Below are 57671 nucleotides of genomic sequence, written 5' to 3'. Positions count from 1 at the left end.
TCAAAGCGATAATCCTCCCCGTTTTTGCGGATATAATCCTCAATAAAGGTATGGCTCATTACATTTCTTACCGGGTCATTGACCAGGCGCTGATATCTGATAAATGTTTCAGGAGCATTGGTTCTTACATCCACATACCTTTCACGACATGCTGTGTCGTTTACCGTACTGCCAAGCACACACCTGACATACTCAATATTGCTCTCCAGCACAAGAGGAGCCGGGAACTCAGCGTCAGGGATGACCTCCTGCCAATCCTTTTTTTCGTACTGTCTTAGCAGCTCAAGTGCAATATGCAGATGCTTAAGCTCCTGTTCAAACATAAACTGCCATATGCCACGTATTCTTGTATCCGTCTCCGTTTCATAACAGCTCCAATAGAGCCAGCACTCGACATACTGATGCACAAGTAGATTTTCAAGGCGACTCATGCATGGCTTCAACAGACTGCCATACTGTGTGACATGCTGTTCCTCGACCATTCCGATTTCCTGATATAGCCTGCGTCCCATCTCATCAGGCCAAAGTGCCGCTGTATTCATATAGTAGTTCATAGTCTGCTGTTCTGCTGCTGTGATTACGTTTGCAGCCAGCACATCCATTGTCGCAGGGCATTTATCCGTCATCGGATATCGTATTGAATCATATGGATGCCTGTGGTGTGAAATAGTCGGTCTGCCCGGTGTGATTTCCGTATAGCCTCCGACAAGCTTCTCTGCGTGCTCACCTGTGGTAAAATCAAGATAATCTGCATAGCGGTACAAATGATCAAAGTCCTCGAGCAGGGCAAAATCGAGCGCAGACTTAATATTTTTGTCATTTACTCGTTTTGCAAGATGAGCAGTCAGATCAACCGCAAGCTGCTCGTAGCCTATGGTGTGCTCCAATGCCGACTCATCTGCCGGCTTTAAATGTGTGAGTATTTTCTGCTGCTGTTGCTCACTTTTCCTGATGTATGCAAGCTTTCGTCTAAGCTCATCATCACCTACGCTTCTTGAAAACTGATGCGAAAACCACACGTTTTCAAATTCTGTACCATTCATCAATATGATTCTCGTCCTTGTATACGGATTTACCTCATTTTTGTTATATGGTTTTACCCAGAATTTCTCCCAGTCAACAAATAAATCGCCGGTTCTCTCCGGCCTCATTTTAAATGGATTCATAATACAAACATACCTCCTTCATGCTATTGTATGCACGAAGGAGGTATGCTGTGCGTATGAATCACATTGTAATAATTGTTTATATTCGAAGCTGAATCAATTACTATTGCTTTAATCCTTGAAGTTTAAACGGCGATGATGCTACATAATGCTTCCCATAAGTGTTGACATTACAATCATAACGAGTGAAAACATAAATGAATTAACTGAAATGAGTGTGGCTCTCTGCTCTGACGGTATCATTTCATTGAGTATAATATCCGTGCGCACTTCTATAAAATCATCAAAAAAAGAGCCCACAAATCCACCCAGTATCATAATATATGGCAGTTCTGTAAATACCATTGCAAATGCAAAGGCAACACCTATACAACTGATAATAATGTATTTTTTATATTTCCATTTTGGAAAAAATCCGGCTGCTTTTGCACCAAATGCCGCTCCAAGCCCCATCACAAAAAGTGCCGGTCCAAGCAGCGCATCATTTAATCCTGCAAGGGGAAGCTTCGCCTGTAAAAAGAATAGTACCAAGGTTGAAACCGCCCCTATAAGTGCATTTATAACCATGATACTTCTGGCCTTTTTATTTGTGATCATGAAATGCCAGCTTTCTGTAATGACATTTTTGAGCCGGTATACTATTTTCGCATTTTTATTTGCATTTGGGTTATTGTTTTCTTTGTTATCCGTATTTTCATCATTTGACACAGATACTTCATTCAGACTGCACGCAATTCCTATTGCTATGAGGCTGAATACAATATCAAATGCATATGCCTTTCTGTAACCAAGCCACAGCGCAAAACCTGCGCACAAAGTAGCTGTTGAGCTTGTTATCCTATACAACATCATTTCAGTTGATGCAAATTTATTGTATTTTTCCTCCTGACCGGCAAATTTTAAACTATCATATGCCAAAGCTTCACGTGTGCCTGATTCGAGGTTGTAGCTTAAGGCGCTAAAGCCTATAGCAAATGCAACTGACCAGAAATTGTTAGACAGTATCATAAAAAGTCCCGATACAAAACTTACCAGACTTGCAAGCACCATGGTTTTCTTTCTTCCGAACACATCCGCAACAACCCCTGATGGTATCTCAAAGCTGCTGCTTACTATGTGAAATATACTTTCCAACATTCCTATCTCAAACATTGAAAAACCTCTGAGCGCAAGAAGTGCAACCCATGAAGCCCCTGCTATCCTGAAATATCCTACTGTGGTCAGAGTGTACAATTTATGTATCTGTGCTTTAATATTAAATTTACGCATAAAAAATCTCCTTTTCAAAACAGTTATCTTTAAATATTTTGAACAGGAGATAGTGCGTTTCAGTTTTATTTTAACTTGAGTTTAACTTAATTTATTTAAGCTGTTTACCTAAAAAAGAGCGCACTATCCCTGTAAACAGCTAAACAGTTACCTTTCATGAGGTGAAGCGTAGTTGTTTTCCAGCTCATAGTTGCACTCCTTTCGTAAAATCATCATTTTAATTATAATAATTTTAAAGCCTGATTAATTTGCTTAACTCGGCTAGTATATACCTTTATACTTTGATTTGTCAAATATATATATACAGTTATATGTATAGTCATTTCCCTCAAGTTACTGTTCTCACCTAACAGTGCGACAATCAACTTCCTCAAACAGCTCAATTTCCTCGCCAAGTGGTCCTTTGCAGAATGCTATGCGCGCCGGAAATACCGGTGTTGATGCGATTTCTATATCCTTCGGCTCAATAAATACCTCGTATCCCGCTGCTTTTACAGCCTCTACACACGCATCCACATCATCTGTTGCGAATGCGAAATGACGAATCACACCTTTGCCCGGTGCATCATCTCCATCGTTAAAAATCTCAACAATTCCGTTTCCGGTATCAAGCATGATTCCGACTGCCATTCCCTTGCGACCGGGATTTCCAGAATGTTTTTGTAGAAATCTATTGTCTTTTCATATTTCTCTGTGCTGCTGCACTTCATAGATACGTGATGTATACCTTGTATTAAGTTCATTGTTTTTCTCCCTTTAATTTTTTTGAGCTGTTTTGTGATTTATAGTGATTTCAGCTACTTTTCCAGCAATTTTTCCGGCTTTTGGGCTGAATTTTGGGAGCTGTTTTGGAGATTTCTGCAGTTTCAGCTACTTTTCTCGCAATTTTTCCGGCTTTTGGGCTGAATTTTGGGTGCTGTTTTGAAAATTTCTGCAGTTTCAGCTACTTTTCCCGCAATTTTCCCGGCTTTTGAGCCGAATTTTGGGAGCTGTTTTGAAGATTTCTGCAGTTTCAGCTACTTTTCTCGCAATTTTTCCGGCTTTTGGGCTGAATTTTGGGTGCTGTTTTAAAAGTTTTAGGGATTACAGCTCCCCAGGGTCTGCCTACTATGCTATCAACCTACGGCTATTGTACATTATGCCAATTTAGTCCTACTTAGTAAAATGATGTGAGGGTCAAAAGGTATCCAATTCAGGATCCCTTAAATCATATTATATATAAAATTTTCTATTGTCCATATATACAGACGATTATGATTGCGACCAATTTTCAATTTTCACTTTTGTTTGAAATTGGGTAACTATTCTGCGCTGCTGATTCTAATGCGCTTGCGGCTCGCAGCTATGAAGGCACTGAACAATTACGAAATTTGTTGAAGAAACTGAACCGTTACGAAATTTATTTGCAAATTCGTTCTTCTCCATTATACTATGATAACGTTTTCTAAATAACTATATCATTTACTTAAATGGGATGTAATCGTTGCTGACCACACTGTTAGGTGTGAACAGTAATTATTATTTTCTTGTACTACCGATAAAATATGCAAGTGATATGGTGCAGTTCGTTTAAAACTGTTATACTAGTACAGTGAATAATAAGTAATTGATATATTGACCGGTCTGCGATTCCGATAGCACATGCCAAAAAGCCTTGACGTAGCCCGCTACGCCTGCGTTTTTTGACATGCACTCTCGAAACCGCATCCTCGCTCAATGTATCAACAACTTAATTTTCGCTGTACTAGGATATATCAGAAAATAAATACAATCTACAGGAGGATTATCATGATAATAAAAAACGGCATTGTAGCAGACCCTGCTTCAGGTCTCTACGAACAGATGGATATACTTGTAAAAGATGGGAAAATAGTAAAAATAGCACCTGACATCTCATGTGCGTCAGATGCTGCTGCAACTGAAAAAGAAGAAATAATAGATGCATCCGGAATGATTGTCGGACCGGGACTTATCGACACACATGTGCATTTCCGTGATCCGGGCTTCACATACAAGGAGGATATCCACACCGGTTCCCTGGCTGCCGCGAAGGGTGGCTTCACAACTGTTGTATGCATGGCAAACACAAAGCCTACAGTGGACAATGCGGATACTCTAAAGGACAGCCTCACACGTGGAAAGCAGGAAAAAATCCGCATGTATCAGGCCGCTGCAATATCGCACTCCCTCAAAGGACAGGATGACGTTGACATGGCAGCTTTAAAGGAAGCCGGAGCATGTGGCTTTACTGATGACGGCATCCCGCTTACAAATGCTGCTTTCTGCTACAGAGCCATGCAAAATGCTGCGAAGCTGGATATGCCGATAAGTCTCCATGAGGAGGACCCTGCATTTATCAAAAACAACGGCATCAACCACGGAAAAGTATCTGACGCTCTCGGTATCTACGGCTCACCATCCATCGCTGAGGAAGCCCTTGTCGCAAGAGACTGTCTGCTTGCGCTGCGCAGTGGCGCCGACGTTGTGATACAGCACATCAGCTCCGGTGTATCTGTTGATATAGTCCGCACCTACAAAAATCTTGGTGCAAGGCTCCATGCCGAGGCCACTCCTCATCACTTCACGCTGACTGAGGATGCTGTCTTAGAGCACGGCACCCTTGCCAAGATGAATCCACCTCTGCGCACTGAAGCAGACCGTCAAAAGATTATAGAGGGACTTATCGATGGCACAATAGACCTTATCGCAACAGATCATGCGCCTCACAGCACCGAGGAAAAATCAAAGCCTGTAACCGAAGCTCCAAGCGGTATCATCGGTCTTGAGACATCTCTTGCTCTTGGTATCACAAGCCTTGTCAAACCGGGCCATCTAAGCATGCTTGAGTTTTTGAAAAAGATGACTATCAACCCTGCCAGACTGTACCACATGCCTTACGGTACTATCTCAGAGGGTGCTGCTGCAGATTTTGTCATCTTTGATCCTGACGAAAAATGGGTACCATGCGAATATGCATCAAAATCATCAAACACACCTTTTACCGGCATGGAACTGACCGGTAAGGTTAAGTACACCATATGCGATGGAAATGTGATTTATTCGGATAAATAAATTGTGTATGCACTATTAAAAAAGCCCATTTTTCGTCCTTGGGAAAATATCCTAAAAACGAAATTGGGCTATTTCTTTTAAACCAGTTCAGTTTCTCACCCGCTCGAGGAGGCAAATACTTTCTACATGCGTCGTATGAGAAAACTGATCAAATGCCTGCCACTTCATGAGTTCATACTTCTCTTCACAGAGTATCTTCAAATCCCTTGCCAATGTTGCCGAATCACAGCTCACATATACAATCCTCTCCGGTGACATAGCAAGCATTGTGTCCAGGCACTTCTCATCACAGCCCTTTCTTGGAGGGTCAACGACTATCACATCCGGGCGAAGCATATCTGTATGTCCGGTGGATGCTGTATCATCAGTGATTTTCTCAGTTTTCTTTGAATTCTCATAAAACTGTGGCAGCACCTCCTCAGCCTTTCCTACGAAAAACTGTGCATTTGTGATGCCATTGAGCTTCGCATTGTTTTTGGCATCCTCGATTGCCTGAGGCACTATTTCCACTCCGTACACCTGCTTTGCCTTCTGTGACAAAAAGAGCGATATGGTACCGATACCACAGTAGAGATCCCAGACATTTTCATTTCCTGTGAGCCCTGCAAATGCAAGAGCTGTGCTGTAAAGCTTTTCTGTCTGCTTCGGGTTTACCTGATAGAACGACTGTGGAGAAATCTGATATGTGATGCCTGTCCCCTGTGGTGTGAAATCAGGGTAAGAAAGCAGATGGATGGTGTCCTCAATATATGGTCTTCCCCATATGCAGACTGTCTTTTTGCCGAGGATGACATTTGTGTTTTCCTTGTTGATATTGTAGGAAATGGAAGTCATTCCATCGATTTTTGAGAGTCTTTCGCACAGTGTATCTGCTGCATTATGCCTGCTATCACCTGCCGTACTGCCACATTCCTTGTTATCACCAGCTTTATCACCATTACGCTTATCCGCAATTTTCCCACATTCTGCACCTTCAATATCCGCTGCTCGATGTTCCGGCTCCAGCTCATCTGCATTTATCACAAGACACACCATAATCTGCTTTGATGTAAAACCATATCTGATAAGCACATGGCGCACGAGCCCTTTGTGTGTGTTCTCGTCATACGGTGTGATGCCGCACTCATTCATCCATTCCTTTATGATATCCAGTATCTCTTTGTTATGCGGCACCCCAAGCCTGCAGTCCTCAACCGGGATGATATTGTGGCTTCGCGATGCATAAAAGCCTGTCACTATATTGCCATCCCTGTCATATCCCACCGGAAACTGTGCCTTGTTGCGGTAGCGGTATGGATTGTCTGCGCCAACAGGCGGCTGCATTTTACTGTCCAGCTTTGCCTCGGAAAATCCACCTATACGCATGAGATTGTTGCGCACCTTATTATTTTTAAATTCAAGCTGCTTTTCATAGGAGAGCGCCTGTATCTGGCAGCCGCCACACCTCTTGTGCAGCTCACATTGCGGCTCAACGCGAAAAGTGGAAGGGGTCTTAATCTCTTCCACTCTTGCGTAGCCATAGTTTTTCTTTAATTTTGTTGCGCGGGCTGTTATGACGTCACCAATCAGTGCATCCTTTACGAAAAAGGTCATGCCATCATAATGTCCGATACCCTCGCCATCTGTTCCCATATCTGTTATTTCAAGTTCAAATATGTCATTTTTTTTCATACTTTTCTCTTCTTTATTTTATATATAATGATATGAGGGTCAAAAGGTATTTTGCCCCTCATTTATGATTAATCTTGTCCGCTTTTTACACACTTGTTCTGCGGAAATTTGTCTCCATAAATCTGTTGTAGCCCTGCCACTTTGTATCGTTTTCAGGCACATTTACAAGCAGCTCCCTGAAGGTCTCCATCTTGGCATCTATGTTGTCTGCAAAGCTAAGTGCAAGTGCCTCGACAAGTGCCGGCTTTTTCGGAGAGCCAAACTCAAGCTCGCCGTGGTGGGCAAGTATGCAGTGCTTCAGCTCGTTTGCGAGCACTACCGGGAAGCCGTCGATGCTCTTAATCGCATCGCCTACCCACTCTGCACCAATCATGATATGTCCGAGGAGCTGACCAGCGTCTGTATAGTCATTCTCCGGGAAAGTAGAAAGCTCCTTTAATTTTCCGATATCATGGAAAATAGCTGCCGTAAGAAGCAGGTCACGGTTTAAAATCGGATACATTTTTGCAAAATAATCACAGTTCTTCGTCACACCGAGTGTATGCTCCAAAAGACCTCCTACAAAGCCGTGGTGCACGCTCTTTGCGGCTGAATGGAACTTGAAACGGCGCTCAAACTCCTTATTGTCAAAAAAGCTATGTAAGAGCTGTGACAGGTATTGATTCTTTACAGAGCCGATAAAGCCCATGAGTTCCTTATACATGACCTCGACATCCTTATCGCTGACCGGCAGATAATCCGCAGGGTCATATTCCCCCTCGTTTACCTTTCTCGCACGCTTTATGGAACACTGCAAATTGCCCTGAAAGCTTGTGATATCACCGGTTATGGCTATGTAATCCATTGCATCAAATTCCTCAATGCCTACTGAGCCAACATCCCATATCTTGGCATCCAGCGTGCCTGTCTTATCCTGCAGGATAACATTGTCATAAGGCTTTCCGCTTTTGGTCATGGCTGTCTGCTTGCCCTTGCATAAAAAAATCTCATTGATTCTCTCTCCCTCGCGGAGAGTTGAAATATACTTCATATATCCTCCTATTTCGGCTAATTCATCACTCCGATTTTCACCTGACAGGTAATCTCCGTGTAGCCGTTGCTTCCTTTTCTCTTTACTTTCAGATTGCAGGTATCCTCAGGCTTTTGCTGCATAAGCTGTGTGTTGTACGCGGACACATTCGACACCTCTGTATTGTTTACCGCAACTATCACATCTCCGCTTTGAAGCCCCGAGACAAATGCCGGTGAATCCATGGTAACCTGCTTTATATAAACACCCTTTGGGATGTTATATCTGTTTGCTATTTTTTCTGTAACTGTAGTACAGGTGATGCCTATGTACGGCACATCTGCGCCGCTCTCGAGCTTTTCAATGACAGGTGACAGGTCGCTTATGCTGACAGCCGTGAGCGTATTGTTTTCCTCCGCCGGATTGAAATCCTGCAGCGAAAGCCCTATGACCTGACCATCTGTATTAATCAGTATACCGCTCTGCAACTTGTTGCTTGCGATATCTGTGGTGAGCACCGAGTAATTGTTGTCCTGCGCCGACAGCTCATTGGTTGTTGACGTTACAAGACCTGTGAGAATGGCATAGTTTGCCTCAAGCGCAATGACAGATGCTCCTCTTGAAACAATATTTGAATTACCAAGCTCCGCAACCGCTATAGCCCCTGTTGTGGCGTCGTCCAGAAGTGACTTATCCACGGAAATAATTGCTATACCTGTATTGCTGTCATACTTGACCAGCGCAGCATCAGCCATCATGTCGTTTACAAAGGTTACACTAAGCTTATCCGCCTTATCCACTACATTTTTCTCTGTCAGAATGATTAGCTGCTTTCCATTGTCCCTCAGTATCACTCCCAATCCCTGACCCTCGGTCTCATAGGAATTGTTGAAAATATCAGTGGCATCTGTCACACCCGTGACTCCTACTACAAATTTCGTAGCTGTGGCTCCCACTCTGTAAAGCTGGTTCTGCACTGCCTGATAATCTGCGAGTGTAGGCTGATAGGTCTGCGAAGACGGCTCCGAAGAGGTGCCGGACTCTGTGCTTTGTGTACCATTTTCACTATATGCATCACTGCTGTCATCTATGCCTGACTGCTGTGTGGCTGTCTGCACATCATTATTATTTTTTCCATCTGAAGCTTTTTTTGATTGTCTGTTGATAACCGGCAGAAATATAGCAAAAACAATGCTTGCAGCCACTGCAAATGCCACTCCGCAGAGTGCTGCTGTGCCTGCTTTTTTTGCAAGTCTTTTTTTATTCAGCGGTTTATCCTTTATCTTTTCTCTGATAAATTGCTCCATATTGTCACCCTGATTAGATGTCTTTAGTTACTATCTTACATTATATTCTGAATTATATTGCGTTGCAACCATATTTTTTGAGTACGGGCTTTGAGTACGGGCTTTGAGTACGGGCTTTGAGTACGGGCTTTGAGTACGGGCTTGCGGCATGTACCCGCCTGACTGCTGTACTGCTCCCACCGGTGCTACGCTGCGTGGCTAAGATTCTGTATGGATTATGCATTTACTTTTTCTATACATGACGAAACCGTCGCTACACGCCTTCCATGGCTCGATAGCTCCTTGCCCCGGCATCCATGTCGCAAGCCCTTACTTTTTTGGCTCGTTTAACCGAATATGCTCCAATATATCGTAAATTTCTTTTCATACAAAAAGTGTCCTTTAAAGACCAATAACATCCCTTTACATTTAGATATAATTTAATGTGGTTTTTTTAACAATTTTCGGCTATAATGTGTTAATATGAGTTTAAACCTCAACCATCTATTTAAGATATTTTCAATAAATATCTGATACAGCAATATAAGGATATAGAAATGAATAAAAAAGTTTACAAAACATTGGAATATAACAAAATCCTCACCATGCTAAGCAGCTACGCAGCATGTGATGAGACAAAGAAAAGGTGTCTTTCGCTTGAGCCTATCACCGATTTATACGAAATCAGACATCTGCAGACCACCACTGCCGATGCACTAAGCCGCCTGTACAAGGACAGCGGAGTGTCCTTCGTCGGCATACACAATGTGCATGCTTCCCTAAAGAGGCTTGATATCGGTGGTGCTCTGAATACGACCGAGCTTCTTCGCATCTGCAGTCTTTTGGAGGTTGCAAAGCGCGTGAAGGCTTATGGCAAAAGCGGCATGGACAATGAGAAGCAGGATTCTCTCTCCGGTCTGTTTGCAGGAATTGAACCGGTTTCTGCGCTCTGTGATGAGATTAAGAGGTGCATTTTATCTGAGGAAGAGATTGCCGATGATGCAAGTCCTGAGCTTTTTAAGATAAGAAAGAGCATACGCGGCATGAACGACAGAATCCATGCGCAGCTCACCAAGCTCATGAACGACAGCACAACGAGGACATATCTGCAGGATGCGGTTGTGACCATGCGCGACGGCAGATATTGTCTGCCTGTAAAGGCTGAGGCTAAGGGCAATGTACCCGGCATGATGCACGACCAGTCATCTACCGGCTCTACCCTTTTTATCGAGCCGATGGCTGTCGTCAATTTGAATAATGAGCTCAAGGAGCTTTTCATAAAGGAGCAGGAGGAGATTGAAAAAATCCTTGCAGCGCTCAGCGACAAGGTTGCCATGAATGCGGCTGCTTTGGAGCAGGACTATGAGATTCTTTCAGAGCTTGACTTTATTTTTGCAAAGGCAAATCTGGCTAAATCATATAACGGTGTGGCACCTGAGTTCAACACCGAGGGGCATATCAATATCAGAAAGGGCCGTCATCCGCTTTTGGATGCTAAAAATGTGGTCCCTATAGATGTACGGCTTGGCGAGGAATATAAGCAGCTCATCATCACCGGACCAAATACCGGCGGTAAAACGGTTTCACTAAAGACTGTCGGACTTTTGACTCTCATGGGTCAGGCAGGTCTTCACATTCCTGCGGCTGACAGGTCAAAGCTCGCCATCTTTGAGGATGTCTTTGCGGATATAGGCGATGAGCAGAGTATTGAGCAAAGTCTCAGTACCTTCTCGTCTCACATGACCAATATCGTAAAAATTCTTGAAAAAGCCGATGACAGAAGCCTTTGCCTGTTCGATGAGCTCTGCTCGGGAACCGACCCGACAGAGGGTGCGGCGCTTGCCATCTCAATTTTAAACAGACTGCACCGGTATGGCGCCATCACCATGGCCACTACACACTACAGTGAGCTGAAGGTATATGCGCTTTCCACAGAAGGTGTGGAAAATGCCTGCTGTGAGTTCAATGTGGAGACTTTAAGCCCTACCTACCGCCTGTTAATCGGTATTCCGGGCAAGAGTAACGCATTTGCAATCTCATCAAAGCTTGGTCTGGACGAAAACATCATCGAGGATGCAAAAAGCAGAATTAATGATAACGACCTTGATTTTGAGGATCTGATCGCAAGCCTCGAGTCACAGCGACAAACTATCGAAAAGGAACAGCTTGAAATCAACAGCTACAAGGCCGAGATTGAAAAACTCAAGAAACAGCTCGAAGAGAAAAATGAGCGCATAGACAAGAGCAAAGACAAGATTTTACGCGAGGCAAATGAGGAAGCCTACAAGATACTGCAGGATGCAAAGGAACTTGCCGACAAAACCATCCGCAATTTCAACAAATACGGACAGGGGCAGGCTCCTATGAGTCAGATGGAAAAAGAGCGCTCTGCCCTTCGTGACAAGATGAATGACAAGGAAAAGAAGCTGTCAGACATCAAGAAAAACACTGCCAAGGCAAATCACAAGGCGCCTAAGAAGCTGCGCATCGGTGATTCTGTGCTTGTGCTCTCCCTCAATCTGAAGGGAACTGTCCACACTCTGCCAAACGCCAAGGGCGATTTGTATGTGCAGATGGGTATACTGCGCTCGCTGGTTAATATTAATGACCTCGTGCTCTTAAACGACGATGTCTCTCCTGCCAAGAAGTACGGCGGCAGCGGAAGCAAGATAAAGATGAGCAAATCGCTGTCAGTTTCATCAGAAATCAACCTGATTGGAAAGACCACGGATGAGGCACTTGCTCTCTTAGATAAATACTTAGACGACGCATATATCGCTCATCTTTCATCAGTGCGCATTGTCCACGGAAAAGGCACCGGTGCACTGCGAAAGGCTGTGCATGGACTCCTTAAGAGGACAAAAACTATTGCGGAATACCATCTCGGTGAGTTTGGTGAAGGCGATGCCGGAGTAACCATCGCAACCTTTAAATAACGACAATTTACTTTTACGGAATATAAATAATTTTTAAGAAGGAGATTAGAAATGGCTGTTAAACAGAAAATACTGATAGTAGACGACGACAACAATATAGCAGAGCTTATATCTCTATATCTGACCAAGGAATGCTATGACACCAAAATCGTAAATGACGGTGAGCAGGCGCTTATCGCGTTTGAGCACTACAAGCCAAACATGCTTCTTTTGGACCTCATGCTTCCGGGCATAGACGGCTATCAGGTATGCCGTGAGATACGTGCAAAGTCCGATGTGCCGATTATCATGCTCTCCGCAAAGGGCGAGGTATTTGACAAGGTGTTAGGCCTGGAGCTTGGCGCCGACGACTATATACTCAAGCCCTTTGACTCAAAGGAGCTTGTGGCAAGAGTCAAGGCCGTGCTCAGACGCTTCCAGCCTGCAAAGCCGGAGGCCTATGCTTCCGTAAATATCAAGTGTGTGGAGTACCCGGGGCTTATTGTAAATCTATCCAACTACTCTGTCACTTATGACGGACAGCAGATTGATATGCCGCCAAAGGAACTTGAGCTTTTATATTTTCTTGCCTCATCTCCAAATCAGGTGTTTACAAGGGAGCAGCTTCTGGACAACATATGGGGCTATGAATATGTCGGCGACACCCGCACTGTCGATGTGCATGTAAAGCGTCTCCGCGAGAAAATCAAGGACAAGCCAACCTGGCGCATCGCAACTGTCTGGGGCATCGGATACAAGTTTGAGGTAAAATAAATAATGAAGCATACCATCTACACTAAGCTGTTAATCAGCTATCTGATTTACGGTGTCATCGCTTTTTTCATTATATGCACCTTTACACAGCATCTCACCACAGACTATATTGAAAAGCAGGAGGCTTCCAATCTCTACAGGGAAGCATCCATCATTGCAGGTGATTACGCCGACAAATACTTTGGCTCATCCATGTCGCTTAGCGATTTCCAGAATCACATGAAAATTGTAGCCGACTATATGGATGCCGAGGTATGGGTGGTCAGCCCTGACGGTGAGCTGCTCATGGACTCAGATGATCCGTCAATAGGCATTGATATCCAAAATGACAGTTCTAAGCCTGTAGTGATAAATGGCTTTGATGTCACCGATTTTGGCAGCGACAACTATATGATTGGAGATTTTTACGGCTCCTTCAAGCATAAGATGCTGTCCGTATTTTCCCCGGTAAATGTCTCGTACCAGAATATCGGCTACATAGTCATTCACAAGACAATGAGCCATATCACGGCAGGTGTAAACGGTTTTATGAATATCTCCTTTTATACTGTAGCGCTCATTTTTGCAGTGGCATTTATTCTGCTTGTCATGCTGAGCCGCTCCATTTACCGGCCAATCACACGAATCACAAAGACCGCAAAGAAGTATGCAAAGGGCGATTTCACGGCCCAGATTGATGTACATTCCAATGACGAAATCGGCTATCTGGCAAACACACTAAACTACATGGCAACGGAGCTTGATATGCTTGAGGAGGATCAGCGCAAGTTTGTATCCAACGTGTCACACGACTTCCGCTCCCCTCTTACCTCGATAAAGGGCTACGTGGAGGCTATGCTGGACGGAACCATCCCTGTTGAGATGCAGGATAAATACTTAAACATCATCCTTTTTGAGACCGAGAGGCTTAATAAGCTCACCAAGAGTCTTATTGATCTGAACCAGTTCGGTCATCACGGCATACACCTGGATATTGCTGATTTTGACATCAATACAATGATCCGCACGACAATCCTCACCTTCGAGGGTAAATGCAGTGAAAAGGGCTTAAGCTTTGACCTGCTGCTCACCGGAAAAGAGCTTTTCGTGCGCGGTGATATGGTCAAAATCCAGCAGATTCTTTACAACCTGATAGACAACGCTGTGAAGTTTTCAAATAATGATTCGAGTATCAAGATTGAGACGAGTATCAGAAATGAAAAGGTGTTTATATCAGTAAAGGATCACGGTATCGGTATACCAAAGGACAGCCTTTCAAAGATCTGGGAACGCTTCTACAAGAGTGATTTATCCCGCGGAAAGGATAAGCGCGGTACGGGACTTGGCCTGTCTATAGTTAAAGAAATCGTGCAGGCGCATGGTGAGAATATAAATGTGATAAGCACTGAGGGTGTGGGAACTGAGTTTATATTTACGCTGCCACTCAGCAAAAAAGAAGGGTGAGGCGCAGCTCATCAAATGATTGGTGGTGGGCGCCTCGCTTTTTAGGTTGTGAGGCTGCCGGCATAGCACACAGTATATTCCTCAGAAAAATGTGAAGTCAGCCGCGGTTGTTTGTCCGGACAGGTTACGATTTTATTTACATTTTCTTTCTTCTTTACTTTATGGAACTCCGCGGCAGTTCACATTTTCCTTCGGAACACACTGTGTACTCTCCGGCTAATTCAGGTTTACGAGCGAGGCGCTTTGCTACCTTGCATTCTGGCAGTGCCGGACTTATTTCACTGGCGTGAAATTTTGTCCGGCACTTTTTACTTTTTAAATTTAAAGCTCATTTCACTTATGCGAAATGAGCTTTATTTTATATCATATTCTTATGGTTCATATTTGCTGCCGGCCTTGTCGGTTACTGTGTAGTCTCCGCTGGTTATGTCGGCTATGGTTTCAAAGTCTGTGATGTCCTGATTTACGGTACCATCGAACAGGTCATATGTGAAGGTGTAGCCCTGTGCCGATACTGCTTTGACATATATTTTGATATTGCTTGCGGCTGTGACAGGGATTAAGTCTTCGATTTTGACTGTGCCTTCGAGGCTATGGAGCTTACCGTCGTCCTCTTTTGAGGCATCTGAGGTATCATTTTCCGTGTTATTCTTTGAACCATCTTTTTGGGCATCATCCTTCCGGCTTAAGGCTGATGTGATGGAGTCTGTATCTGCAGAATCTGCACTGTCTGTGCCGTTTTCTGCCAACAGCTGTCGGATATCGTATGTCTTTAGCTCTATATCTGAGCTTGCGACCACGAGCTGCACACTGTTAAAGTCAAAGTAATCATTTCCCATGACTGCTACATCTACATCTGTGCCAAGCTTTATGCTGCCATTGTCAAAGGTTGGTTTATCGACAAGTATGCCGGATGCTACATTTTTGAACACTGATGTCACACCTTTAAACTCATCGAGCACCTCTGTGCTTCTCTTATTTCCGTCAACAAACAGAAATGTCACATTGCCTGCATAGTCCTCAGACAATGGAAGTGTGGCCTCGCCCGTATACTTGATGCCGTTTAGCTCGAGCGGTATCTCGTTTGTACCGAAAAATACACTGGTTTTTGTATCCTCTGTGTACTCCTTTGGCACCACCGAGACAGAGACTGTGTATGTCATATCAGTAAAGTCTGCACTTTTTAAAGAAATGTCCCAGTCTGTTATGAGGCTGGCCTCCTCCTCAAGAGTGGACTTGATATCATCCTGCATGGTCTGCACATCGGAAAGTATCACCGATGTGTTGTCTGAGGTGTATGACATCTGTGTCTCAAGCTTTTTTATCCTGTTATTAAGCAATACTGCCCCCGCAATAAGTGCGGCGAGCAGTATTATGGTAATCGCATTGAAAATATTTTTTTTCAAATTCATATTATAGTGTTATTCCTCATCTTCCTCTGCAGCTATAGCTATTCCAAGCTCCTCAAGCTGCTTTGGATCTACAGTTCCGGGTGCCTCTGACATGAGGTCCGAAGCGTCCTTTACCTTAGGGAATGCAATAACCTCCTTGATATTGTCTGTATGTAGCATATGCATGCAGATACGGTCAACACCGAAGGCAAGTCCTGCGTGTGGCGGTACACCATATGAGAATGCATCAAGCAGGAATCCAAACTGCTCATGTGCACGCTCCTTTGTGAAACCAAGCACCTCAAACATCTTCTCCTGGATGTCATCCTGATGGATACGCACTGAGCCTCCACCGAGCTCTGTACCATTGAGTACGATATCATATGCCTTTGCACGAACTGCGCCCGGATCTGAGTCTATCTTGTCCCAATCCTCCTCCATAGGCATAGTGAATGGATGATGCATTGCCATAAATCTGTTTTCCTCATCAGACCACTCAAGGAGTGGGAACTCTGTTACCCAGAGGAAATTGTACTTGTTCTCATCAATCAGGCCAAGCTCGGCTCCGAGCATGAGACGAAGCGCTCCAAGTACATTCCATACGATTTTATTCTTGTCAGCTGCGAAAAGGAGTAAATCTCCCGGCTTTCCGTTCATCTTTGCAACAAGTGCATCAAGCTCAGCTTCTGTCATAAACTTGGCAAATGATGACTTGTATGTGCCGTCCTCATTGATGCACAGATAAGCAAGTCCCTTTGCTCCACAACCCTTTGCATGCTCTACAAGCTTGTCAATCTTCTTACGAGGCATCTTTGCCTGTCCCTCTACATTGATACCGCGGACAGAGCCACCGTTTTCAAGAGCTCCTGTGAATACTCCAAAGCCACAGTCCTTTACCACATCAGAAACATCGCAAAGCTCCATACCAAAGCGTGTATCAGGCTTGTCAGAACCAAATCTGTCCATAGCCTCCTGCCAAGGCATACGCTTAAACGGAATCTCAACATCCACATTTATGACCTCTTTAAAAAGGTGCTTTAACAGTCTCTCATTTACCTCGATTACATCATCGATATCTACAAATGAAAGCTCCATATCTGCCTGTGTAAACTCAGGCTGTCTGTCTGCACGCAAATCCTCATCACGGAAGCATCGTGCAATCTGGAAATATCTGTCATAGCCTGAAGCCATCAGAAGCTGCTTAAAGAGCTGTGGTGACTGTGGAAGCGCATAAAAATGTCCGTGGTGTATACGGCTTGGCACGAGATAATCTCTGGCTCCCTCCGGTGTAGACTTGCAAAGGATTGGTGTCTCTATCTCCAAAAAGCCCTCGTTTGCCATAAAGTCACGCATCACTCGAAGCACATTGCTTCTGAGCATGAGATTTCTCTGGATATCAGGACGGCGAAGATCCAGATAACGGTATTTAAGTCTGATGTCCTCGCTGGTCTTTGAATTCTCCTCAATCTGGAATGGAGGTGTCTGTGCCTCTGAAAGCACTCTGATTGATGTAGCGATAACCTCGATATCACCTGTCTTTAAATTCTCATTGACAGCAGCTGTTCTCTTCTGGACAGTTCCCTCAACTGCAATGACGAACTCACTTCTCAAGGTGCCTGCCTTTTCAAAACCATCTGCACCTACATTTTCCTCACCGAATACTATCTGAAGTATTCCGCTTCTGTCTCTTAAATCTATGAAAATGAGACTTCCTAAATTTCTTCTCTTCTGTACCCAGCCCATCACGGTGACCTTCTCACCGATATTGGCATTTGATACCTCTGTACATCTATGGCTTCTATGTAAGCCCTGCATTGATTCTGCCATTTTATACTCCTTATATTTCTACTATATATTTATTCTAATAACTGTTTGGTACCGCTACTACACAGCTAATCTACTGCTTATCAGATTCCTATCTGTTAAAGAACTCAACAAACTCCTCGTAGCCCTCTTTCATAAGCTGCTCCTTCTGGAATTTCTTGTTCTTGTTCATGCGCACAACAAGCACCTGCTGTCCGTTTGCTCTTGCGTCTTTTGCCTGGTTCATGACATCAACAAGCTTGTCTGCCGGATATTTCTTCTCAACCAGATAAGCCACCTTCTTTGGACTCTCAGGAATCTTGAAGCCGCTCTCCATGAGAAGCAGGATAATTCTCTCAAAACCGATTGAAAAACCACAGGCAGGTACATCATTTCCGGTGAACTTTCCAATCATCTTGTCATATCGTCCGCCACCGCCACAGGCTGCGCCAAGCTCAGGCATTGATATCTCAAAAATAGTTCCTGTGTAGTAGCTCATTCCACGAACAAGTGTAGGGTCAAATACGAGCTCAAACTTTGCTCCCTTTGTGGCATTGACAGCAGTAGCTATCTCTGTCATATTCGTAACCACTTCTTCGTCTAAATATTCACCGAGCTTTTCTGAAAGTATATTTACACCCTCAGTGACATCCCTTGTCTGCTCCAAAAGCTTGAACAAATCAAGATATTTGTCAATATTTTCCTGTGGGTAGCCACCCTGTGCAAGCTCACTTGCAACGCCTTCCTCTCCTATCTTGTCCATCTTATCGAGTGTGATAAATACGCTGTCGTAATCCGCCTCAGCGAAACCACTGTAAGCAGCCATTGCCTTTAGGATTCTTCTCTCGTTGATTCTTATCTCAAAGTTCTCGAAGCCGAGTCTGCCGATTGTGGTAGTGGTTGCTGTAATCAGCTCTATCTCTGCCAGATTGCTTGGCTCTCCGAGTATATCTATATCACACTGTGTAAACTGTCTGTAGCGGCCTCTCTGAGGTCTGTCTGCTCTCCACACACTGCCCATCTGAAGTGCCTTAAACGGCGATGGCAGGTTGTTGGCATTGTTTGAATAATATCTTGAAAGTGGCACTGTAAGGTCGTAGCGCATTCCAAAGTCTACTACATCCGACTCTTCCTTTGCTGTCTCCAGATTCAGCTTCTCGCCTCTCTTCATTACCTTGAAGATCAGCTTCTCATTTTCTCCGCCCTGCTTGCTTGTGAGATTTGCTATATTCTCCATGCATGGTGTCTCTATCGGTGTAAATCCGAAGCTTCTGTATGTATCCTTGATTACGCTTGTCACATAATCACGGATTTCCATCTCTGCAGGTAATATATCCTTCATGCCGTTGACCGGCTTTTTGCTCAGTGCCATTTGGTTTCCTCCATCTATATTAAAATATTGAATTCATTAGCTATTCTATTATACTTTTCGGTTTTGCAATCGTCAAGGGTTTATGGCAATTATACGGGCTGCAAGCCACGGCACCGCCAGGGCACACGCATATGCTTTGCTTTCGCTACGCTTTGCCGCTAAGATACTGTACGGATTATGCTTTTTATTCTTCTATGCTTGACGAAACCGTCGAAACGCGCCTTCCGTGGCGCGGTTCTCCTTGACTTGCCCTCCATGGCAAGTCATTTCTGTGCTTCATGTGCATAATCCTACAGTATCTAAGCGGCTTCGCTATTCGCTCAATCAAATGCATATGCGTGCGCCCTGGCGGTGCCGTGGCTTGCATCCCTTACTCTGTGACAATATTTTCATTTGCACGGTTTCTTCCTAGTTTCTTCAATAAACTTGGTTGTACTGCAAAGGTAACGAGCATCTGCTGTGAAGGGTTACAAATGCTAAGGTTCGTCTACTGTGGAAAATTTCAGATGCTAATTTGCTTCTACTGCGGTGAATTACAAATGCTAATGCACATATACTGTGGCGGATTGCAAATGCACATCTACTGTGGTGGATTGCAAATTCTGCACGGAGACAAGCCCATGGATTTTGCTTCATCAAGCGTTACCTCTGTGTCACTCTTTTTCAAGGTTCGACAGCCCGCACGGTGATATTTCTTGCCCGTTGCAGTGATATGAACCATCGTCTCGCTGTTTGAAGAATCTGCAGCGCTGTTTTCTGCTGCTGAGCTGTCTGAGCCTGATGATGCACTTCCTGTCGTACTGCCTGAAGAGCTGGATTCTCCTTCCCCGCTTCCAGCGCTGCTCTGCGAGCCTTCATTCTGCGGAGTGGTGCCATCCAGCCAGCTGTCACCATTCTCATAGTTTATTCCGACTCCGGGCTGCACATTATAGCAATAGACATTAAAAAGTATGCCGCCACCGTTATCCTCAACCGACTTTGCCTCTATGAGAACGCCGTTTGCAACTAGATTGCTGCCCGAGAACATCGGAGTCACTCTGTAAAGCACATGATTTCCTGTATTGTTTACATAATCCGCCACCAGATTCTCAAACGGCAGCATGCCCTCCACATTCAGGTATCTCGTACCGGTAATAAGATTCTTCGGATTGGCATTCTCGCCGGCAAGCTGATAGCCAATAAGATGACAGCGATTATATAAATACCTGTCCTTTATCACATCATACTTCACCGTATGCCAGCCTGATGGCTTTATCATGCCTATCTTGCCACGCTCCTCAGTCGGCATGATATCCTTGCAGATATTGGCATAAGCCACACCGCATCTGCCAAGTGAATCCAAATCACTATAATTTTCAAAAGCAGTGGTAGTCATATCGCTGTCCGTAAAAAAAGGCTCATTATTGTTGACAGCCACATATGCCTTGCCATCATATGCAGGAATCGCATCAAGTGAAACATAAGAATTGTTGTTTACAAGATCTTCCTGCGGCTTCCCTGCATCCGCCTGTACTGTACCGTTAGCACCTGAATCAGCTTCCGACGGGTCACTTCCGCCCTTTGCACCATCCACATTATCCGTGCGGCCTAAAGCACCGGAAGAATCCTCACCTGTCACTACAGCTCCTGCGGCATGCCCGGCACCTTCCATGCCGGATAAATCAGTGGAGGCACAGCCTGTAAAAATTGTAGCAATTGCAAGTAATTCACATAGTGTAATTGCAGCTGTTTTCCTTAACTTTAGCCATATGTTCATATAAAATCACTCTTTCTATCAATCGATTGATATTGGATTTTCCCTAATTACAATAAATTCAATGAATACTTAAATTACTAAACCTAATATACTTTTATTTCATCGCTCCATTTATTATAGCAAACATTTGTTTGTTTTTCAACCCTTGCTGTAAAGCTATACATTTCCCACTATTTGAACATGTTCAGGGCTTTCACACGTTAGAGCTCTCCTGGGCGGATTACCACCACAGCGTAAGGGCTGTAAGCCCCGCCCGGTCGTGGTGAACACGGACTCTCGTTTTCGCTACGCTGCGCTGCTAAGATACTGTACGGATTATGCCTTTGAGTTTTTCTAAGCTTGACGAAACCGTCGAAACGCGCCTTCCATGGCGCGATTCTCCTTGACTTGCCTTCCATGGCAAGTCATTTCTGCTCTTCATGGGCATAATCCTACAATATCTAACCAGCTTCGCTATGCGCTCTCACGAGAGTCCGTGTGCACCACGACCGGTCGGAGCTTACGGCCCGAACTCAAAAAAAGCCACCCCAGGCATAACACCCGGTGTGGCTTTAAATCATGTATTATGAAATTATGTGAATCACCTATCGTGAATCAACACTGCTATATTGCAGAACAAATCTACTCACAAAGCTTAGAAAACTCATCCGCAACAAACTGAACCTTGGTTCCGATAATGATCTGAACAGAATTCTTGCCAGGCTTCATAACTCCTGCAACACCTGCAGATTTAATCTTCTTGTCATCAACCTGAGTGATATCCTTAACCTCAAGTCTGAGTCTTGTGATGCAGTTGTCAATGCTTGCAATATTGTCTTTGCCACCGCAGCCCTCAAGAATAGTCTTTGCTACAGCTGTGTAGTCATTGTTAGAAAGCACTGCCTTCTTCTCTGCCTCAACATCATCGTCCTCTCTACCAGGAGTCTTAAGATCCCATTTCTTGATAGCGAAATAGAATACAATGTAGAATACGATAAAAGCTGCGATTCCAAGAGGAATGATGAGCCATGTCTTTGCTGCAGCCGGAAGTGAAGATGAGAATAATAAATCCATCGCACCAGCTGAGAATGAGAAGCCTGCTCTAAATCCAAGAGCTACTGTAATCATTGTGAAAATACCATAAAGTAAAGCATAAATCACATAGAGACCAGGAGCAAGGAACATAAATGCAAACTCAAAAGGCTCTGTAACACCACAGATAAATGCACAGATAGCTGCAGAAGCAAGGATACCGATGGCAACCTTTTTCTTAGCAGGCTTTGCACACTTAACCATGGCAAGTGCTGCACCAGGAATACCAAACATCATACATGGGAAGAAACCTGACATGTACATTCCGAGGCTCCATGAAACATCCTTTGATGTCTCGCCTGCCCAGAAATGAGAGAGATCTCCAAGTCCGATAGTATCGAACCAGAATACGTTGTTTAATGCGTGGTGTAATCCTGTAGGGATTAACAAACGATTCAGGAATGCATAGATACCTGCGCCGACCACGTCAAGACCAACGATTGCTTTACCGATAGCTACAAGAGCACCGAAAAGTAATGGCCATACAAACAGTAATACTACAGATACAAGGATTGAAACAACACCTGCGATAATTGCTACGCAACGCTTGCCGCTGAAGAATGACAGCCAATCAGGAAGCTTTGTATCCTTAAATCTGTTGTAACACAAAGAACCAATAATACCGGCTAAGATACCGATAAATGGGTTTGCAATCTTGTCGAATGCAAGTGTCTTTGTAGCGCTGTCAGCGATAGATGGCATGATTGTTGTAACAAAGCCTGTAGACAGGAGTGTTGTCATCATCAGCCATGAAGCTAAAGCTGCAATACCGCCGGTACCGTCGTTCTTTTCCGACATACCGACACCAACGCCGATTACAAAAAGGATGGCCATGTTGTCAATCAAAGCGCCCCCTGCTTTAACTAAAAACAGACCTATTAAATTACGCACTCCCTCGATGTCACCACCCTGCATGGTTGCAGGACATAAAAAATATCCAATACCCATGAGGATACCACAGATAGGAAGTACTGCTACGGGAAGCATTAAAGCTTTACCCAGTTTTTGAAGAAATTTCATAGATTTCCCCTCCTTTACATTATATATATATACTAAACTGGAGATACTCCAATATAGTTCGTTATATTTCTTACGAAAGACTGAGCACTTCATCCCCCGGCTCAGCTTCACCCTCTTTAATCAAAGTAATTTTATTGTATTTCTCTGTATTGCCAATCAAAATAGGTGTAATCGGATTGAAACCGGCAGCCTTTATCTTTTCTATGTCTGCTTCCATCATCAAATCACCCTTTTTTACCTGACTTCCGGCCGAGATGTGAGCTGTAAAAGGCTCTCCCTTTAAAATCACCGTATCCAGTCCGATATGAATCAGAATCTCGGTTCCTTTATCGGTCGCCATTGTGATTGCATGCAGTGTATCGAAAACTGCCGTAATCTCACCATCTGCCGGTGCATAAATTTTGCCATCAGACGGAATTACTGCGAATCCATCTCCCAGTATCTTTTCTGAAAATGTAGGATCCGGAACCTCTGTGATCGGCACCACTTTTCCTTTGCAAGGAGAATAAATAATTATCTCCTTTGATTTATTCTTGAAAAAACCTAACATGTTATCTCCTTTCCATCGATATACACACTTACAATATCCAATGCATTATTTAAAAGCACAAAATCGGCTTTTTTACCGACAGAAATACTTCCTGCTTCATCAAATATATTAATCTCTTTTGCCGGATTGGCTGTCGCACACATAATTGCCTCCTCAAGCGAAATACCGGCTTCATTTATCGCAAAACGCATACAGTCCATCAGGTTTGTTGCAGAGCCTGCAATCGTACCGTCATGAAGTGTGGCAAGGTTGCCCCTTACTGTCACCGGCTGCCCTCCAAGTGTATATTCGCCGTCTTCAAGACCTGTAGCCCTCATGCTGTCACTGATTAAAATGATACGTTCTGCACCAAACATGGCAAATGTTGCCCTGATAACCGATGGATGAATATGTACTCCGTCACATATCAGCTCAACATGACATTTCTGTGAATCCCTCACAGCTCCGATAACTCCCGGATTCCTATGGTGAAGAGACGGCATGGCATTGTACAGATGTGTGGCATGGCTTGCACCATGCTCTATAGCTTCCTTTGCCGTATCATAATCTGCTGCCGTATGTGCTATTGATATAACAGTCTCATCCTTTGCCTTATCTATAAATTCAAACGCCCCCGGCTCCTCCGGAGCTATATCAACAAGCTTAATCAGACCATTGGCTGCATCCTGAAGCTGACGAAAATATTCATAATCACAATGCATAATATTTTCTGCTGCCTGCGCTCCCTTTTTTGACGGACTGATAAATGGCCCCTCCATGTTGATTCCTACCAGATGCGCTCCACCGTGATATGTGTAATCACCAGCATTTTTCATAACGCATAAGAGTTCATCCCTCGGTATGGTCATCGTTGCCGGACAAACACTCGTCACTCCGACAGAAGCCTCATATGATGTAATCACATCAAGCGCCTCCACAGTGCCGTCACACATGTCTGCTCCCCTGCAGCCGTGAAAGTGGATATCCACAAGTCCCGGAATCATGATAAGACCTGATGCATCTATAATCTCCTGCTGTGTGCTGTCATTAGCCGCGTCCGTGTCAGCTGTTCTCTCCAAAACACTGTCAAAACGGCCATCCTTAACGACAACATCACCTTGCATAAAGCTGCCATCCTCTGTAAATACCCTTGCATTTTTTATTATCATATACATGCACCTTCTCAACTAAAAAACATCTACAGGCTGCTCAGTGCAGCCTCATCCGCTACAAGCGTAACATCATTGTGCAGCTGCAATACAGAAGCCGGCACCTGTGGTGTAATCGGTCCAAATAAAGCCTTGTGCACAATCTCTGCCTTATCCTCACCACTTGCAATAATAAGAATCTTCTTAGCCTGCATGATGGTCTTGATGCCCATTGTATAAGCCTGCTTCGGAACATCATCAGCCGATGCAAAAAATCTCTTATTGGCCTCTATAGTTGACTCTGTCAGATTCACACAATGAACCTGCTTGTCAAAAGACTCTCCCGGCTCATTAAATCCAATATGGCCATTGTGTCCTATACCTAAAAGCTGTAAATCGACACCCCCCAGTGCCTGAATCAGCTCAGTATAGCGTTTGCACTCCCTGTCCGAATCCGGTTCCATGCCATTTGGCAGATGCGTATTCTCAATCGGAATATTCACATGATCAAACAGATGCTGATGCATAAAATAATAGTAACTCTGGTCATTCTCACGGCTTAATCCCTTGTACTCATCAAGATTCACCGTCATAACCTCTGAGAAGTCCAAATCCCCCTTCTTGAACCACTCAACGAGCTGCTTATACAATCCGACAGGTGTAGAGCCCGTAGCAAGTCCCAATACACAATTAGGCTTCATAATCACCTGTGCCGATACGATATTTGCAGCCTTTCTGCTCATATCTGCATAATCCTTAGCATGATATATTCTCATGAAAAATCCCCCCAATTCGTAAAATATACCCAATACTATCTGCACAACCTTCAAATGTGCCGCTTGATTACATATATGCATTTTACCTTATATAGGACATTTTGTCTAGTGCTTTTTGTTACTTTTTGTATATTTTATAAAAAAAGCATTAAATTTTAATGCGGTGAAGTGGTAAAATTGCATAAAAATCTGTCTCAACCGAATCTATAATTTTTCACCTACCAACCTGCATCTCTTTCTGCAAAAAGCAATGCCGCCAGGCGCACAAATACACAAGGCGAGCCTAAGCTCGCCTTGTCATTCCAACCACTAGTTCTTCTTAACAATTCTATTCACAGTGACACATACGCCAGCTACAGCAATTATGAATACAATAAACATAAATAATACTCTATTATCATCACCTGTCTTTATTGCATCTTTTGTCTGCTGTTTTGAATCTGTTTTTACGTTGCTATTTACTTGTGGTTTACTATTATCTTTTTTGTTTCCATCCTTGATATCTGTATCGAAATCTTTTGTCGGATTCTTTACAGGATCTTTTGTTGGCTCCTTGACAGCTTCCTTATACTTGTCGCTATATGAGATAGCATAAGTAGAGAACTTATCTGTCTCGAATGACAGTGTTCCTGTTGATGCATCCCATTTTGAATCAAGAATTTCTGACTTTCCATCATGTAATCTTACTACCTGATAAGTACGAATCTTTGATGAATCTTTTTGTAAAAGTTCATCTGCCAGTTTCATCTTTACAGTAAATTTAGTTGCAGTCTCTGATACCAAAGCTTTATCAGTGATAACATTGCCTTCTGCATCAGTTATTGTAAGCAGAACAGAAATATCTACATACATACCAACTTTATCATCAGATTTAAGTACTGAATTAATAAGCTCTTTCTGTTCATCTGAAACATTCTTTGAAATATCAGACATAGTAAGAGTGATGTCTGCCTTTCCTCCATCATCTACAAGCTTCTTCTGCTCTGCACTAAGAACTGTATCCTTAAGCTTTGACTCATCCACAGATACATCCGATTTTGTGTCACCTATTGAAACATTTGTTTCATAATCAACATTGCCTCCCTGTATTCCCGGCTTATCCGACTCAGCCGGTTTATCCGGCTGGCTTGGTTTATCCGGTTCACTCGGTTTATCCGGCTGGCTTGGTTTATCCGGCTGGCTTGGTTTGTCCGGCTGGCTTGGTTTATCCGGTTCACTCGGTTTATCCGGCTGGCTTGGTTTGTCCGGCTGGCTTGGTTCGTCCGGCTTGCTTGGTTTATCCGGCTTGCTTGGTTTGTCCGGCTGGCTTGGTTTATCCGGTTCACTCGGCTCCGGATTTGGAAGCTGTGCTATTGTCTTATCAAATATCACACTATCTTTAGCTGTTCCACATGTAATGCTTATTGTGGCTTTTGCCTTTCCTGATGCAGTTGTAGTCGCATCAGTCTTTGTGAAATCTTCTACTACCACTTTCGACTCTGTGATGCCTGCTTTAGTAAGAGCATCATCTACTGCTTTCTGAATATCATCTTTTGTAAGATTATTCGTAGCATCTATCGCACTAACAGCCGCCTCAATCGCTTCTTTTACCATAGAAACTTTCTCAGATGCTGTCTTTTCCGGCTCTACTACCGGATTCTGTGTCCAGTGTGCATATAGCGTCTGATCTGCTGTAAGCTCTACTATAGTAGAAGCTGTCACCTGAGTTCCGGCAGTAGCATCTGTAAACCATCCTGCAAATGTATATCCTTCTCTCGCAGGTGTTGGCAAATCTCCATACGTCTGTCCTTTAATAACTTCCTTGTTTGGAATTGTCACATTTGCACCATTGGCATCAAATGTAACAGTATGCTTTTCTTCTACCGGTGTCTCATTTGTGTTGTTAGTGGTAAATGCCTTAATACATAGGTTTCCATCATTACCCTTTGGATAAGTAATATTACGGAACTTTCCTGCATATTTGTAGAAGCTTCTTGAATTGTCCCGGTTCACATGGCAATCCCATATCACATTATCTCCATTTGCTACTGAATGAGCTGACTCATGATCGAGCGCCGCTTTATCTAATGTGACAACAACAGAAAATGAACTACCCGGAATAAGCTTAACTTCATCATTCAATGGTATAGTGTAATATCCTGCAAATGCACTTTCGCCTTCTGTAGTCGCACTCTCCTGCAATGTACCACTTGTTGGATCTTTAATATCAGACAAATCTGTATATATCTCAATTTTATACCCAACATTTGCTTCTCTTGTCATAGAAAGTGAAACTGCCTTAAGGCTCTCTGATGTAACATCATCTTTCTCTCCCACCGTAAAAACATTGGCCATAGTCGTATAATTTGATACCTTATATGTACCTATTCCACCATCCAGCTGATAGTTGTTATCGTAATTATCCGCTCCAGTAAAATCAAATGCCCAGGCTGTATCCAGTAATGAAACAGTGTCATATGACATCCAGAAATAATCTCTATAATCTCCCCAGCTATTACGCACAAGCCACGCACCGTCATGAGCCGGTTTGTTACCATCTTTGAAATTATCCTTTGAGAAATTGTCATCCCAACCGACAATCATAATGGCATGTCCGCTACCTGCTCTATTAGTATCATAATAAGTATATGAATCAGCTCCATAAAATCCCCAAGCCGACTCTCTATCATAATACATAGCCCCGACAGCTCCGTTTTGCTCGATCATTTCTTTAACCTGATCAGGCTGCTGCCTTATATTGATCTCATATGCATTCTCAAGATGTGCTTTATCATATCCATACGCATATTTATCATCGATTGATGAGCCACTAATCGTTGCACCAGCCTGAGAATATGACACATCTGACTCATCTGCAACACCAATCCATTGACTTAATCGGCGGAGTGAATATTCAAAATTGCCTCCTCTGTTAAGATAAGAATAAGTCGCGTTATCATTATAGTACCTTGCAACATCGCCCTCTGTACCTCCAAGTGGATCAGTAACAAAATTGTATGTAAAATATGCCAATTGCAATTCGCTAAAATCAACTGTATCCTTACTTGCCAGACCATCATTAATCAAATCAAACTCCGCCAAGCCTGTTGATGCAAATGCCCAGCATGTACCATACGGATTCTGATTTCTGTTCTCCGGATATCGCTGTCTGATAGCATCTACTCCACCATCCGGATATGAAGCCGGTATGTCAGAATACAAAGCAATTCCAGAATCATACAATGGTGTGTCCTGATCCAGATCACTTTCAATATAACCACTAGCTGCTGTCCCCTGCTTACCTGCTTTGCCAGATGAATCTGAATCAGCCCACGCATAACTCAGCGTGGAGGTAGTCAGTAAAAATGCGCATGTAAACAGCGCTGTCAATTTTTTTCCCTTCATTTGTCCATCCTTTATTTTGTGTGGTTGATAGTACCTTATCACTATAATAACATAGCTATTATCTTAAGTCCAATAAAATAATATTGTTTATGATTTCTTATCTTGTCCATCACCTGACCTCTTGATTGTCCAGCCATAGACCATTATACTGTCCTTATTAAGATAAAAGGAAAGGCTCCGGAGCCCTTCCCTCAGATGGACTTTGTATGAAAAAAGCAGCTCCCCTATTTTTCATAGACTAACTGCTCAAACTTCTGGTTCCATATTAAATTTTAATTTTCTGAAATGTCTTCTGTCCGGCTTAACTGCTTGCGAACATCACGTCCACGATACATAATTCGAACTATATACACTATTTCATTTTCATCATTTGTCTTATAAAATACCAAATAATTGTCCACCGGAAAGAACCGAAGTCCTCTGCTGTGCCATGGTTCTTCCTCATAAAGCCGGTTGCTATTCGGCATGGTGTCCAACTTTCGAATAGCAACCATAATTCGGTCTGTCTGTCTGGCAGCGTTCTCTGGAGCTAACAGTTCCTCTGAAATATATCTGAAAATATTTCTCAGATCTCTTTTGGCTCCTGCTGTATACATCACTTTATATTTCATATACCAAATTCCCGTTTCATTTCTGCTTCAACTTCATCTGCTGAATATACTCTGCCTGCTTTAATATCTTCCATGCCCTTTTCTATCTCTGCATCGAACTGTTCCTTTGTAAGAGAACCATACGCAACAGGTTCCTCATAAGCCGGAAGTTTCATTTCAAAAGGAATTCCCCTCTGGAGTACAATCTGTCTCAGAAACATTCCTACCGCATTGGACATTGGAATGCCAAGTCGATCAAGCACCTGCTCTGCCTGCTCTTTTACTTCAGGCTCAACACGTGCAAATACATTTGCTGTTCTTGCCATAGATATCGCCTCCTCTTTTTTCTTCATTATATTTCGTTTGATTGCTAATTGCAAGCAGTTTGCACTCTTTTTTAATATCGTCTTTCATCCTAATTCAATTTATTTAGGCAGATAGGTTATATATAAAACTCTGTATTTTTGTAAGAAATATAATGATGCCTAACCCCACTGTTAATTGTAGCAGCTCAATTAAATAGAAGCCCCAGTAGTTCCAGCTACTGGGGCTTCTATTTGGGTGTGCCATGACACTCTTTAGCATTTCAATCTAGAACATCTTATATTTATGTTCTAAAAATTTTTAATATATCTCTACTTAAATATCATAATTTCGGTTTTGTAATTGATTTATTATGGTTTTTCTTTCATCCCCTTGAATTCCCAAAGCATTTAGTGCCTGATCCACTGTAAGTTTCATATTCTCCATAAGATTTTTCACAGAAATCATCTTTTCCTTTACCGCATATTCTTTTGCATATTCCTTTGCATATTCCTTTGCATATTTTTCAACTGCTTCACACATTTGCTCACGCCCCTTTTCAGTATCCTTAAAATGCTTTACACCTTTTGCTAATGCAGCATAATGAATCTTATCTGAATCTGTCTGACGAAAATCATTCATTAGCTGTCCAATTTCATCATTACCTTTATAGTTACCATTTACATATATAATATGGGAACCATCATCAAATAATTCTTCTGTTTCCCTTATATATCGGTCTATGTGATATACTGGTAAACCCTTTCTAAATTTATCATGTTTATATATAAATATGATATACGAATCCTTAAGTTGCCTGAACTCATGTCCTTCGTCTAACATTTTAGAATCTACCATACTGCTATGATATCTTGCTCGTCTGATATGTGCCCCTGCCGAATTCCCTTGTACTTCAATATCAATTTCATCACCGTTCACATCAATCGCATGAACATCCAATGTTATATTTCTTCCACCTACTTCATGACTTTTTATCTCATCTTGTCCAATAACACTAATTACATTAATGTTCCTTCCCAATATGATTCTAAGCATAAGCTCTGTTGCTTCGATATTATTGTCGAAAACTCTACTCATTAAATCATCATCAAATAGAGTAAGTTTATCCACCAGTTCATTAACATTTTCCTTAGCCATTATATCCTCTCTTTCAAATTCATATTACCACGTATCGGTATTTCAATCAAATAAAATAATCATAAAGAATGAATTATATTATTTACTCTCGCGCCTTTATTATCCGACTTTTAAACTCTGTGAAAGACTCCACTATAGTAGGCTAGCTTTCTGACATGGCAACACCCTTTATTTTTTGTCACGATTATTATATATTTTTCGCGACTAACACATACAATTTTCACTTGCATCCCTGGTACATCTCCTCGCTCCGACTATTGCCCTTCTTTCTAATTCTGAAGCAAAATTTAGATTACCTTTATAATATAGTACTACCGGCGCATCCGGCAGCTTCTTTGCATTATCAATATACTTTTTATCCTCTTTCGTTAATATTGACGCCCTGTTTTGTTCACATAAATCTATAATTCTTTTTGCATCTGGACAACCATACCCAGTACTCTTCATTTGAATATATAATCTTCATCCTCTCTTGTACGAATTTTTTCGTTTTTACGTATCATGTGGTACAAAATTACATTTTTTCTAGTTGTTCATCTTCAAAGCATCCATATAGCCCAAAAGTCTCTTTTGCTGCTTATAATCCAACTGCTGATATGTCTCAACTACCATTCCAAGTTCAGTATCTTTTGCAAAAACATATGTCTGATTATCCCTGCTTCTGGTTCCAATATGCTCTGCTCCTGACAATAACTCATATGGCGAAATATCCAGCACCTCGCATATAATCAATATCTTGTCACTTACCGGATTAGTATGTTTTTTCTTCCAGTCACTAATTGAACTTTCCGCAATGCCAGTCTTCTGTGAAAACTCCTTCTGACTCATACCTTTTTCTTTTAATTTTTCAAATATTCTGTCACTTATTGTTTTCATATTCAAATTCTAATAGTTTAATAATTCACAAATTTTAGCCGTTATTAAACGTTAAACGTTCCTTAACCTCAAGTTGTTTTTTATGTTAACACACTTAATATACAATTTCAATAGTTCGTATATCCAAATTTATTATTTTATAAAAATTTAATGGTGCCTGACCCCACCAACCCGATTCAAGTCAAATCGCAATCTTCTGGATTTGATGTTCCAAGGGAAACAACAAATACCCAATTTGATTCCTGTGTCTGCATAGTCATCATCCTTCTAGGTATTTCATTAATTCTTTCAGTAAATTCTTCTGTGTCAAATTGCATCCATTTCTTGACAAATCAACTATTTCATATAATCTTCTCCAAGATATTTGCATAATTAGTATCCCATTTCACAAATTATTAATGAATGTATTATGATGAGCACTGATATTTAGGAGACACTTAAAATAATACGAAGTAAGTGAAAAATTTCGCCGTTTCTACTTTTCTAATTCTGGACATTGAATTTTTCGGTTTTTTATTAAATCATCTATTAGTACATTGGCTTTATCAATTTTTCCTATTATTCCCGCATTTCCTCCTGTATTATAAACTAAATTCAATTGTCCTTTCCACTTAATCGCAACTACATCATACAATTTTCTTTTAGTAATATTTAAATTATTATAGTTATTTGCATCAAAATCAAAGACACAAAGCCCGTCGCGTTCAGGAATAGATCCAATCGATATATTATTAATGCCAAGATTATTCAAAATGAAATCAATAGCTTGTCTTAGCAAACATTCTTTTGTATTCAAAAAGTTATCATAATCTTTTTCAATATTAGTACTCGAGTTTGATAGGTTTTCATAAATCATTGATGGATACATCCATGGTTGTCCATTAATGACTATTTTATTTGAACAGCCCCCAACCCAAACCTCAATATTATTATTATTATTCCAGTCTATCCCAATATTTCCGCTTATTATTTCATTTATTATCCTATCTCGCACAACCTCATCCTTTATCATATAAAGGATATCTTGTTGAATCGGAGTAAGAATAGTCTTTATTGCAGTATTGGGAATACGATTTAAGCAAAGAACTTCTTTAGCATCCCTAGCTATACCATTTTGTACTGCTGTTATTCCTGTATCAAAAAGCCCAAAACACGTAATTTCATTATTGTTATTAATTCTTTTCTTGGAAAAACTCATAAAATCAAGTTTATTAATTGGTACATTCTTTTTTCTTGGAAACGAGCAATCGAATAAAGCTGAATCTATTTTCCCCAAATACGTTGAATCAATGAGTTTACGTATGCATTGTACTTGACTAAATGTATTATCAGAAACTTTCTTCCCATAATTTGAATTAATTTGCAATGTTGAAAAATCAACAACAACATTATTACCTTGTTTAAAAACAGTGTAACAATCATCTATTGAAGTTACATTTTTCCAAAATGAAACATCTATCACTGCAATATTCTTTCTATTAGCTGCAGTATTGTATTTTCCTCCCTGAGGAATTGCATATTCAAGTATATTCACATCAAGAGTCTTACAGGTTGATATCCAACAATCTTCTTGATTCATTTCGGACGCTTTCGCAACATGCGAACCCAGTTCTGAAAGAATCTGACTACTAGACTCCCGGCTTGCAATAATTCTTGACTTAGTAGTGATATTTTGTTCATCTTTATTATTTAGTGCTCTAAAAAGATACATTGTTTTTTCACCTTTCAGTTTATTTTCATATTCATAGGATTTATCTAAATATTATTCAATCTCAAATATACTTTAACATGAAATCCTCTCAACATATCATTTGTTTTTTCTATACATCACCACTACTTATATTATAATTTCTATCAGACATATTATTACAAAATATATTTTAAAGATAATTATAAATGAATACCGATATTTGAAAACACATGAGCGACGCAGAATTACTCTGCTTTGAAATGATTTAACGATATCGCACTTACTAACGATAACCTTATTCTATCGTTAAAGGGTTTCAAATACAAGTCTTATTATTTACCCTGTGTTGCGATATCAGGAATTGGATAGGCATAATTCCACCTTAGCATCCGTGAAAAAGTTTTATTTCAAGGTATTTCTACATTTATGCTTGTATCAATTTCGTTGTCCTTTCGTTCATTGCGGCAACAAACATGAAATTAGATGGGAACGTATGAGTCCCGTTTACACGGGAGATGGAAACTTTTTTATCTTCTACAGGTTGGCGGAGCGCATCTAATGTGCGTCTTGAAAACTCAGCAAGTTCATCCAGAAACAACACCCCATTGTGGGCCAGTGAAACCTCTCCAGGCATAGCGTTCACTCCCCCTCCGATCAGGGCATTCAATGAAGCATTATGATGAGGGGCACGAAAGGGGCGCTGCTTCATAAGCGCATGCCCGTTGGGAAGAAGTCCCGATATACTATATATTTTGGTCACTTCCAGGCATTCTTCCTCTGTCATCTGTGGAAGTATCGTTGGAATCCTTTGTGCTATCATCGTTTTCCCACAACCGGGTTCTCCGATCATCAGCATATTGTGTCCGCCAGCCGCCGACAGTGTCACTGCATCAATTAATTCATCCTGTCCCTTGACATCTGCAAAGTCCAACAGGTTTTCCTGCCATATCGCATTTTCTTCTTCCGGCACTGTACTTCCATATGTTTTTTTCCCTTCCAGATAGCGTAATACATCCAATAGCGTTTCGAACCCCAATATCTGGATCCCCTGTACTAATCTGGCTTCCACCATATTTTCCCTGGGAACAATCACACTTTTATATCCATGTTTCTTTGCTGCAATGATCATTGGCAGGATCCCTCTGCTGGGCCTTAATCTTCCGTCTAAGGAAAGCTCTCCGATCAGTCCATACTGGAGAATATTCTTTGCATCTATCAGATCCGCCTGCTTCAGTACTCCAACAGCCATTGCCAGATCAAAATGGGAGCCGCACTTCTTTTTATCAGAAGGAGCCAGACTGATGATCGATATCATAGGCTGGCCTTCCATGGTCTTCGTCTCTATATCTACAGGATATGCATCGATTCCCTGGATCGCAAAACTCTTTACCAAGGTAGCCATATTTCATCCTCCTCAATTTCTTTATGTATCTCCGACTCCGTAACCATGTATTTATGGCCAATATCCTCTACGAAATCCCTGTATCTGTGAACACTTTTCCCTTTAAAATATCCCAGCGTCCTTTCCTTTACCGTGATCTGGTCATCCGATATGCCAAGCATGGTGCGGTAACTGCTCCACTTATAATCCTCTGGATGGGCAGCCATACGGGCTTTTACCGGATTCAGATGGATGTAACGGCTGGTCTGCAGAAAATATGCATCGTCTTGAACTAAACATGATTTATATCGTCCTTCAAACAGATGTCCCTGGAATGCATTCATGCTGTTATAGTACTGTGCATAATTGTGGGCCAGATTCTTCATAAATTTCCATACCTCATATTCTGATGTTTCCACCAAAAGATGATAGTGATTTGTCATTAAACAGTATGCATGGAGTTTGCACTGATTTCTCTTCAGTTCCTTCGATAGTATTGATAAAAACATATGGTAATCATTTTGATCTGAAAATATCTCTTTTCTCCGAATCCCTCTCTGCATGATATGATATATAGCTCCCCTGTACCATTCTCTTAATCTTCTCGCTATGTTTCACCCCTCCCATTCTCTTTAATCAATATCGTTATTTACGGATTTTTAATGGAAATCAATGTTCCATTATTTTTTTAGCATACGCAAGCAGTTGTGTTCTCTCCTCAAAATCCATTTCCCCAAATACTTCTATTAACAGCCTTTCCTCTGTATTTTTGGGAATAACAACATATTCTTTGTTACGCCCTCGATGGCTATCCTCTGAAACGCCCGACAATAAGTATTCCGGGGTAACCTCTAATGCAGCACATATTAATAATATCTTGTCCGATCCCGGATTGGTATTCTTCTTCCTCCAATCACTGATCGTTGTAGTCGCAATACCGGTTCTTTCAGAAAATTCTTTCTGGGTCATACCCTTTTGTTTTAGCAGTTCGAATATTCTCTGTCCTACTGTCATCTTAACATCTCCATATCGTTATTTACGGATTTTACCACATAATCAAACATAGTACAACTCATTTCATTAAGTTTATAGAATTTTAATTTGCACCTGACACCTTGTGTTTTTTCCATGATTTTGTTCCCTTTCTCATAATAGTTAGAGTAAAATGCTAGCATCTAGCAAAGCAAAATGTAGTAAAACACTAGCACTTCCTGTTATTCATTATGAGTTTTACAAATCAGTTATGCAATCTGTCGAATTATTTTGTGTTTACCGAAAATCCGGCAAAACAACAAACCCGCCAAGCCATCTATTACTGGGCTTGACGGGTATTTTATACTTGTTTTCCTGCAAAAGTCAGGTTTATATACAATCAATAGTCTGTGTATTGAATTTATTATTTTATAAAAATTTAATGGTGCCTGACCCCAGAAAGTTTCTGGTCACGAGAGGCAAACGGAAGCTCGTCCCACGACTTTCCAAACAGATTCAGCTTTCCATCCAGATAGTCTTCTACCAGATTGATGGTTTCCTCATCCATCTTTTCTCCGTGCCTGTTGATGAGTTTGATGCCATTGTCGTAGTAGGGATTATGACTTGCGGAAATCATAATGCCGCAGTCAAACTCATCCATACGGGCAATGTAGGCCACGGAAGGCGTGGTGGTGACGTGAAGAAGATAAGCATCCGCACCAGAGGCTACCAGTCCTCCCACAAGCGAGTACTCAAACATATAGGAGCTGCGGCGGGTATCCTTGCCAATCACAATTCTAGCAGGAGACGAGTCATTGTTCTGATGCTTCAGCTGGGTGTAGTACCAGCCCAGGAAGCGGCCTACCTTGAAGGCATGGTCGGCGGTTAAGGTGCAGTTGGCTTCCCCACGGAAGCCATCTGTTCCGAAATATTTTGCCATTGTTTTGTCCTTCTTTTTGAATTTACAGATTGAGTAGTGGGTTTCCTACCCCTTCCCCCACATCTGCTGTGGCGTGTTTTTATTATTTTTTCTTGTTCTGCTGTGGTGTGTTTTTTCTTCCTACCTTATTTTGTAGGCTTTCAGTTGTTTGGATTGATAGTTGCACAGGAAGGACAAAATCAGGTAGGTCTTTTTTACTTGTCTTGCAGACAACTTTCAAACCACTCTACTAGCAAAGCATATCTACTCTTATTATAACTTCAAATTCTCACGCTACATGATAGTAAGGTAGAAGTGAAGATTTGAAGTTTAGTTGCACATAATACCATTATTTCTTTATCATTTTCACAAGCTTCATAACATCATTCCTGTATAAGAAAGTAAAATAAGAACAGAAGATGATAGCTAATCCCAATCCTAGAATAACATTGTTTGGAATGAACAATCTCCAAATAACAAAAAATAATATCATTCCTAATGTTGCTGCAATAAACTTCTTTTCAACAACCATCAGTTTCATCTTGTAAAGAATGATTACACATATCACGTCCGAAATTGCGTAACCCATTAGAGTAGCTAGTGAAGCACCTTCAATTCCTAATACCGGAATTAAGAAGTAGTTTATTGCTATATTTGATGCAGCACCAACAGACAGAATAAATAAATTCGGCCAGGTTTTCTTAACAACTATAAACTGATTACAAGCAACCTGAAATAGCATCTGCAGCAATGGTGCTAAAAACAGATATGGAGCGACTATGTATCCTGATAAGTATTGTTCTGTAAAAAGGATCTTAAATAAAGGATATGAAAACACACAAATAAAGGCCGTTGCAGCAAAAGAGATAATACCCAGGTATTCAAATATCATTGAATTGCTTTTGACTTGGTTATCCTCTTTCATGGTCGAAAACGCAAAGTACTGCCATCCACCAGCAAATGCCGTATAAATCAATTGACTTGCATGCCCCAACTTTGAACCAACCGAATAAATACCTGCTGCCCCTATACCAATCATGTTGGTAATCATTACCTTATCACAGGAATTAAATACCCAGTAGATAAGAAAATTTGGTAGTAATGGTATAGCAATAACAAGAAGCTGTTTTAGAAGAATTTTATCAAATCTTCTCAGGCTAAACCATTCCTTATTCATTATCCAAAATGCAAGTTCCATTGTCGCACCAGATACAACAGCTGCAAAAGGTAAAGCAACTGTGTAATAACCAGCCAATAACATTGGGATGGAAATAGCATATGAAAGGATTGGACTTACTGTATTCGTAACCAGGAAAATCTTCCTTTTGTTCTGCATCCTGGTAGGAGCTGAAATAATGCTGTTAGTTGCACCTACTAATGTGGCTATTGCTGAAAGATATACTATATACGCATACTTAGTATCGCTGAAAAAATACTGTGCTATTTGTTTCTTGAAAACAATTAAAAACAGGAAGACTACTACCGATGTGCATAATGTAAATGAAAAAGCAGTTGAACAAATATTTTTCTTATATTCGTCATCTTCCTTTTCAAAAAACATACGATACATTGCATCATACATTCCCATTACAGCAAATGCACTAGCAAATGATACTACAGTATTGGATAAATCACTTAAACCAAAATAATCCGTACTCGGCATCAGCCTTGTTACAATCGGCACCATAATTAAAGGTATGATTTTGCTGATAATGCCACCTAATCCATATACTAGAAAGTTTTCAATAAATAGTTTTAGCTTGTTCATTACTTCCCTTTCACATAAATCTCTAATGATGGTAATTTACAATTTCTTTTTATGATACCAAATACCGCCTTCTCAAATTTAGCGTATAAAAGATAAACAACCCAACACCCCAAGTAAATCAAAACAGAAGAAATCACCATGTGACTAATTAACAAGAAAACATTGTAATTTACAAATTTTTCTACACCTATGTGTTTAATAAATCTTTCATGTAATAAATACACAGTAAAGCTTCCCTTTGCCAATGAATTAATGAGTTTGCTATTTTTTATATTGATTCTTTTGAATAATAGAAAAGCGCAAACTGCCGATATAATTACTAACGGGTTGCAATACTCCCATGCTGTTTTTTCTGTAAAGTAACCAATGTTATCATTTATTACAGACCATATAGTCATGGCAGCTACACATGCCAATAGCCCAGCAACTAATTTATTTGTGTTAACTTTAGATATATGTTCTGATTCAAAGCGAATATACGCTCCTACACAATAGCATAAAGTAAAGTTAACTATTGAGTACCCATATTGACTTCCATACATCCCGATACTGCTCAAGCCATTAAAACTGTGTTTAGTCACCTCGATAAATACATCTACTATAGTAGGATACACTGAGAACAACAGTATCAAAGTACAAATAAACAACTTCCTTTTCCTTAAATCCAATTGTTCAAAGATAAGGTTGATGTATGGTGAAATGATAAACACTACAATGTACAGAATAACAAAGTAGTTAGCAGGTATTAGGGCCCCAATAAGTCCACGAATACTAAAATTGCATTTTATCATACTGATTAATGCATATTTTAAAACAGAGAATATTATCACTTGAGCAAGTAACTGTATTGGTTTCCAAAGGTCTCTTTTATTAGATGATGCCATAAAATATGCGGATATAATCATAAATAGATTAACAGCGCATATAAAAATGGATTCAACAGCATTAAGAAACCAATAATTCAGGCTTCCATACTTAACAAAGGATAACCCCCCCCGATGGAAGGATTATTATAGTGAAGAATTATTACACCCAGCATTGCTAAAATACGCAGCAGCTCAATATTTGATTCTCTGTCTCTTCTCTTATCCATCAATCATCCCTCTAAACTCTTCATAATCTCTGATATAGTCTTCAACTTCGTAATAATCTGAAGCAGCCACACAGAGAACAGAGTCTTTCTGTAACCAAAGCATTTCACGCCATGTAGGTTCTTCAATAACCACACCAATAGATGGATCGGAAAGTTCTATTTCTTCTCTGCCATGCTTGTTTTCAAGAATTAACTGTATTCTTCCATAGGGACAGAATAACAGCTGCCTTAGTTTCTTATGGGCATGGAAACCCCTTCTTGTCCCTTCTGGCACCTTTGATATATAGTACATTCTTTTGAATTCAAATGGAACATCATGTGTAGCTTCAAAGAAAGACAATTCTCCAGCGCCAACCGTTGGGATGGTTTTGATATGTACTATCTTACACCCAGCAACTTCAGTTCTATCATCAAGAACATCGCCCTTAAGTACGGAATACCATTTCAGGTTTTCCATTCCTTTATATCGCTCTAGTACAGAGCTTGGAATATCCAATGCTTCATGGAAATTGTGCTTATCATAGAAACGAACAGCTCTTTCATTCTCTCGTGATACACACCAATAGACACTTTCTAATCCATACTGTTCAAATGCCAGCCTGATGATTTCTTCCATTCCATACCAGGAATAACCTCTACCCATTGCAGATTTTCTTACGGTTATTGCGAATTCCGCACTTCCATCTTCCACATTTTTTAAGGATACCGTCCCCATGTACTCATCTTCATCAGAAACAACGGCAAGATGGATATTCTCTTCTTTATTAGCTGAAGCCAAAATAAAAGACTCTGCATCCGCTAAAGTCTTCTCTATGAAATTTCCTTTTAATTTCCCAACAACACTCTCATCATGCATCCATTCAAGCATTAAGGGAGCATCTTTTAATTCCAGATTTCTTAGTCTCATTTGAACTCATTCACCCTATCAATCACATAGTGTACTTCTTCATCTGTCATTCCATAATACATAGGAATAGAAAGCTGAGTAGAAGAAATCTCCTCCGCAATTGGGAAGTCTCCTTCTTTGAATCCAAGGTCCTTATAGCATTCCTGAAGATGCATAGGAATTGGATAGTGCTTGTTTGTTCCAATGCCAGCATCATTTAAAAACTTCTCAAGTTCATCTCTTCTCTTGCATCTGATTCCAAAGATGTGCCAAACCGGATTTGCATATTCTGGGACATAAGGAAGAATAACTTCTTCATTCTTGATACCATCAATGTACTTCTGTGCAATTCTTCTTCTCTCTTCATTCATTCTGTTCAAATGAGGAAGTTTTGCAGCAAGGAATGCAGCCTGCAGTTCATCAAGGCGAGAGTTGTTTCCCTTATAAATGTGATGGTATTTGTAGTCGGAACCATAATTGCCTAAAGCGCGAACCTTCTTTGCAAGTTCCTCATCATTAGTCACTGTTGCTCCGGCATCACCAAGTGCTCCCAGGTTCTTTCCTGGATAGAAAGAGAAACCAGCTGCATCACCAAAAGAACCGATTACTTTTCCCTTATATGTTGCACCATGGGCTTGCGCACAGTCCTCCACTACAAATAAACCGTATTTTTTCGCAATGTCCATGATTGGATCCATATCGCATGGCTGGCCATAGAGATGAACCGGCATAATTGCTTTTGTTTTTTCAGTAATAGCTTCTTCAATTCTTGACGGATCAATGTTGAAGGTGCGGATGTCTGGCTCTACAAACACCGGAGTTGCACCTACATAAGTAACTGCTAAAGCAGTAGCAATATATGTATTTGAAGGAACTATAACTTCATCTCCTGCACCTACTCCAAGTGCTTTAAGTGCAAGGAAAAGCGCATCCAAACCATTGCCAACTCCAACACAGTATTTACTGTCGCAATACTCAGCAAATGCTTTTTCAAAAGCTTCGTCTTCCACGCCTTCGATGTACCAGGAACGAGTATAAACTCGATCAAAGGCTTCTCTTAATTCTTTATCTAATTCAGCCTCCATAGGCTTAAATGTTACAAAAGGTATTTTCATACATTATACTCCTTTTCTTAACTTAATCTTTTGAAGCGCTCCTACTATGAATAACAACGGAAAATACTTTAATGTTGTTTTTCTTGTATTTCGATTGCAAAGAATACTAGCTAGTTTATACTTATTTAATCCGCACAAATATTCATTTCTAAAAGTAGTAGTATCAAATTTCTTATATTTAATTTCTAATTTGTTTCCGCATCCATTCATTGCGAAGTTAAAATATTCTGAGAACTTATCTTCATTCATAACCGCGCACATCATCTGATAGCCGCGTTTTTTCCTATAATCGTCACTATTAAGTAACTTAGTCACTTCGTCCAGTAATATATCTATATCCTCAAATTCTATTCCAAGATTAGACTGATTTAATAGAAAACCATCTGACATATAGTCATTTTTCAAAGTTACTGGAACAACACCTGCACTAGCTGCAAATTGATACATCAATCCTCCACAAACTGGATATGTGCTTAAATATACTGTCGAGTGTAGCATTATCTGATATAAATCAGGTCTTTCATTCGTATGGTATACTCTACCAACATATTTTTGAGACAACTCTTTTAACTTGGAGTCATCCCCCATCCCTGCATACCAAAAAATAACATTTTTATTATTACTCAAAATTTTATCAACGATTTTATAATATGTAAAATTAGAATCAATTGTTTTATATAATGCGCCTCCTGAGAAGACAATTTGTTTTCCTTCGTTTATTTCAAAAGGATACCCCAGGAACTCTCTCTCTTTGTGCAAATCCGGATAAAACGGTAGTTTGATTATTTTATCTTTTTCTATTCCTCGATAATAATGAGTTACAGATGCACCATAGTCTCTAAATTCAATACAATAATCTATGCATCTTGCTCCGAGCCAAAATGCATGATCTGTTAGATTAATTTGTAATCTTCTTACTTGTCCTTCCAAAGCATACAATACTGTGGTAGCAACGACATCGTTAGGTACTGAATAAAAGAAAAAATCTTTAGCACTGTATTTTAAAACAATCGACTCTAGTTGCTCGATTTGTTCCAATAGTGATTTACCTTTTCTTGTGATGAACTCCATTTTCCCATGCGAATTGGTTACAATTTTTTTGATATCAGGAATTCTACTAGAATTTTCAAAAAAAGTGATGTATATGACTCTATTATTTTTACATAGTTCTTTAAGGTAAATCTGTATCAATCCTCGATCGTTATGCCCAAATCCATCGTAAAACAAAACAACATCTGAACTAGATTTTAAACAACGAAACTCTTGGTGCATACCCAGACTATTTGAAATACTGGCCAAATACCCTTCCAATTCATCATCAACATAATACAAATTAGAATGATAAATTACATCTGCACAATTCGATATCAGCTCTAAAGCGCCACATACATTCAAAGGGAGTTCTTTCTTTATATTTTTTTTAAATCTATGTATCAACTTTTCAACATATTGTTTACTGATCATTCATATTTCCTTTCACTATTAAAAGTAGCATGATGTTCCAATCCTCCAAGCATTATGATCATAAAATGAAAAGCAAGCATATTAGGTCTCTGGTATAAATTCGCAATAATACAAATCACGATTGGCCAAACATTAATGAATCTTTTAGTATAATTTTTAGCAAACAAAATAATAGTTACCAGCTCCGCAAATAATCCAACAAAGCCATAATCATATAAAAGATTGTAAAAAGAAAAACCATCTACTACAGCAATTGCCTGGACTTTTGATAAACTCCCAGGCCCATGCCCAAACAATAATTCTCTTGTTCCGTCATTAAAGCCCTGATATACAATCTCCAAATATCGGGCATTTGTACGATTATCACCAGATATTATACCATCTACAAATCTAAACCTTGATTGAAAATAAGCTATGTTAGGATTTGAAAATGGAATGTTCATGAATATCAAATACCCAATTACTAAACCAAAAATTATATAGGCTCCTTTTCTTTTGTTCATAACTGCTTTTAATAATAAAGCTAAACCACAAATAGCATAAAATGCAAAAGAGAAAGATAGAATTCCGGCAATTAATATAATAATATTCCTTCGTCTTTTAATATTAAAATCTTCAACACATAAGAATAAGCCTGCTATCGTTCCAACAACACCGGGTTCATCAAACATTCCACAAAGTTTAAATGTCCAAAAATCTGATTGGTATGCTTGTATTCTATTGACAGCAAACGGATAAACTCTATATGCTACACCAATTGTTTTTTTCATTACTTCTTTACTATCTATAATAGTATATGGCAAACTAATGCCTACTATTTGGCATCCATATATGATTATTGGTATAACAAACGACAAAGAAACCATTGTATAGAATATGGTATACGTATTCTTTGTTATCTTCTCGGGAAGCAGTACTACCATTATTAACACTATATACGGAACATATCCAACGCTTATTATTGTTTCGAAATTTGTTGAAATAGTTATATTGGCTATTGGCATTAATAATAAAAGTAATACAATTATTTTTTCTATGCTATTGAGCTTTATTGGCTTATTACGCAAATATAAACAACCCAATAATATCGATAAAATTGCAAACCATGTGGAATATGATATCGAAAAAAAACTTGCAAATAGTCCTCCCTTATATGTTCCCCAAGTAAAATACGGACCTAATGATAAAAAGGCATACAAAGCAAAAAACCAAGCGATTAAATCAGCATATTTTATTTTTCCATTTTTTAACAATCTATTCATCTATACTCCCCCCAACTTTAATCAAATGTAGTTTTATTAGTATTCCTTTAATTGTTTGCCGTAAAACCATCTTAGGCAATACCGCAAATGTTGCTGATTTAAAGCTCTTTCCTTCTTCAATTTTCTTCATGAATTTCACTCTCTTATCTGTCAAAATAGATGGATGAGAAAGTTGATGATTATTCGCAATAGCATTTTCTAAATCCACATTCTGAAGTTCCATTTCTGCCATACAGATAAGTTGCTTTCCCTTCTTAGTTTGTGTGAGCAATAACGAAATCCCATTCTTCTCTTGTTCTTTATATTCAGTTCCCCAAGAATCTCCGAGAGTCAAATCGGACACTCTTTCAATTGAAGCAAATTGGCAAGAATAGCAGTTTTCCGTATAATCGACCGATGATAAAAAGGCACATAAATAATGATCCATAGCTAATAGAAACGACACCTCATGGTTATTGCTGTTTAATCCCATATTAGTTTTTGTACGAAATCTAATATCCATTAATTTATCTAACCGATATCCACTTTCGTTCAAATACTTTTCAAGCAATTTAACAGAAGGCGTTCCATGACAAATAAGATCAATTGTATATAAATTATCTTGTTTTTTTACATAATTCTTTAATGCAGCTACCTGGCATGGTAGACCAATAAACAGAACCTTATCAGTCTTTAATCTTTCCTGTATTTTTTTATATATTCCAGTGGGATTACTCTTTACATATTTAGAGCCAGCAAATTTTTTTGCGACAAATAGGTCATTGGTTATGTCGAAATAAAACCTTCCGTCTTGAAATAGACATGAAGCAACGAAACCGCCATCTTGAATAAAAGATTGTATTATAGCTGAAGCAGCTCCACCTGATGTGGAATACTTTCGGATTTCAGCAGGAGCCCATCCTTGCTTCCATTCAATAGGTTTTATCTTTTCTGGTTTATTTACATTAGGACATGTTTTCTCGCAAATCTTACAATTAATACATAAATCCTCATCTATTGCAGCATTAAAGGCCGTTATTTCATCTCTAATTTTTATGCATTTTTTAGGGCAAGCATCAGCACAGGCCATACAGCCATTACATTTATTTATTTCACATACTGTTTTCATTATAACGTTCTACCTCTTCTAAAACAGTATCAATATACTCATTAATTCTTTTTCTTTCATTACTCAAAATATCATTTACAGCATTAAAATTAACAGGTCTATTTATAACGTCAAAATCAGAATAATCTGCTATATGTCGATGCTCACTCTTTACAAGTTTTAGAAAATCCTCTATTCTTCCACCAAAGTCTTTTGGGTATACACAAATAGGTTCTGTATTAAGATTCATCGAAAATGCCGTTGCGTGGAAAGAATCTGTTAACACATATTTTGCTCCATCTATCAAACTAATAAAATCAAAAACTTCAGGAACTAAGATGCTTTTTCCACATCTATAAAACTGATCATATCTAGTGCAAAATCTTACGAGTTTTAAACCAGTTACTTTTGAGAGTTTTTTTGCATAATTATCGAACTCTTTGCTGCGATTTAGATTATAGATCAATATGTAATCTCCATCTATCTTTCTCTTTGAAGAATAGTTTCGCCACGCATCACCACTAAGTGAAATAGTTGGATCACACAGTTGAATTCCATTTTTATAGTGATACTGCTCCTCTAAAATATTAAGTCCACTTTTTTCTCTAACAGATATATGTTTATATTGGTCTATATATGGCTTAGTTAGTTTAATTTCATTTTCATCAAGTTTTTCTAATCCAAAACTTGCTGATAAGGCAAATTTATACTTCTCTTTCGGAATAAAACTTAGATACAACGGATAGTCAATACATCTATTCCAAATTGAATTCCACACTTGATCACTTCCAGTACAATACGCATCTGCATCAGAATTATATCCATTAAAATCATCTAAGCTGCTATATTTTTGAGGCGTAAGATTTAGATTATCTTTGCAAAAATCATTGAATACTTTTTTCCATTTGATTGCTGTCGGATATATTGCTAAAGCCTTAATTGGATTTCCTTTAGACCAGGTACTTACTATATTTTCCGGGAGCAAGTGTCTTTGAACATAATCGATAAAAACAACTTCACAGCCATGGTTTTCCAATAATTTTTTTGTTGCAAGCGCCTGTAATGCAGATCCATAATTTTGAACACCATGCATTGTAATTACTTCTATTTTCATAATTTCCTCAATATATAAGATTTTAAAATAACTGATACTTTCAAGACACAAAAATTATTTTAATGATTTCAATCTATAATAGCTTCTTTTAAAGCATCCAAAAACTCATGCCCATATTTGATATCCGGCTCAAGATATGCGCCTTCTCCCCACTCGTTCCATGCAAAAACAAACAGAATTCGTTTCTCAAAAGGCTTATCTTTAACTCTATCTAAAGCCATCTCAATTGATCTTTTGAAAGCCTCAGGAGAGTTATTATAATAAAATTCAGCATCACGTCCTTTTCTAGGAGTTTTATCATATCTTGGTACCAATTGTGGATATACATCAAGCCTTTCATCCTGATCGTTATATAAGTATTTAATGATTTTCTCATAATCATAGGCATCTTTGCCCAACTGCAAACTGTATCTATTCAAAAAAGTATTAAGTATCTTTCTATAATACCCCTTTACCATAACTTCTGCTTGTCGCATAGTTGACGGTGCAATAGCATTAAATCCCTTTGCTATCAAACCGTCATAAATATTCTTAACATTTTTATTTATCTCATCCTTACTAGACTTTAACGAGAATTTCCCCGTAGAAACACCTCTAGCGACAAAATGAATTCCTTTTAACCCGTTTTGTTTTGCTAATTTGTTCCAAAGTTCAATAAAAAACTCCACATCCGGTATTGCATCTGGATCAAATATCAGGAACAGTGGCTTATCATCAACAGTAATATAACGTTTATCTTTAAACGCAGGAAGAACTGTATTGAAATGCATCGTATAATCTTCTTCCCCTAAATATTCTTGTTTAATGAAGGTGGTGTCCTGCTGAAATCTATCCAATTTTTGCCACGTTTTATTACTCCAGCTGTGATTTGCCCAACCTAAACAAAAAGGAAAATTAGGTTTCCCGGTTTCCAATACTTCATTAAAAGGTCTTTCAAGTATTCTTCTACCATTTCCGAACCAATAATGCCAATAACAGAATCCTTCTATTCCAGCTTCTTTAGCAAGTCTAGCTTGTTCTTCTCTTACTTCAGGCAAACGCAAATCATAAAAGCCTAAGTCAGACGGAATCTGGGGCTGATAATGCCCCTTATACAAAGGTTTTGCTTTTGCAACATTTGTCCATTCAGTAAATCCTTTTCCCCACATTTCATCATTTTCTTTCACAGGATGAAACTGAGGCAAATAATATGCAATTACTCTAGCTTTCATTATTAACTCTCCTTAAACAAATCATTTGTTCTGCACATAAGAATATTTCCTTTTTTCAATTGTTCTGATAAATATTTACACAAATTGAAAAAATCATCATAATCCCAGGAAAATAAATCTTTATAATAATCTTCGCCTGGCTTTAGTATGCTATGCAACATAAGAATACAAACAGAATCGGAATCTAAGCTATTTTCCCTCAATCTATTTATCAATTTTTTCACTTCACGGAGCTTGTTGTCTCTAATCACAGGGAAACTATGTAAAAGAAACTTTGCCTCATTCTCAATAGAATCTTCATTAACCCAAGCATATAAAGACGATAGATGAAGAACTCGATTTAATCTTCTGAGCCAAATCTTTGTCTGGCTCATCTTTGTGTAATCGTTGCTAATTCGCAAATATCTAATGCCATTCTCATTGAATTTTTCTTGAGCAATTTTTAAGTCAGACAATTTAAACTCAGAATGCGGACTAGCAACACCGTTGATTTTTGCATTAGGTAATAACTTCCTGAGTACCAAAACACCATTCAGTAAATTTTCAATGTCGTTATCATGCGTATATCCGTGACCTGCAATTTCGAACAATTCACATGCTGCCAATTCGTTCAATTCATCCAAATTCATCGGTGCATGTGGACCCGGTTTATCATTATCTGCAATATTTTGGAGAATGTATCCTGTAGTTATATTAAATGTTGCCGGGATATCTAGAGGTTTCATTATTTCCATAGCAGCTCTATAATTATCTTTTCTTCCATCGTCAAATGATAAAATAACTCTTAACATATACCCTCCATCAAGAGTGGCTCTTTTGCCACTTTCTTAACATTCCTAAAGCGTGAATAATAAAAAACAGCTTTCTTTTAATCATAAATACAATTATTTGTCTGCTTTTTGAAACACCTTTCATATCAGCATTGTTCAAAGCATCAATAATTGTTTCATTCTCCAAATACTTCTTGCATTTTTCTTTCTTCTCTTTATATCTATCAGGATTAGCCGGATTAAAAAAACCGCTAATAACAGCTGCAACAATAGCGTAGATTAAGCGATTTCTATACGCTCCAATTAAATCATTATTATTAAATTGACTTTCAATTTTTTTCTTTATTTCTTCGAAACAGTCGATTACAAGATAAATATTTTTTTCATTATATGAAGAAGAAATAGATTCATCATTATATATGTAATGATAGAGATATTTTTTAACAAATATTGCATTTCTAATATTCCCAAACAAGTCAATATTGAATACAATTCCTTCTGCGCCCTGCTTTAAAAGCTCATTATGAAAGATACTATTATCGATTAACACCGACCGTTTAATGAGTTTAGTAGTTGCCGTTGCGATATTGCTATTATAATTAAGCACCTGGGTTTGAAGCCACTTGATTTCATCTCCTACATATTCATGCCCGTCTTCTAAAACGTAATCATATTGCACGGATTTATCTGCGTAATCTTTTGACATGCAAAACATTAGTAAGTCGACATTATTTTCCAATACGCTCTTAGATAAAACTTCGCAAGTTTCAGAGTTAATCCAATCATCCCCGTCAACAAACATAATGTACTTGCCTTTGGCTTCTAAAACACCCTTATTTCTGGCTGACGACAATCCCCCATTTATCTTATGGATAGTCTTTATAAATTTCGATTTATTTGCGTACTCTTCACAGATTTCACCACAATTATCCGGCGAACCATCATCGATTAATAATACTTCTATATTTGTGTACGTCTGATTGACTAAACTCTCGATACATTTTCTCAAATATCTCTCCGGCACCTTGTATATCGGAACAACAATACTAATTAATGGTTCTCCTCTATCCATAATATCATCCCTTTATTTTTCTTTTTACCTTCTTCACAATCAGATCTAATCCAATAACATTTAAAACTCTTCTCGTATACTTTTTTAAGTATACTTTTACAGACATCGGAACCCATTTTTCTAATAATGAATCCATACTCATCGATCTATAATCACTAATAAAATTGTTTCTATTTTTATTTAAAAAGAATGTTTCCTTTATACCCTTAGCAACAACGTTCGTAGGCGCCTCAACAAAATTGAAAGAACACTTTATTTTATCAAATATCTGCATGCCTTTTTGAGTATGAATTAACATTCGGGTTGCTCCTTTTGTCTCATCCAATGCGTTAGTCAAATCAGAAACATTGAAACAATCCCAAATTGTGAAATCACTGCATCTATCAGTTGTCCTAAAATTACATGTTGGGCATGAGGGCCTAAGACTCAAACCAGAAAAAAACATCCTTAACCACTGATCTGACTCGATTCCATTTCTCTTAACCGTTCCATTAGCATACTTAACTTTCATCGTTGAGTACTGATAACCAAGCCCCTTATCGCGAAAAACGACTTCTTGCACTTTATCGAGTTGTTGTAGTTTTTCTACATAATCTCTCCACATACCAGGGGAGGGAACTCCACGGCATACAACATCAACTGTAATAAGATTTTCGTAGTCTTTTTTTAAGAAATTTTTGAATCCCTGAATTTGGCATGGCGTTCCACTAAAACAAACCATCCTGCCATTTTCCAGTTCATTTTTTGCATCCTTAAATGTGTCACCTACAGAGCTCTGCACGTATTTTGAACTACGGAACTTTAATAACTCTTCTTTTTTTTCAACCTTGGTATGTCTAATAATAAAATCGTCGCTAGTCATTTCGACACCAAAAACAACTCCGTTTTGTCTTAAAACATATTCTGCGATTGTTGTAAAGCTTCCTCCAGATGTGCTTTGAAGCAACACTTCTTTATCTTTATTTTGAATAATACAGGAAGAAACAACCCCATTTTTCTTATTATTATGTTCCTCTAATGGGCAAACCTTCTCACACAATCCACAATTAATACAATCATCTTTATTTGCCTTTGGATACAGGAAACCTTCTTCATCCTCTATCATGGAGATGCAATTCTTTGGACATACACTATAACAAGCACTACATCCTGAGCATTTCGATTTATCTTTTATTTCAATCACAAATCTGTACTTCCTTCATCTTTTAATGCAGTAATCAGGTATTGATAAGATTCTTCTCTAATCTTTTGCAGATTATTATAAACGTTCTCATAATCTATATTCATATCCAAACACGTTTGAATATCTTCATCGCCATTAAGAACTCTTCCTTTAACTCCTGCCAGATTGAACAACGTATCCAACCTTGAGTTTGTTGAAGACTTTGTTTTTCTTGCGTATCTCTTGAAAGTAAAGAACTCTTTTTTGTATAGCATGGAGAACAATGAACAATGAAATGAATCTGTACAAACATACTGTGCGTTTCTAATTAAATTTAAGAAATCCGCCGGATCAACATCGTATGGTGTGTAATCAGCATATCCTTCATCGCTCTTCACATATTCATCAAGGTGGGTTAGCGCGACAATCTTACAACCCGTTTTTTCTTTCAACCTTTTTGCAAATTCACGGTGTGGAGGATTATTTCCTAAGAAGTAGCACAGAATATAAGGTTCATTAATCTTTGCTTCTTCTTTTTGGATACTCATCCACTCATCACCGGTAAATAACAATGTTGGATCACAAACTACGGGAACACTTCTCTCCGCTAACTCTTTAACCAGTTTTTGTCCGGATTCTTCTCTTACACCAATATGTCTAATCTTCTTCAAAAATACTGTTGCCTTTTTTGCTGAATCACTCGGAAGCGTGGACTGGCCAAAACTGGTAGCATATGCAATTGTATTTACTTCCTTTGGTACAAAGTTTAAAGTGTAGTAATCTCCTGCAATATTACCTGGAAGCCATAACTGATCACTTCCTACCAATACAGCACCATACTTGTCTTTACACTTGTTACCTAAATCAGCTTTACTGGTATATTTCTCAGAAAGTCTGAAACGCTCTTTGTAGAAATCATCAAACTTCTTATTTCTGATGATTGTATTTTCCTTATAGGCACCTTTTGAAAGTTTTCTTCTGAGCACATTTGTAGCCATACCCAGTTTAGAAAGAAGAATATCCGATGTTAACGAAGCTTTAGCAAAATAAAGCATTTTTGCCTTCTTAATTTCTCCGTTAAATCCAGAAATATCTATTGTTTCATTCTCATAACCGAGTTTATCTAAAGCCATTTGAGTGGCTAAAGCCTGAAGCATACTTCCATAGTTATGCTGAAAATAACAAGATACTATTCCTACTTTTTTCATCTATTTTCCAAACCTTCCCCTATATATCTCCGCATACCTCTCTGCCTGCCCTTTTACTTCATAATTCTCAAGCAGGTCCTGGTACGCCTTTTCTACATATTCTTCTTTTCTTTCTTCTATTGCTTTAACAAACTCATCCACATCGGAACAAACATAACCGTTCTCTCCATTATGGATAACATCTCTGTTTCCAATAACATCTGAAACAACACAGAGTTTCTTCATATACATTGCTTCAAGCAAAGAAATGGGAAGTCCCTCCCAGAGAGAAGTAAGCACAAAAACATCAGCATTCATACTTCTCTTAAGAGCTTCTTCTCGATTAACCCATCCGGTTATTTCGATATTTTTACTCTTCAGTTCTTCTCTTAATTCTCCATCACCAATCCACAGGAATTTGGTATCAGGCATTTTTTCAGCTATGGAGTTGAACAGCGCAGGATTCTTTTGATAGCAGATACGGCCTAATGTAAAAACAGTGAATGGACGATTTTTCTTTTCTACTTTATCAAGGCTTCTCTTCAAATCCGCTACATTTATCGCATTGTTCACATAAGTAGCATTCTTGGTCAGCTTCAAAGTTTCTTGATGTTCACCCAAGCTGCAGCTTATGGTTGTACAATTCCTTTTTGCCATCACAGTTTCAATAGCTTTGAACATTATTCTCTTAGCTGGCTTATAATTGGCCATTAAGAAACTATAGCCATGAGGTGTATAAAAAAGAGGAATATCCTTTCCGTTAAAAGCAATTCTTCCTATTACACCAGCCTTGCTGGAATGGAGATGAATAATGTCAGGCTTTACTTCTTCAGCAATTGCCTTTACTTCTTTTATTGCTTTCAGCTCTTGAGCTGGCTTTATTTCACGACAAAAAGACTTAACCTCTATCAAATGTATTCTTTTATCAAAATATTCTTTATAGTTTAAAGGAGTCTGAGGACGCACAGCATATGCGATATACATATCAAACTCATTTACAAGCTCGTTGGCGAGGTCAACAATGTAAGCAAAAACACCGCCGCCCATAGCTTCAACGACATATAATATTTTCTTTTTTGCCATGTCCTTTCTCCCCTCTTATGCTTATCTTTTTCTAAACCTCAGTACTATTGCCATTGCCAGTCCGATTTGAAGCAAAACATATCTGACAAACACCACCGTAAGAAATGAAAGCATATCCTCTAATTTTCTATGTACACATCCGTATGGATAGGTTTTCCCAATGCGATGGTTTTCTATATTGCTCCATCACTTTGCATAATACTTACAACAGTCTTAAAAATAATCCTTAAATCATTCTTAACACTCCACTCCCCAATATACTTGGTATCCAGCTTCACCACTTTCTCAAAGTCCGTGATATTACTCCTGCCACTCACCTGCCACAGTCCGGTCAATCCCGGTCTGAATGACATTCTGGCTCTGTGATGTGGTTCATACTTTTCCCACTCATCGAGTGTTGGTGGTCTGGTTCCTACCAGGCTCATATCTCCCACTAGTATATTGAAGAATTGTGGGAATTCATCCAGGCTTGTTTTCCTGATGAACTGTCCGATTCCGGTTTTCTTCTTTCCGTTTGGCAGCACCTTATTGCCTATGATTCTCGGGTCGAAGTCCATCTTAAACATCATTCCGTCGCCCACTTTATTCTGTGCCGCAAGCTCTTTCTTTCGCTCCTCGGCATCCATATACATGCTGCGGAATTTATACATCTTGAACTTTCTGCCGTTTCTGCCGACTCTCTCCTGTGCGAAGAATATCGGTCCCGGCGATGCTATGTATATCGCCGGTCCCACAAATATCATGATGATAAGTGTAAGTAGGCAGCCCACCAGTCCTCCGACTATATCCATGCCCCTCTTTACCAGAAGTGCGCTGGGATTTGCATAGTTCACACTTGATGTGACTACTGTGTAGTCGCCTATCTTTTCTATCAGCTTGTAGCCACCCTGGTCTGTGCCGTTTTTGGCTATTCCTGTATGTACTGCAATTCCCATCTCAAGGAATATATCTGCCATCTTCTCAGGATATTCATCCTCGCTGCAAGGCGGAATAAATACCTCATCTACCCACTCATCGCACGCATAGTCCACTATGCCATCGTGGTTTGCCACTATCGGTATATTGCATATGGTCTTGCCTTTCAGGTCTGCATCCAGCGCTGCCGCCACTATCTTTGTATATCCTATACAGCTTTTCTCCACTGTGTGCAGTGTATCACGAAGCATAGCATCAGGCGCTATAACAAACAATGATCTCTTCGATTTAGCAAAGTCCTTTTTCTTAAGGAAATTCTTCAGCGCCATTCTGCCGATATATGCTATTGTTACATAGATTGGAAACATGATATAAAATGATAATCGCGAGTATATATCAGCCATCTGTGTGGTGAACAGGAAAAGTGCTGTTACCAGAAATACAAGCACTGCATGCTTGCAGGTCGATATGAACTCATCCAGATATCCTCGCTTCAGCACGTTCTTGAATGAGTCTGCCATTATCTCCACAAAGAAATCTATCAGAAGGAAGGCTACACCGAGTATGCGGTAGTCCTTGTCTACGTATGGATTATTAAAGCCAAAGCGTATTACATATGAAATAAAAAATGCTATCAATATGCATATGATGTCCAAAAGCATGAAGTCTATATGCTTTGTCCATCCTCTGCCTTTCTTTCTGTACATTCTTTCCAAATTCTCCTTGTGGTATCTCTTATTTTCCTCTATACCTGCTACAGGGGAGGCACCTTAGTCCCCCCACCCGAATTATTTTAGCCAGTTTTGTTTTCTGTCTGTTTTATTCGGTTATTTGTATCTTTTTATGTATCTAATCAAGGTTTTTCAATAACATAGTTTACTCATTTTTTATGCTTTGTCAATGAATCTCATGGTTTCTTTACAATTTTCGACATATTCGCCAATCGCTATAGTATTATTGATACAAATATTATACATTATTTTATAGCGTATATATCTTTTACTTCTCAAACAGTCTCTGCTTCCTCTCTATCATCTCATCAATCCTTGCGATATACTGCCCTACATCCTTGACATTCTCGCATCTGTCGATTCGGTGGGTGCCATCCGGATTCGGTACCGGCCAGACGCGCTTGGTGCTTGCTCCGGCTCCGCACGCCACGATAGTTTGCTTCTCCTCCATAATCAGTATGTTGTATACGCCTGCCTTGCCCTTTGCCGCATAGCCCACGTTCTCCATATTGCCTGCCATACCTTTCTGCCTGTAGAGGTAGTATGGCTCAAGTCCCATCTGCTTACAGTAGGCTGCGCAGAGATCCATATGTTCCTGAGTGTTGACCATCTGCATATCGCTGTAGCGGTCCTTGAAGATGGTGAGTCTTGCAGCTCGCTTTACTGCGAGTGAGTGGATAGTGACGTTGTCAGGTGCCAGCTCCTTCACCAGCTCCATTGTGTGCCTTACATCATCGAGTGTCTCCTCAGGAAGTCCCATAATGAGGTCCATGTTTATGTTGTCAAAGCCCAGCTCACGCGCGAGCTTGAAGCTTTGTATCGTGTCGTCTACTGTGTGGTGTCTTCCTATTATATCGAGTGTCTGCTGCTTCATGGTCTGTGGATTGACCGATATACGGCTGATGCCGTTTTTCTTTAGTGCCATAAGCTTTTCTTTCGTGATGGAGTCCGGTCTGCCTGCCTCCACGGTAAATTCCAGGCAGTCCTTTAAATCAAAGCTGCATTTGATTTTTCTGATAAGCCTGTCAAGCTGGGCAGGGCTTAGTGTGGTCGGTGTGCCGCCTCCTACGTAGATGGAGTTTAACTTCTTGTGATAGAATTTCTGTGCTGTGTAGTCTATCTCCTTCTCGAGTGCGTCGAGGTAATCGTCTACGCGGTTTTTCCACACGCCGAGTGGGTATGACGTAAACGAGCAGTATGCACAGGTGCTCGGGCAGAATGGTATACCTATGTACAGGCTGTAGCCGTTGTCATAGTCCACCTTGTCGAGCAGTGCCTTCTCACGCTTTGCTATCCCTATTGAGAGGTCGATTTTCTCATCGCTTGCGAGGTAGGTTTCCTTCAGATAGTCGTAGGTTTCCCTATCGCTCATGCCGTCCTCTATGCACTTCATGGCTATCTTGGTCGGTCTGATGCCTGAGAGTGTGCCCCATGGAAGGCTCTTTCCTGTTCCTTTTTCTATCATGGAATATAGGGCGAGCTTGAGACGGTTTTTGGTTTCCTTACGGTCTGTACCGGTCACGGATATTTTTGTGCAAATACTTTTTCCGGCTGTTTTAATGTCAATTTCATCACCCACATAGTCTATCTTAAATACCTGTGAGGCATCCGCAAATTCTTTTATGCCATCGTCTGTCATCTCGTGGTGTGTGCAGGCCAGGTTTTTCCCCTCCACCTCATCAGGTGAGCAGCTATAGTACATCTGCACATCTTCCTGCGGGAAGAACTCCTTGAGCAGTGAGTGCACATCATATTCAAAATCCGGTTTATTAAATACTACTACTATCATAAGTAAGGGTTATACATCCTCTCGTTTTCTATGGTTGTTGTGTCGTTGTGGCCCGGGTAAACCTCTGTATGCTCAGGCAGTGTCATGATTTTTTCCTTCACCGTGCGCACGAGGTCTGACATGCTGCCGCCCTTGAAATCCGTACGTCCGATGGAACCGCAAAACAGCGAATCTCCTGTAAAGATCACGTCCTCATACGGGAAATAATAGCAGCAGCCGCCCGGTGTATGCCCCGGTGTGTGAAGCACTACTATATGAAAGCCTGCGATGTCAAGCTCCTGCTTATCCTTCAAAAATACATCTGCATAAAAAGTCTTTGACTGACCCATCATGTAGCTGACATTGAGCTGCGGGTCGTCGAGTGTAGCCCTGTCTGCCTCATGGATATATATCTTGATGCCGTAGCGGTCTGCGAGTGGCTTTGCATCTGTGGCATGGTCAAAGTGTCCGTGTGTGAGCAGTATTGCTACTGGCTTTGCGCCTGATTCGTCCACTTTTTTGGCGAGCTGATCGGCACACGCGCCCGGGTCTATTATTATCATTTCCTTTGTCTTTATATTGGTGACAAAGTAGCAGTTGGTCTGCACCGGTCCCACTACGAAGTGGTCTATCTTCATATTTACCATATGAGTGTACTCCTTATCTGTTATATGTTATGCTTCACGCAAGAACCACCGGGATTTAGCCGGTGGTCCTCTCTACGTCTATTACACTTTCTATCTGTCTGAGCTTCTCCACTAGAACCTTTATCTGGTCCCTGCTTCTGATATTGAAAAATACCTCGATTGTAGCGATGCCCTGCTTGCTGGTCTTGGACTGGATACCACTGATATTGATTTCCTTCTCGGTAAATATCTTTGTGATATCTACGAGCAGTCCCGGCCTGTCATGACAGAATATCTTAAGGTCTGCCTGATACTCGGCACCGTTGTCCATGAGGGCTGTATCCTGCCACTCTGCTTCTATAAGCCTGTCCTTTTCTATCTTGGACAGATTGATGATATTCACACAGTCTGTCCTGTGGATGGAGATTCCTCGGCCTCTTGTGACAAAGCCCACGATTTCATCTCCCGGAACCGGATTACAGCACTTCGAGAAGTGTACTGCCACGTCATAGAGTCCGTGTACCACAATGCCGCTCTTTGACTTGTGCTCCGGCTGTATGCCTGCTGCCGCCTGCTGCTTTTCTGCGATGCTGCCAAGCACATCTGCATCTGT

The 57671-nt window shown here is 40.1% G+C and carries 47 protein-coding genes and 1 pseudogene (2 of these 48 cut by a window edge); 4 read left to right on the top strand and 44 right to left on the bottom strand.

All coding sequences use genetic code 11. From position 1 onward, the window contains the following. The 3 genes from ACTQ1L_RS06900 to ACTQ1L_RS06890 all read right to left on the bottom strand — a co-directional run. Positions 1 to 1166: the 5' portion of a hypothetical protein gene (locus ACTQ1L_RS06900; RefSeq protein ID WP_022293276.1), read on the bottom strand. 91 nt of this gene lie to the left of the window's left edge; the window shows 1166 of its 1257 coding nt (coding positions 1-1166); it begins with the start codon at positions 1164 to 1166; its stop codon lies off the left edge, out of view. A 141-nt stretch (positions 1167 to 1307) separates the two neighbouring features. Beyond that, a complete protein-coding gene (locus ACTQ1L_RS06895) occupies positions 1308 to 2435 on the bottom strand; it encodes an MFS transporter (RefSeq protein ID WP_441366194.1) in 1128 nt (375 codons plus the stop codon). Between the two features lie 342 nt (positions 2436 to 2777). Beyond that, complete coding sequence (locus tag ACTQ1L_RS06890; RefSeq protein WP_441366192.1) at positions 2778 to 3065, bottom strand: VOC family protein; 288 nt, start codon at positions 3063 to 3065, stop codon at positions 2778 to 2780. Between the two features lie 1158 nt (positions 3066 to 4223). Here ACTQ1L_RS06890 and ACTQ1L_RS06885 point away from each other — a divergent pair. Next, on the top strand, positions 4224 to 5507 hold the full coding sequence (locus ACTQ1L_RS06885) for a dihydroorotase (RefSeq protein ID WP_441366190.1): 1284 nt from the start codon (positions 4224 to 4226) through the stop codon (positions 5505 to 5507). An 87-nt stretch (positions 5508 to 5594) separates the two neighbouring features. Here ACTQ1L_RS06885 and ACTQ1L_RS06880 read toward each other — a convergent pair whose 3' ends face one another. The 3 genes from ACTQ1L_RS06880 to ACTQ1L_RS06870 all read right to left on the bottom strand — a co-directional run bounded on the left by ACTQ1L_RS06880 (position 5595) and on the right by ACTQ1L_RS06870 (position 9494). Next, on the bottom strand, positions 5595 to 7178 hold the full coding sequence (locus tag ACTQ1L_RS06880) for a class I SAM-dependent RNA methyltransferase (RefSeq protein WP_441366188.1): 1584 nt from the start codon (positions 7176 to 7178) through the stop codon (positions 5595 to 5597). An 85-nt stretch (positions 7179 to 7263) separates the two neighbouring features. Continuing rightward, positions 7264 to 8208, bottom strand: a complete 945-nt coding sequence (locus ACTQ1L_RS06875; protein WP_441366186.1) for a 3'-5' exoribonuclease YhaM family protein — start codon at positions 8206 to 8208, stop codon at positions 7264 to 7266. A gap of 17 nt (positions 8209 to 8225) precedes the next feature. After that, on the bottom strand, positions 8226 to 9494 hold the full coding sequence (locus ACTQ1L_RS06870; protein ID WP_441366184.1) for a S1C family serine protease: 1269 nt from the start codon (positions 9492 to 9494) through the stop codon (positions 8226 to 8228). Between the two features lie 536 nt (positions 9495 to 10030). Between ACTQ1L_RS06870 and ACTQ1L_RS06865 the strand changes: the two genes are divergently transcribed. The 3 genes from ACTQ1L_RS06865 to ACTQ1L_RS06855 are packed head-to-tail and all read left to right on the top strand — an operon-like array spanning position 10031 to position 14605. After that, positions 10031 to 12409 (top strand): endonuclease MutS2, encoded by a 2379-nt coding sequence (locus tag ACTQ1L_RS06865; protein WP_441366182.1) that lies wholly within the window; start codon positions 10031 to 10033, stop codon positions 12407 to 12409. Positions 12410 to 12460: 51 nt separating this feature from the next. After that, the gene (locus tag ACTQ1L_RS06860; RefSeq protein WP_321111948.1) at positions 12461 to 13162 is read left to right on the top strand and encodes a response regulator transcription factor; all 702 of its coding nucleotides are present in this window, start codon (positions 12461 to 12463) and stop codon (positions 13160 to 13162) included. 3 nt (positions 13163 to 13165) lie between these two features. Beyond that, positions 13166 to 14605, top strand: a complete 1440-nt coding sequence (locus tag ACTQ1L_RS06855; RefSeq protein WP_441366180.1) for a HAMP domain-containing sensor histidine kinase — start codon at positions 13166 to 13168, stop codon at positions 14603 to 14605. Positions 14606 to 14976: 371 nt separating this feature from the next. Here ACTQ1L_RS06855 and ACTQ1L_RS06850 read toward each other — a convergent pair whose 3' ends face one another. From ACTQ1L_RS06850 to ACTQ1L_RS06665, 38 genes and pseudogenes are all read right to left on the bottom strand, one after another. Continuing rightward, complete coding sequence (locus ACTQ1L_RS06850) at positions 14977 to 16017, bottom strand: hypothetical protein (RefSeq protein ID WP_441366178.1); 1041 nt, start codon at positions 16015 to 16017, stop codon at positions 14977 to 14979. A gap of 9 nt (positions 16018 to 16026) precedes the next feature. Then, the gene (aspS, locus tag ACTQ1L_RS06845; protein ID WP_441366177.1) at positions 16027 to 17823 is read right to left on the bottom strand and encodes an aspartate--tRNA ligase; all 1797 of its coding nucleotides are present in this window, start codon (positions 17821 to 17823) and stop codon (positions 16027 to 16029) included. A gap of 88 nt (positions 17824 to 17911) precedes the next feature. Continuing rightward, positions 17912 to 19171 carry a histidine--tRNA ligase gene (gene hisS / locus ACTQ1L_RS06840; protein WP_441366175.1) on the bottom strand — a complete coding sequence of 420 codons (1260 nt, stop codon included), beginning with the start codon at positions 19169 to 19171 and terminating at the stop codon, positions 17912 to 17914. A 580-nt stretch (positions 19172 to 19751) separates the two neighbouring features. After that, entirely contained in the window at positions 19752 to 20927 is a 1176-nt protein-coding gene (locus ACTQ1L_RS06835) for a DNA/RNA non-specific endonuclease (RefSeq protein ID WP_441366173.1), read from the bottom strand. A 621-nt stretch (positions 20928 to 21548) separates the two neighbouring features. Next, complete coding sequence (locus ACTQ1L_RS06830) at positions 21549 to 23018, bottom strand: PTS transporter subunit EIIC (RefSeq protein WP_321110240.1); 1470 nt, start codon at positions 23016 to 23018, stop codon at positions 21549 to 21551. A gap of 70 nt (positions 23019 to 23088) precedes the next feature. After that, a complete protein-coding gene (locus ACTQ1L_RS06825; protein WP_441366171.1) occupies positions 23089 to 23568 on the bottom strand; it encodes a PTS sugar transporter subunit IIA in 480 nt (159 codons plus the stop codon). Further along, positions 23562 to 24716: an N-acetylglucosamine-6-phosphate deacetylase gene (gene nagA, locus ACTQ1L_RS06820; RefSeq protein ID WP_441366169.1), complete on the bottom strand. Its 1155-nt coding sequence runs from the start codon at positions 24714 to 24716 to the stop codon at positions 23562 to 23564. Before nagA ends, ACTQ1L_RS06825 begins: the two co-directional genes overlap by 7 nt. 29 nt (positions 24717 to 24745) lie before the next feature. Then, a complete protein-coding gene (gene nagB / locus ACTQ1L_RS06815) occupies positions 24746 to 25471 on the bottom strand; it encodes a glucosamine-6-phosphate deaminase (protein ID WP_441366168.1) in 726 nt (241 codons plus the stop codon). 309 nt (positions 25472 to 25780) lie between these two features. Continuing rightward, positions 25781 to 28855, bottom strand: coding sequence for a lectin like domain-containing protein (locus ACTQ1L_RS06810; RefSeq protein WP_441366166.1), 3075 nt, complete (start codon positions 28853 to 28855; stop codon positions 25781 to 25783). Between the two features lie 272 nt (positions 28856 to 29127). Further along, positions 29128 to 29466, bottom strand: coding sequence for a type II toxin-antitoxin system RelE/ParE family toxin (locus tag ACTQ1L_RS06805; RefSeq protein WP_441366164.1), 339 nt, complete (start codon positions 29464 to 29466; stop codon positions 29128 to 29130). Beyond that, positions 29463 to 29771, bottom strand: coding sequence for a type II toxin-antitoxin system RelB/DinJ family antitoxin (locus ACTQ1L_RS06800; protein WP_015543518.1), 309 nt, complete (start codon positions 29769 to 29771; stop codon positions 29463 to 29465). Before ACTQ1L_RS06800 ends, ACTQ1L_RS06805 begins: the two co-directional genes overlap by 4 nt. Before the next feature lie 313 nt (positions 29772 to 30084). After that, positions 30085 to 30906, bottom strand: coding sequence for a PD-(D/E)XK nuclease family transposase (locus ACTQ1L_RS06795; RefSeq protein ID WP_441366162.1), 822 nt, complete (start codon positions 30904 to 30906; stop codon positions 30085 to 30087). A gap of 204 nt (positions 30907 to 31110) precedes the next feature. After that, positions 31111 to 31353, bottom strand: a complete 243-nt coding sequence (locus ACTQ1L_RS06790) for a DNA-processing protein DprA (RefSeq protein WP_441366160.1) — start codon at positions 31351 to 31353, stop codon at positions 31111 to 31113. Between the two features lie 78 nt (positions 31354 to 31431). Continuing rightward, positions 31432 to 31782 carry a helix-turn-helix domain-containing protein gene (locus ACTQ1L_RS06785; protein WP_118390074.1) on the bottom strand — a complete coding sequence of 117 codons (351 nt, stop codon included), beginning with the start codon at positions 31780 to 31782 and terminating at the stop codon, positions 31432 to 31434. A 475-nt stretch (positions 31783 to 32257) separates the two neighbouring features. Next, on the bottom strand, positions 32258 to 33493 hold the full coding sequence (locus tag ACTQ1L_RS06780; RefSeq protein WP_441366158.1) for a hypothetical protein: 1236 nt from the start codon (positions 33491 to 33493) through the stop codon (positions 32258 to 32260). 403 nt (positions 33494 to 33896) lie between these two features. Further along, on the bottom strand, positions 33897 to 34874 hold the full coding sequence (locus ACTQ1L_RS06775) for a YifB family Mg chelatase-like AAA ATPase (RefSeq protein ID WP_441366157.1): 978 nt from the start codon (positions 34872 to 34874) through the stop codon (positions 33897 to 33899). After that, positions 34859 to 35419, bottom strand: coding sequence for a transposase (locus tag ACTQ1L_RS06770; RefSeq protein ID WP_441366244.1), 561 nt, complete (start codon positions 35417 to 35419; stop codon positions 34859 to 34861). Before ACTQ1L_RS06770 ends, ACTQ1L_RS06775 begins: the two co-directional genes overlap by 16 nt. A 103-nt stretch (positions 35420 to 35522) precedes the next feature. Next, positions 35523 to 35867, bottom strand: a complete 345-nt coding sequence (locus ACTQ1L_RS06765; protein ID WP_441366156.1) for a helix-turn-helix domain-containing protein — start codon at positions 35865 to 35867, stop codon at positions 35523 to 35525. 427 nt (positions 35868 to 36294) lie between these two features. Beyond that, positions 36295 to 36765 (bottom strand): annotated as a pseudogene (locus ACTQ1L_RS06760) (phosphoglucosamine mutase); the annotation flags it as partial. A gap of 328 nt (positions 36766 to 37093) precedes the next feature. Then, positions 37094 to 38512 carry a lipopolysaccharide biosynthesis protein gene (locus tag ACTQ1L_RS06755; RefSeq protein ID WP_441366154.1) on the bottom strand — a complete coding sequence of 473 codons (1419 nt, stop codon included), beginning with the start codon at positions 38510 to 38512 and terminating at the stop codon, positions 37094 to 37096. Further along, a complete protein-coding gene (locus ACTQ1L_RS06750) occupies positions 38512 to 39438 on the bottom strand; it encodes an acyltransferase family protein (RefSeq protein ID WP_441366243.1) in 927 nt (308 codons plus the stop codon). The genes ACTQ1L_RS06755 and ACTQ1L_RS06750 overlap by 1 nt, the downstream gene beginning before the upstream one ends. Positions 39439 to 39473: 35 nt before the next feature. After that, a complete protein-coding gene (locus ACTQ1L_RS06745) occupies positions 39474 to 39605 on the bottom strand; it encodes a hypothetical protein (protein WP_441366152.1) in 132 nt (43 codons plus the stop codon). Beyond that, positions 39598 to 40512, bottom strand: a complete 915-nt coding sequence (locus ACTQ1L_RS06740; protein ID WP_441366150.1) for a GNAT family N-acetyltransferase — start codon at positions 40510 to 40512, stop codon at positions 39598 to 39600. The genes ACTQ1L_RS06745 and ACTQ1L_RS06740 overlap by 8 nt, the downstream gene beginning before the upstream one ends. Further along, the gene (locus ACTQ1L_RS06735) at positions 40509 to 41606 is read right to left on the bottom strand and encodes a DegT/DnrJ/EryC1/StrS family aminotransferase (RefSeq protein WP_441366148.1); all 1098 of its coding nucleotides are present in this window, start codon (positions 41604 to 41606) and stop codon (positions 40509 to 40511) included. The genes ACTQ1L_RS06740 and ACTQ1L_RS06735 overlap by 4 nt, the downstream gene beginning before the upstream one ends. Positions 41607 to 41609: 3 nt before the next feature. Further along, positions 41610 to 43070 carry a hypothetical protein gene (locus ACTQ1L_RS06730; protein WP_441366146.1) on the bottom strand — a complete coding sequence of 487 codons (1461 nt, stop codon included), beginning with the start codon at positions 43068 to 43070 and terminating at the stop codon, positions 41610 to 41612. Continuing rightward, positions 43067 to 44332, bottom strand: coding sequence for a hypothetical protein (locus ACTQ1L_RS06725; protein ID WP_441366144.1), 1266 nt, complete (start codon positions 44330 to 44332; stop codon positions 43067 to 43069). Before ACTQ1L_RS06725 ends, ACTQ1L_RS06730 begins: the two co-directional genes overlap by 4 nt. Next, positions 44325 to 45440, bottom strand: a complete 1116-nt coding sequence (locus tag ACTQ1L_RS06720; protein WP_441366143.1) for a Coenzyme F420 hydrogenase/dehydrogenase, beta subunit C-terminal domain — start codon at positions 45438 to 45440, stop codon at positions 44325 to 44327. The genes ACTQ1L_RS06725 and ACTQ1L_RS06720 overlap by 8 nt, the downstream gene beginning before the upstream one ends. After that, on the bottom strand, positions 45424 to 46533 hold the full coding sequence (locus ACTQ1L_RS06715; RefSeq protein WP_441366141.1) for a polysaccharide pyruvyl transferase family protein: 1110 nt from the start codon (positions 46531 to 46533) through the stop codon (positions 45424 to 45426). Before ACTQ1L_RS06715 ends, ACTQ1L_RS06720 begins: the two co-directional genes overlap by 17 nt. 68 nt (positions 46534 to 46601) lie before the next feature. Next, a complete protein-coding gene (locus tag ACTQ1L_RS06710; RefSeq protein ID WP_441366139.1) occupies positions 46602 to 47744 on the bottom strand; it encodes a glycosyltransferase WbsX family protein in 1143 nt (380 codons plus the stop codon). Positions 47745 to 47746: 2 nt separating this feature from the next. Continuing rightward, complete coding sequence (locus ACTQ1L_RS06705; RefSeq protein WP_441366138.1) at positions 47747 to 48535, bottom strand: polysaccharide deacetylase family protein; 789 nt, start codon at positions 48533 to 48535, stop codon at positions 47747 to 47749. A gap of 10 nt (positions 48536 to 48545) precedes the next feature. Next, positions 48546 to 49586 carry a glycosyltransferase family 2 protein gene (locus tag ACTQ1L_RS06700; protein WP_441366136.1) on the bottom strand — a complete coding sequence of 347 codons (1041 nt, stop codon included), beginning with the start codon at positions 49584 to 49586 and terminating at the stop codon, positions 48546 to 48548. A gap of 4 nt (positions 49587 to 49590) precedes the next feature. Beyond that, the gene (locus ACTQ1L_RS06695) at positions 49591 to 50769 is read right to left on the bottom strand and encodes a Coenzyme F420 hydrogenase/dehydrogenase, beta subunit C-terminal domain (protein ID WP_441366134.1); all 1179 of its coding nucleotides are present in this window, start codon (positions 50767 to 50769) and stop codon (positions 49591 to 49593) included. After that, entirely contained in the window at positions 50766 to 51956 is a 1191-nt protein-coding gene (locus ACTQ1L_RS06690) for a polysaccharide pyruvyl transferase family protein (RefSeq protein WP_441366132.1), read from the bottom strand. Before ACTQ1L_RS06690 ends, ACTQ1L_RS06695 begins: the two co-directional genes overlap by 4 nt. Beyond that, on the bottom strand, positions 51957 to 53018 hold the full coding sequence (locus ACTQ1L_RS06685; RefSeq protein WP_441366131.1) for a glycosyltransferase: 1062 nt from the start codon (positions 53016 to 53018) through the stop codon (positions 51957 to 51959). 173 nt (positions 53019 to 53191) lie between these two features. Continuing rightward, positions 53192 to 54640, bottom strand: a complete 1449-nt coding sequence (locus ACTQ1L_RS06680) for a sugar transferase (protein WP_441366130.1) — start codon at positions 54638 to 54640, stop codon at positions 53192 to 53194. A 292-nt stretch (positions 54641 to 54932) separates the two neighbouring features. Beyond that, positions 54933 to 56453 (bottom strand): coproporphyrinogen dehydrogenase HemZ, encoded by a 1521-nt coding sequence (gene hemZ, locus ACTQ1L_RS06675; protein ID WP_441366129.1) that lies wholly within the window; start codon positions 56451 to 56453, stop codon positions 54933 to 54935. Then, complete coding sequence (locus ACTQ1L_RS06670; protein ID WP_441366128.1) at positions 56450 to 57079, bottom strand: MBL fold metallo-hydrolase; 630 nt, start codon at positions 57077 to 57079, stop codon at positions 56450 to 56452. Before ACTQ1L_RS06670 ends, hemZ begins: the two co-directional genes overlap by 4 nt. 55 nt (positions 57080 to 57134) lie before the next feature. Beyond that, on the bottom strand, positions 57135 to 57671 hold the end of the coding sequence (locus ACTQ1L_RS06665; RefSeq protein WP_441366126.1) for a RelA/SpoT family protein. 1815 nt of this gene lie beyond the right edge of the window; 537 of the gene's 2352 nt are visible here — the last part of the coding sequence; its start codon lies beyond the right edge, outside the window; its stop codon occupies positions 57135 to 57137.

This window comes from Agathobacter sp. LCP21S3_B2, assembly GCF_052118705.1.
Taxonomy (GTDB): Bacteria; Bacillota; Clostridia; order Lachnospirales; family Lachnospiraceae; genus Roseburia.
The sequence above is the reverse complement of the archived record's forward strand: the minus strand, read 5'-3'. Positions and strand labels throughout refer to the sequence as shown.

Excerpts from the sequence above, each read along its gene's own strand:
- ACTQ1L_RS06835 (WP_441366173.1), bottom strand. The coding sequence starts at position 20,927 with ATGAACATATGGCTAAAGTTAAGGAAAACAGCTGCAATTACACTATGT.
- ACTQ1L_RS06745 (WP_441366152.1), bottom strand. The coding sequence starts at position 39,605 with ATGGATAAGAGAAGAGACAGAGAATCAAATATTGAGCTGCTGCGTATT.
- ACTQ1L_RS06825 (WP_441366171.1), bottom strand. The coding sequence starts at position 23,568 with ATGTTAGGTTTTTTCAAGAATAAATCAAAGGAGATAATTATTTATTCT.
- ACTQ1L_RS06880 (WP_441366188.1), bottom strand. The coding sequence starts at position 7,178 with ATGAAAAAAAATGACATATTTGAACTTGAAATAACAGATATGGGAACA.
- ACTQ1L_RS06890 (WP_441366192.1), bottom strand. The coding sequence starts at position 3,065 with ATGGCAGTCGGAATCATGCTTGATACCGGAAACGGAATTGTTGAGATT.
- ACTQ1L_RS06710 (WP_441366139.1), bottom strand. The coding sequence starts at position 47,744 with ATGAAAGCTAGAGTAATTGCATATTATTTGCCTCAGTTTCATCCTGTG.
- ACTQ1L_RS06850 (WP_441366178.1), bottom strand. The coding sequence starts at position 16,017 with ATGAATTTGAAAAAAAATATTTTCAATGCGATTACCATAATACTGCTC.
- ACTQ1L_RS06795 (WP_441366162.1), bottom strand. The coding sequence starts at position 30,906 with ATGGCTAAGGAAAATGTTAATGAACTGGTGGATAAACTTACTCTATTT.
- ACTQ1L_RS06895 (WP_441366194.1), bottom strand. The coding sequence starts at position 2,435 with ATGCGTAAATTTAATATTAAAGCACAGATACATAAATTGTACACTCTG.
- ACTQ1L_RS06735 (WP_441366148.1), bottom strand. The coding sequence starts at position 41,606 with ATGAAAATACCTTTTGTAACATTTAAGCCTATGGAGGCTGAATTAGAT.
- ACTQ1L_RS06775 (WP_441366157.1), bottom strand. The coding sequence starts at position 34,874 with ATGGCTACCTTGGTAAAGAGTTTTGCGATCCAGGGAATCGATGCATAT.
- ACTQ1L_RS06690 (WP_441366132.1), bottom strand. The coding sequence starts at position 51,956 with ATGAAAAAAGTAGGAATAGTATCTTGTTATTTTCAGCATAACTATGGA.
- ACTQ1L_RS06875 (WP_441366186.1), bottom strand. The coding sequence starts at position 8,208 with ATGAAGTATATTTCAACTCTCCGCGAGGGAGAGAGAATCAATGAGATT.
- hisS (WP_441366175.1), bottom strand. The coding sequence starts at position 19,171 with ATGGCACTGAGCAAAAAGCCGGTCAACGGCATGAAGGATATATTACCT.
- ACTQ1L_RS06870 (WP_441366184.1), bottom strand. The coding sequence starts at position 9,494 with ATGGAGCAATTTATCAGAGAAAAGATAAAGGATAAACCGCTGAATAAA.
- ACTQ1L_RS06720 (WP_441366143.1), bottom strand. The coding sequence starts at position 45,440 with ATGAAAACAGTATGTGAAATAAATAAATGTAATGGCTGTATGGCCTGT.
- ACTQ1L_RS06670 (WP_441366128.1), bottom strand. The coding sequence starts at position 57,079 with ATGGTAAATATGAAGATAGACCACTTCGTAGTGGGACCGGTGCAGACC.
- ACTQ1L_RS06705 (WP_441366138.1), bottom strand. The coding sequence starts at position 48,535 with ATGTTAAGAGTTATTTTATCATTTGACGATGGAAGAAAAGATAATTAT.
- ACTQ1L_RS06700 (WP_441366136.1), bottom strand. The coding sequence starts at position 49,586 with ATGGATAGAGGAGAACCATTAATTAGTATTGTTGTTCCGATATACAAG.
- ACTQ1L_RS06785 (WP_118390074.1), bottom strand. The coding sequence starts at position 31,782 with ATGAAAACAATAAGTGACAGAATATTTGAAAAATTAAAAGAAAAAGGT.
- ACTQ1L_RS06805 (WP_441366164.1), bottom strand. The coding sequence starts at position 29,466 with ATGAAATATAAAGTGATGTATACAGCAGGAGCCAAAAGAGATCTGAGA.
- ACTQ1L_RS06865 (WP_441366182.1), top strand. The coding sequence starts at position 10,031 with ATGAATAAAAAAGTTTACAAAACATTGGAATATAACAAAATCCTCACC.
- ACTQ1L_RS06855 (WP_441366180.1), top strand. The coding sequence starts at position 13,166 with ATGAAGCATACCATCTACACTAAGCTGTTAATCAGCTATCTGATTTAC.
- ACTQ1L_RS06830 (WP_321110240.1), bottom strand. The coding sequence starts at position 23,018 with ATGAAATTTCTTCAAAAACTGGGTAAAGCTTTAATGCTTCCCGTAGCA.
- ACTQ1L_RS06810 (WP_441366166.1), bottom strand. The coding sequence starts at position 28,855 with ATGAAGGGAAAAAAATTGACAGCGCTGTTTACATGCGCATTTTTACTG.
- ACTQ1L_RS06730 (WP_441366146.1), bottom strand. The coding sequence starts at position 43,070 with ATGATCAGTAAACAATATGTTGAAAAGTTGATACATAGATTTAAAAAA.
- nagA (WP_441366169.1), bottom strand. The coding sequence starts at position 24,716 with ATGATAATAAAAAATGCAAGGGTATTTACAGAGGATGGCAGCTTTATG.
- ACTQ1L_RS06680 (WP_441366130.1), bottom strand. The coding sequence starts at position 54,640 with ATGTACAGAAAGAAAGGCAGAGGATGGACAAAGCATATAGACTTCATG.
- ACTQ1L_RS06800 (WP_015543518.1), bottom strand. The coding sequence starts at position 29,771 with ATGGCAAGAACAGCAAATGTATTTGCACGTGTTGAGCCTGAAGTAAAA.
- ACTQ1L_RS06765 (WP_441366156.1), bottom strand. The coding sequence starts at position 35,867 with ATGACAGTAGGACAGAGAATATTCGAACTGCTAAAACAAAAGGGTATG.
- aspS (WP_441366177.1), bottom strand. The coding sequence starts at position 17,823 with ATGGCAGAATCAATGCAGGGCTTACATAGAAGCCATAGATGTACAGAG.
- ACTQ1L_RS06780 (WP_441366158.1), bottom strand. The coding sequence starts at position 33,493 with ATGTATCTTTTTAGAGCACTAAATAATAAAGATGAACAAAATATCACT.
- ACTQ1L_RS06885 (WP_441366190.1), top strand. The coding sequence starts at position 4,224 with ATGATAATAAAAAACGGCATTGTAGCAGACCCTGCTTCAGGTCTCTAC.
- ACTQ1L_RS06860 (WP_321111948.1), top strand. The coding sequence starts at position 12,461 with ATGGCTGTTAAACAGAAAATACTGATAGTAGACGACGACAACAATATA.
- ACTQ1L_RS06685 (WP_441366131.1), bottom strand. The coding sequence starts at position 53,018 with ATGGCAAAAAAGAAAATATTATATGTCGTTGAAGCTATGGGCGGCGGT.
- ACTQ1L_RS06740 (WP_441366150.1), bottom strand. The coding sequence starts at position 40,512 with ATGAGACTAAGAAATCTGGAATTAAAAGATGCTCCCTTAATGCTTGAA.
- ACTQ1L_RS06725 (WP_441366144.1), bottom strand. The coding sequence starts at position 44,332 with ATGAATAGATTGTTAAAAAATGGAAAAATAAAATATGCTGATTTAATC.
- ACTQ1L_RS06755 (WP_441366154.1), bottom strand. The coding sequence starts at position 38,512 with ATGAACAAGCTAAAACTATTTATTGAAAACTTTCTAGTATATGGATTA.
- hemZ (WP_441366129.1), bottom strand. The coding sequence starts at position 56,453 with ATGATAGTAGTAGTATTTAATAAACCGGATTTTGAATATGATGTGCAC.
- ACTQ1L_RS06790 (WP_441366160.1), bottom strand. The coding sequence starts at position 31,353 with ATGAAGAGTACTGGGTATGGTTGTCCAGATGCAAAAAGAATTATAGAT.
- nagB (WP_441366168.1), bottom strand. The coding sequence starts at position 25,471 with ATGAGAATATATCATGCTAAGGATTATGCAGATATGAGCAGAAAGGCT.
- ACTQ1L_RS06715 (WP_441366141.1), bottom strand. The coding sequence starts at position 46,533 with ATGAAAATAGAAGTAATTACAATGCATGGTGTTCAAAATTATGGATCT.